The sequence below is a fragment of the Silvanigrella aquatica genome (assembly GCF_001907975.1).
Lineage (GTDB): Bacteria > Bdellovibrionota_B > Oligoflexia > Silvanigrellales > Silvanigrellaceae > Silvanigrella > Silvanigrella aquatica.
In genome coordinates, this window is record NZ_CP017834.1 from 1,002,389 (window position 1) to 1,060,059 (window position 57,671).

50 protein-coding genes (2 of these 50 running past the window's edge) are annotated in these 57,671 nt (G+C 32.3%); 28 read left to right on the plus strand and 22 right to left on the minus strand.

All coding sequences use genetic code 11. From position 1 onward, the window contains the following. The 5 genes from AXG55_RS04220 to AXG55_RS04240 all read right to left on the minus strand — a co-directional run. Nucleotides 1-763, minus strand: partial view of a methyl-accepting chemotaxis protein gene (locus AXG55_RS04220; protein WP_148696885.1) — the beginning only. The gene continues 1,400 nt to the left of window position 1, outside the view; the window shows 763 of its 2,163 coding nt (coding positions 1-763); it begins with the start codon at nt 761-763; the stop codon falls past the left edge of the window. Next, on the minus strand, nt 760-1,251 hold the full coding sequence (locus AXG55_RS04225) for a chemotaxis protein CheW (protein WP_148696886.1): 492 nt from the start codon (nt 1,249-1,251) through the stop codon (nt 760-762). Before AXG55_RS04225 ends, AXG55_RS04220 begins: the two co-directional genes overlap by 4 nt. Further along, the gene (locus AXG55_RS04230) at nt 1,248-3,008 is read right to left on the minus strand and encodes a chemotaxis protein CheA (RefSeq protein WP_148696887.1); all 1,761 of its coding nucleotides are present in this window, start codon (nt 3,006-3,008) and stop codon (nt 1,248-1,250) included. Before AXG55_RS04230 ends, AXG55_RS04225 begins: the two co-directional genes overlap by 4 nt. Nucleotides 3,009-3,224: 216 nt before the next feature. Next, nucleotides 3,225-4,175: a tRNA/rRNA methyltransferase gene (locus AXG55_RS04235; RefSeq protein WP_233231369.1), complete on the minus strand. Its 951-nt coding sequence runs from the start codon at nt 4,173-4,175 to the stop codon at nt 3,225-3,227. A 1-nt stretch (nt 4,176) separates the two neighbouring features. After that, nucleotides 4,177-5,406, minus strand: coding sequence for a DNA recombination protein RmuC (locus AXG55_RS04240; protein ID WP_148698807.1), 1,230 nt, complete (start codon nt 5,404-5,406; stop codon nt 4,177-4,179). A 268-nt stretch (nt 5,407-5,674) separates the two neighbouring features. On the opposite strand from AXG55_RS04240, the gene AXG55_RS04245 reads away from it, so the two are divergent. The 3 genes from AXG55_RS04245 (at nt 5,675) to AXG55_RS04255 (ending at nt 7,950) form a co-directional block, all read left to right on the plus strand. Further along, nucleotides 5,675-6,202 carry a DUF2058 family protein gene (locus tag AXG55_RS04245; protein WP_148696889.1) on the plus strand — a complete coding sequence of 176 codons (528 nt, stop codon included), beginning with the start codon at nt 5,675-5,677 and terminating at the stop codon, nt 6,200-6,202. A gap of 86 nt (nt 6,203-6,288) precedes the next feature. Then, nucleotides 6,289-7,413, plus strand: a complete 1,125-nt coding sequence (locus tag AXG55_RS04250) for a DsbA family protein (RefSeq protein ID WP_148696890.1) — start codon at nt 6,289-6,291, stop codon at nt 7,411-7,413. A 63-nt stretch (nt 7,414-7,476) separates the two neighbouring features. Then, on the plus strand, nt 7,477-7,950 hold the full coding sequence (locus tag AXG55_RS04255; RefSeq protein ID WP_148696891.1) for a c-type cytochrome: 474 nt from the start codon (nt 7,477-7,479) through the stop codon (nt 7,948-7,950). Between the two features lie 9 nt (nt 7,951-7,959). On the opposite strand, the gene AXG55_RS04260 is transcribed toward AXG55_RS04255, so the two are convergent. Continuing rightward, nucleotides 7,960-8,694, minus strand: coding sequence for a response regulator (locus tag AXG55_RS04260; protein ID WP_148696892.1), 735 nt, complete (start codon nt 8,692-8,694; stop codon nt 7,960-7,962). A 202-nt stretch (nt 8,695-8,896) separates the two neighbouring features. Here AXG55_RS04260 and AXG55_RS04265 point away from each other — a divergent pair, with 202 nt between their 5' ends. Further along, nucleotides 8,897-9,784: a CheR family methyltransferase gene (locus AXG55_RS04265; protein WP_148696893.1), complete on the plus strand. Its 888-nt coding sequence runs from the start codon at nt 8,897-8,899 to the stop codon at nt 9,782-9,784. A gap of 30 nt (nt 9,785-9,814) precedes the next feature. Here the strand turns inward: AXG55_RS04265 and AXG55_RS04270 are convergent, their stop codons facing one another. Beyond that, nucleotides 9,815-11,155, minus strand: a complete 1,341-nt coding sequence (locus AXG55_RS04270; protein ID WP_148696894.1) for a hypothetical protein — start codon at nt 11,153-11,155, stop codon at nt 9,815-9,817. Nucleotides 11,156-11,283: 128 nt separating this feature from the next. Next, a complete protein-coding gene (locus AXG55_RS04275; protein WP_233231370.1) occupies nt 11,284-12,171 on the minus strand; it encodes a phosphatidate cytidylyltransferase in 888 nt (295 codons plus the stop codon). Between the two features lie 141 nt (nt 12,172-12,312). On the opposite strand from AXG55_RS04275, the gene AXG55_RS04280 reads away from it, so the two are divergent. Genes AXG55_RS04280 through AXG55_RS04290 form a run of 3 tightly spaced genes read left to right on the plus strand, consistent with a single transcriptional unit; the run spans nt 12,313 to nt 16,330 of the window. Next, nucleotides 12,313-14,403: an Hsp70 family protein gene (locus AXG55_RS04280; RefSeq protein WP_148696896.1), complete on the plus strand. Its 2,091-nt coding sequence runs from the start codon at nt 12,313-12,315 to the stop codon at nt 14,401-14,403. A 4-nt stretch (nt 14,404-14,407) separates the two neighbouring features. After that, entirely contained in the window at nt 14,408-15,835 is a 1,428-nt protein-coding gene (locus tag AXG55_RS04285; protein ID WP_148696897.1) for a hypothetical protein, read from the plus strand. A gap of 6 nt (nt 15,836-15,841) precedes the next feature. After that, on the plus strand, nt 15,842-16,330 hold the full coding sequence (locus AXG55_RS04290; protein WP_148696898.1) for a hypothetical protein: 489 nt from the start codon (nt 15,842-15,844) through the stop codon (nt 16,328-16,330). A gap of 9 nt (nt 16,331-16,339) precedes the next feature. Here the strand turns inward: AXG55_RS04290 and AXG55_RS04295 are convergent, their stop codons facing one another. Beyond that, complete coding sequence (locus tag AXG55_RS04295; protein ID WP_148696899.1) at nt 16,340-17,347, minus strand: C1 family peptidase; 1,008 nt, start codon at nt 17,345-17,347, stop codon at nt 16,340-16,342. A gap of 53 nt (nt 17,348-17,400) precedes the next feature. Further along, nucleotides 17,401-18,423, minus strand: coding sequence for a C1 family peptidase (locus AXG55_RS04300; RefSeq protein WP_148696900.1), 1,023 nt, complete (start codon nt 18,421-18,423; stop codon nt 17,401-17,403). An 806-nt stretch (nt 18,424-19,229) separates the two neighbouring features. On the opposite strand from AXG55_RS04300, the gene AXG55_RS04305 reads away from it, so the two are divergent. Further along, nucleotides 19,230-20,804 (plus strand): tetratricopeptide repeat protein, encoded by a 1,575-nt coding sequence (locus AXG55_RS04305; protein WP_148696901.1) that lies wholly within the window; start codon nt 19,230-19,232, stop codon nt 20,802-20,804. A 79-nt stretch (nt 20,805-20,883) separates the two neighbouring features. Further along, nucleotides 20,884-21,318 (plus strand): hypothetical protein, encoded by a 435-nt coding sequence (locus tag AXG55_RS04310; protein ID WP_148696902.1) that lies wholly within the window; start codon nt 20,884-20,886, stop codon nt 21,316-21,318. Between the two features lie 129 nt (nt 21,319-21,447). Here AXG55_RS04310 and tsf read toward each other — a convergent pair whose 3' ends face one another. Together tsf and rpsB are read right to left on the minus strand one after the other, a co-directional pair. Then, nucleotides 21,448-22,392 (minus strand): translation elongation factor Ts, encoded by a 945-nt coding sequence (gene tsf / locus AXG55_RS04315; protein ID WP_148696903.1) that lies wholly within the window; start codon nt 22,390-22,392, stop codon nt 21,448-21,450. 70 nt (nt 22,393-22,462) lie between these two features. Beyond that, nucleotides 22,463-23,254: a 30S ribosomal protein S2 gene (gene rpsB / locus AXG55_RS04320; protein WP_148696904.1), complete on the minus strand. Its 792-nt coding sequence runs from the start codon at nt 23,252-23,254 to the stop codon at nt 22,463-22,465. A gap of 320 nt (nt 23,255-23,574) precedes the next feature. On the opposite strand from rpsB, the gene thrS reads away from it, so the two are divergent. The 3 genes from thrS (at nt 23,575) to AXG55_RS04335 (ending at nt 27,207) form a co-directional block, all read left to right on the plus strand. Next, nucleotides 23,575-25,521 carry a threonine--tRNA ligase gene (gene thrS, locus AXG55_RS04325; protein ID WP_233231371.1) on the plus strand — a complete coding sequence of 649 codons (1,947 nt, stop codon included), beginning with the start codon at nt 23,575-23,577 and terminating at the stop codon, nt 25,519-25,521. Nucleotides 25,522-25,563: 42 nt separating this feature from the next. Further along, nucleotides 25,564-26,061, plus strand: a complete 498-nt coding sequence (locus tag AXG55_RS04330; RefSeq protein WP_148696905.1) for a peptidylprolyl isomerase — start codon at nt 25,564-25,566, stop codon at nt 26,059-26,061. 150 nt (nt 26,062-26,211) lie between these two features. Continuing rightward, a complete protein-coding gene (locus tag AXG55_RS04335; protein ID WP_148696906.1) occupies nt 26,212-27,207 on the plus strand; it encodes an adenosine deaminase in 996 nt (331 codons plus the stop codon). 3 nt (nt 27,208-27,210) lie between these two features. On the opposite strand, the gene AXG55_RS04340 is transcribed toward AXG55_RS04335, so the two are convergent. The 4 genes from AXG55_RS04340 to lipA form a co-directional block, all read right to left on the minus strand. Further along, nucleotides 27,211-27,939: a substrate-binding periplasmic protein gene (locus AXG55_RS04340; RefSeq protein WP_233231372.1), complete on the minus strand. Its 729-nt coding sequence runs from the start codon at nt 27,937-27,939 to the stop codon at nt 27,211-27,213. A gap of 266 nt (nt 27,940-28,205) precedes the next feature. Continuing rightward, nucleotides 28,206-28,520 carry a hypothetical protein gene (locus AXG55_RS04345; RefSeq protein WP_148696908.1) on the minus strand — a complete coding sequence of 105 codons (315 nt, stop codon included), beginning with the start codon at nt 28,518-28,520 and terminating at the stop codon, nt 28,206-28,208. A gap of 161 nt (nt 28,521-28,681) precedes the next feature. Further along, nucleotides 28,682-30,682: an acyltransferase family protein gene (locus tag AXG55_RS04350; RefSeq protein ID WP_148696909.1), complete on the minus strand. Its 2,001-nt coding sequence runs from the start codon at nt 30,680-30,682 to the stop codon at nt 28,682-28,684. A 177-nt stretch (nt 30,683-30,859) separates the two neighbouring features. Further along, nucleotides 30,860-31,858 (minus strand): lipoyl synthase, encoded by a 999-nt coding sequence (gene lipA, locus AXG55_RS04355; RefSeq protein ID WP_148696910.1) that lies wholly within the window; start codon nt 31,856-31,858, stop codon nt 30,860-30,862. 105 nt (nt 31,859-31,963) lie between these two features. Here lipA and AXG55_RS04360 point away from each other — a divergent pair, with 105 nt between their 5' ends. The 15 genes from AXG55_RS04360 to AXG55_RS04430 all read left to right on the plus strand — a co-directional run bounded on the left by AXG55_RS04360 (nt 31,964) and on the right by AXG55_RS04430 (nt 47,185). Further along, nucleotides 31,964-33,061 (plus strand): phosphate signaling complex PhoU family protein, encoded by a 1,098-nt coding sequence (locus AXG55_RS04360; RefSeq protein ID WP_233231373.1) that lies wholly within the window; start codon nt 31,964-31,966, stop codon nt 33,059-33,061. Nucleotides 33,062-33,240: 179 nt separating this feature from the next. Continuing rightward, the gene (locus AXG55_RS04365; RefSeq protein WP_148696912.1) at nt 33,241-35,523 is read left to right on the plus strand and encodes a tetratricopeptide repeat protein; all 2,283 of its coding nucleotides are present in this window, start codon (nt 33,241-33,243) and stop codon (nt 35,521-35,523) included. 33 nt (nt 35,524-35,556) lie between these two features. Next, nucleotides 35,557-36,651 (plus strand): sigma 54-interacting transcriptional regulator, encoded by a 1,095-nt coding sequence (locus AXG55_RS04370; protein WP_148696913.1) that lies wholly within the window; start codon nt 35,557-35,559, stop codon nt 36,649-36,651. Continuing rightward, on the plus strand, nt 36,648-37,076 hold the full coding sequence (flgB, locus tag AXG55_RS04375) for a flagellar basal body rod protein FlgB (RefSeq protein ID WP_148696914.1): 429 nt from the start codon (nt 36,648-36,650) through the stop codon (nt 37,074-37,076). Before AXG55_RS04370 ends, flgB begins: the two co-directional genes overlap by 4 nt. Nucleotides 37,077-37,110: 34 nt before the next feature. Continuing rightward, nucleotides 37,111-37,548, plus strand: a complete 438-nt coding sequence (gene flgC, locus AXG55_RS04380) for a flagellar basal body rod protein FlgC (protein ID WP_148696915.1) — start codon at nt 37,111-37,113, stop codon at nt 37,546-37,548. A gap of 23 nt (nt 37,549-37,571) precedes the next feature. Continuing rightward, on the plus strand, nt 37,572-37,904 hold the full coding sequence (gene fliE / locus AXG55_RS04385) for a flagellar hook-basal body complex protein FliE (RefSeq protein ID WP_148696916.1): 333 nt from the start codon (nt 37,572-37,574) through the stop codon (nt 37,902-37,904). A 32-nt stretch (nt 37,905-37,936) separates the two neighbouring features. Further along, nucleotides 37,937-39,544 (plus strand): flagellar basal-body MS-ring/collar protein FliF, encoded by a 1,608-nt coding sequence (gene fliF / locus AXG55_RS04390; RefSeq protein ID WP_148696917.1) that lies wholly within the window; start codon nt 37,937-37,939, stop codon nt 39,542-39,544. A gap of 383 nt (nt 39,545-39,927) precedes the next feature. Continuing rightward, nucleotides 39,928-40,446, plus strand: coding sequence for a type VI secretion system contractile sheath small subunit (tssB, locus tag AXG55_RS04395; RefSeq protein ID WP_233231374.1), 519 nt, complete (start codon nt 39,928-39,930; stop codon nt 40,444-40,446). A 29-nt stretch (nt 40,447-40,475) separates the two neighbouring features. Next, nucleotides 40,476-41,963 (plus strand): type VI secretion system contractile sheath large subunit, encoded by a 1,488-nt coding sequence (tssC, locus tag AXG55_RS04400; RefSeq protein WP_233231375.1) that lies wholly within the window; start codon nt 40,476-40,478, stop codon nt 41,961-41,963. Between the two features lie 33 nt (nt 41,964-41,996). Then, nucleotides 41,997-42,563, plus strand: coding sequence for a hypothetical protein (locus AXG55_RS04405; RefSeq protein WP_148696919.1), 567 nt, complete (start codon nt 41,997-41,999; stop codon nt 42,561-42,563). A 60-nt stretch (nt 42,564-42,623) separates the two neighbouring features. Next, nucleotides 42,624-43,025 (plus strand): type VI secretion system baseplate subunit TssE, encoded by a 402-nt coding sequence (tssE, locus tag AXG55_RS04410; RefSeq protein WP_148696920.1) that lies wholly within the window; start codon nt 42,624-42,626, stop codon nt 43,023-43,025. Beyond that, nucleotides 43,018-44,784: a type VI secretion system baseplate subunit TssF gene (locus AXG55_RS04415; RefSeq protein WP_148696921.1), complete on the plus strand. Its 1,767-nt coding sequence runs from the start codon at nt 43,018-43,020 to the stop codon at nt 44,782-44,784. The genes tssE and AXG55_RS04415 overlap by 8 nt, the downstream gene beginning before the upstream one ends. Before the next feature lie 206 nt (nt 44,785-44,990). After that, complete coding sequence (locus tag AXG55_RS04420; RefSeq protein WP_148696922.1) at nt 44,991-45,566, plus strand: hypothetical protein; 576 nt, start codon at nt 44,991-44,993, stop codon at nt 45,564-45,566. Between the two features lie 14 nt (nt 45,567-45,580). Beyond that, nucleotides 45,581-46,702 carry a type VI secretion system ImpA family N-terminal domain-containing protein gene (locus AXG55_RS04425; RefSeq protein WP_148696923.1) on the plus strand — a complete coding sequence of 374 codons (1,122 nt, stop codon included), beginning with the start codon at nt 45,581-45,583 and terminating at the stop codon, nt 46,700-46,702. Nucleotides 46,703-46,741: 39 nt separating this feature from the next. Further along, a complete protein-coding gene (locus AXG55_RS04430; RefSeq protein ID WP_148696924.1) occupies nt 46,742-47,185 on the plus strand; it encodes a hypothetical protein in 444 nt (147 codons plus the stop codon). A 2-nt stretch (nt 47,186-47,187) separates the two neighbouring features. Here AXG55_RS04430 and vgrG read toward each other — a convergent pair whose 3' ends face one another. Genes vgrG through AXG55_RS04460 form a run of 6 tightly spaced genes read right to left on the minus strand, consistent with a single transcriptional unit; the run spans nt 47,188 to nt 56,488 of the window. Then, a complete protein-coding gene (gene vgrG / locus AXG55_RS04435; RefSeq protein WP_148696925.1) occupies nt 47,188-49,038 on the minus strand; it encodes a type VI secretion system tip protein VgrG in 1,851 nt (616 codons plus the stop codon). 33 nt (nt 49,039-49,071) lie between these two features. Then, nucleotides 49,072-52,989: a hypothetical protein gene (locus tag AXG55_RS04440; protein ID WP_148696926.1), complete on the minus strand. Its 3,918-nt coding sequence runs from the start codon at nt 52,987-52,989 to the stop codon at nt 49,072-49,074. 25 nt (nt 52,990-53,014) lie between these two features. Beyond that, nucleotides 53,015-53,770, minus strand: a complete 756-nt coding sequence (locus AXG55_RS04445; RefSeq protein ID WP_148696927.1) for a DotU family type IV/VI secretion system protein — start codon at nt 53,768-53,770, stop codon at nt 53,015-53,017. Beyond that, nucleotides 53,767-55,119 carry a type VI secretion system baseplate subunit TssK gene (gene tssK, locus AXG55_RS04450; protein WP_148696928.1) on the minus strand — a complete coding sequence of 451 codons (1,353 nt, stop codon included), beginning with the start codon at nt 55,117-55,119 and terminating at the stop codon, nt 53,767-53,769. The genes AXG55_RS04445 and tssK overlap by 4 nt, the downstream gene beginning before the upstream one ends. A 19-nt stretch (nt 55,120-55,138) precedes the next feature. Beyond that, nucleotides 55,139-55,726: a hypothetical protein gene (locus tag AXG55_RS04455; protein ID WP_148696929.1), complete on the minus strand. Its 588-nt coding sequence runs from the start codon at nt 55,724-55,726 to the stop codon at nt 55,139-55,141. Next, nucleotides 55,727-56,488: a hypothetical protein gene (locus tag AXG55_RS04460; RefSeq protein ID WP_148696930.1), complete on the minus strand. Its 762-nt coding sequence runs from the start codon at nt 56,486-56,488 to the stop codon at nt 55,727-55,729. Between the two features lie 508 nt (nt 56,489-56,996). Here AXG55_RS04460 and AXG55_RS04465 point away from each other — a divergent pair. Then, on the plus strand, nt 56,997-57,671 hold the 5' end (the start) of the coding sequence (locus AXG55_RS04465; protein WP_233231376.1) for a sensor histidine kinase. Its footprint extends 939 nt past the window's final position; the window shows 675 of its 1,614 coding nt (coding positions 1-675); its start codon is at nt 56,997-56,999; the stop codon falls past the right edge of the window.

Sequence of the window (57,671 nt, forward strand, 5' to 3'; positions counted from 1 at the left end):
TTTTATATTCTTGGACATTGGTAAATGAAGGATCATAATCAGCAATAACTATACCGTTTGAGTCAAGTAATGTAATTTCAGTTTTGGGAAAACCTTCTTTAACTAAACTCTTATATGATTCAATAAGTTCATTTTCTATATATGAAAAGTTAGCTCTATTAGACATAACGCCAATCATTTTTCCTGATTTATTATATACAGGGGCACTAAAAGTTGTTGTAAATGATTTTGTTCCATATACATTTGTTACAATGGGATCAATATAAGGGCCTTCAAAATAGGTTCCTTCAAATTTCTTTTCAGAATCTTCAGTAAATTTTTTTGTTACAGTATTTATAAACCATTTTTCCTTAGAAAAATTTTCTTGGGATATCTTTTGATAATTTATAGAGCTTCCAGTTGTATTTAGTGTGTTTGTAGCAATAATATTTCCATTTAAATCGGCGTAAATAATGAGATCGTAAATGCCATACAATGCGGAATACTGATTTAAATACGCTTCCATCTTTTTTTTATCATTCTCTTGAAATACAGGGTTTAAAGCAAATGCTTGCACATCGCCATATCTTTCATAAAATTGCGCTGAAATCGCATTGCCTATGCTATTTGATTTAGTTTCTAAAACTGTTTCCATGTTTTGCATAAGCTCATTACTACTACTTTGCTGTTCAATCATTGAAAAAATACATAAGAAAAAAATAATTAAAGTTATCAAGGCAATAATTTTAAAACGCATTGAAAAATAAATATTTTTGAAAATCATAAATTATCCTTTGCCAAATTAGAAATTTCTTGAATATTTGTAATTTCTTGTGCATTTAAAATAGATTTTATATCAATTATTGTTATAATATTGTTCTTAAATTCACACATTCCTTTAATATAATCATTGGGAATATTTGATTGTATATTTGGTTTTTGGCTTTTTTCCAGAAAGTTTAAATGATATACGCCTTCCAATTGATCTGTTAAGACGGCTAGTGAACCATTTGAGGTATTAAATAAAATCATAGCCGCATTTTTGGGAGAATTTTCTTTTGCGGCATATCCAAATCTCACGCGAAGATCAATAGCCCCTACAATTTCTCCACGCACATTTATAACACCAAGATAGGAGTTTATTGTATTGGGAACAGGTTTGGGAATTTGGCATTCAATAACTTCTCTTACTTGAAGAATTTCAGTGCCATATATTTCTTGATTGAGGCGAAAAACAAGGTATAAATCTTTACTTTCATCTTCTATGTTCAAGACATCATCTCCTTTGTTTCTTGCTTAATATGATTTTCCATGGGAATAATGAGCTGATTTATGAGTTCTTTCAAACTTAAAATGAATGCCGGTTCGCCACTTGGTAAAACGGTAGAGCCTGTAAAATATTTGAGATTTTGAAATTTTTCACTTTTCTTCCTAAATACGACAGACTCAATACCGATGATTTCATCAATTTCAAAAATATAAAGAGTTGAATTTAATTCAACTATCAATCCTACTTGCTTTTCAGAATTTTTATTTTCTTCAAAATTAATTTCATTTTTTAAATATTCACCCAAATTTTTAATGATAGAAGGAATATTATTAATCATTGAAACTTTTTCACTATTAGTGACTTTATTTGAAACTAATTTTGAAAGATCTAATACTTCATTTATTTCAGAAATAGGAACAACATATTTTAAATTAGAAACATTTATAGTTAAGACATCAATGATGGAAAGGTTTGAGGGAAGGTTGAATTCAAATGAAGAGCCTCTATCTATTTGACTTTTAATATTTACATATCCACCAATTTCTTCTAAAACTTGTTTGACGACGTCCAATCCAACGCCACGGCCAGAGACCTCTGTTACTGAGTCTGCTGTTGAAAATCCAGGTAAGAAAAGAAGCTGGTATATTTCTTGTTCACTTAATTTCGCATTTTCAGAAATTAAATTTTTTTGAATTGCTTTTTTTAATATTATATTGGGATTAATTCCTTTTCCATCATCGGTAATTGTAATCGTCACATGACTTGTGTTTTGTTTTGCAGAAATATGAATAAAGGATTTTATGGGTTTGTTTTTTGAGATTCTTTCTTCCGTTTTTTCAATTCCATGATCTACAGCGTTACGAATGACATGCACCAGAGGATCTACAAATTTTTCGATAATATTTTTATCAAGTTCAACATGCAAACCTTCTGTATCAATAGTTAAATCCTTATTTTGTTGAATGGCTAAAGATTTAGCGGCTCTTTCTAATCTTTGAAATAATGATGTTAAGGGGAGCATTCTTAATGAAAATACATTTGATTGTAGTTCTTTTATTATTTTTTCACAAATTTGAATTGAATTCGAGAATGATTTTGAATTATATTTACCAATTAAGTTGCAGTGAGAAATTATCGAATGATGTGTGCATAATTCACTAATATAATGCATTATAATGTCAATTTTTGAAGAAGATATTCTAATGGTATCATAAGATTTATTTTTTGAAATATTAAAATCTATATTATTTAAATTTTTATCGGAGTTTTTTTCCTTATTTGTTGAGTCTTGTTCAATTTTAAGTTCGTTGTTACTAAATATTCCAAATTCATGGCCATCAAGTATTTTAGGAATGTCACTAGAAGAATTTAATGAAGTAAATTCTTCTATGATTTTCTCAATATCTGCAATTTCATCTGGTACAAATTCAATATTTTCTTTTAGATTATCGCACCAATATTCCATAAGACTATGACATTTAAAAAACAAGGCAACGTATGCGGGTGTGTATTCACATTTTCCATCTCTCAGAAGCGTGATGACATCTTCAACTTTATGGATAAAGGATGCAAAAGCATCTAAATTAACAGATCGCGAAGAGCCTTTAAGGTTATGCGCATACCGAAACAAAGTTGTGAAGGAGTCACTCGAAGGATTTTTTTCCATTTCAAGGCATGTTTTTTCCCAGCTTTCCAAAGTCTCTTCTGCCTCTTCCATAAATGTGGCTATAAATTGTTTTAAGTCATCTTGATCGCTCATTTATGAAACACCAATTCTCATTCATTAGTAAAAATTATTATTTTGCGGACTCATATGAATCGGTGTTTGTATAGATTTATTCAATGATTTTTTTTAATAAAATTGATACTTTAACTTGTTGATTTTGGAATATATTTTTAATAAAATTATAAATTTCTCAAAAAAAATATGCGAATTCTTTTTCTGAGAAATTAATGTATAGATATTGAATTCAAGTTACTTTTTGTTTCCGCGCCAATGTTCCGCTAAAACAACGCTGGCGGCACAAGCAATATTTAGGCTTTCTACATTGCCTGTACTTGGAATTTTCACTGTTTTATCGCCAGCCTGCATAAGAGATGCTGTAATGCCATTTCCTTCAGAGCCAAAAATGACAAGCATTTTGGGAGGCAGATTTTCTTCATAAATTGATTTACCGGTGTGACTGGAAGTTGCTAATACTTTGTAATCATGGGAACGAAAAGCACGTACAGCTTTTTCAAAATTATCGGTCGTAATGATTTTAATATACTCCGCTCCGCCTTCAGCAGTACGGTACGCAGCTCCCGATACTGCGGAATCCGTATGAGAAACTAAAATAGCTTGAACACCAAAATTTGCACAAACCCGCATAATCGCACCCAGATTATGAGGGTTTTGTACATTTTCCAAAGCAACAACACAGGATACCTTGGCATTTTGCTTCTGATCTTTTAAGTAGTCTTCATAATTTTGTGTAGGGTTCTTTTTAATTAAAAAGCAAACACCTTCGTGGTGGTTTGATTCAGAAACTTTCATAATTTCTTCATTGGTGATCACGCGATAAGCAAGCTTTTTATCGACACAGTATTTTAATATTTTATTGAAATCTTTAATGTTCTCTTCGGTAATATAAACACGAATAATGTCTTGTGGCCTTTTGTCAAATACCATTTTGCAAGAATGGATTCCGCATATTTTCATTTCTACATTTTTGCGGGCTTTTGGAATTTTTCTGTATTCCCCATGTCTTTCTTTTTTTTCTGTTTCGTTTTCAATCTCCGTTTCTGTTTCTTCTTTACCTATAAAAAACTCTTTTTTTGGAGCGCTATTTTTAAAGGAATCTTTTTTATAAAATCCATCTGCTCTATGGCCTTCTTTTTTTTGAAATCCAGATTTTTTATCTTTAAATCTATCTTTTTTATCCACTTTATTCTCCATTGATATTTAAAATTCCTATTTGTCCTTCTTGAGGTATCATTTCAACTTTAGTTAACTTATTAGATATTTGTTTTGACCTGTGTGAGGCCTCTCCAATTTGTTTACTTGCGTCATCAAGTTTTTCCTGCGTTTTTTCAAGCAACTCAGCAAATTTATAAAAATCCTTTTTCACTGCGGTCAGCAATCTACGAATTTCGTCAGAACGTTTTTCTACAGCCAGAGTTCTAAATCCCATTTGTAAGCTATTGAGCAAAGCAACTAAAGTTGCGGGGCCTGTCACTATGACCTGATGCTCACGACGCAGAAACTCTTGCAATCCATTAATCCTAAGAACCTCTGAATACAATCCTTCTGTTGGCAAAAACAATATGCCAAAATCGGTTGTATATGGAGGATCGATATATTTCGCTTTAATGTCTTTTGCAAAGAGTTTTATTTTTAATTCGAGTTGTTTAAGAGAATTCTTTGTTTCTTCAATTTTTCCTTGTTCACTTAAATCTAAAACTTTTTGATAGTCTTCCATGGGAAATTTGGCATCAATAGGGAGCCAAAGTGGGGTTCTATCATGCTGTTGTCCCGGTAATTTCACTGCAAATTCGACATAGGCGGAGCTTGCTTTTTTGGTTTTGACATTGCGCTCAAATTGTTCAGGAGTAAGGAAATCGCTTAAAATTCTATCTAATTGCTCTTCTCCAAAAACCCCTCTGGTTTTAATATTACCTAGTATCTTCTGTAAACTATTTACATCAGAAGCCATTCTTTGCATTTCCCCAATTCCAGAATTGACTTGATCGAGTCTTTCGCCAACCAATTGAAAAGATGCGTTTAGCCTTTGCTCCAATGTCGTGTGTAATTTTTCATCAACTGTGACGCGCATTTGTTCTAATTTTGTCTCATTTTCTCTCCGGATATGCATCATCTGCTTTTCTACAGTCTCGCGGACGTCTTTGAGGGCTTGGTTGTTATTTTGAGTTAAATTGCCTAAAAGGAGAGCTAAATTTTCAGATAATTCTTGTCTTGTTCGTCTTAAGCTGAGGGAGCTTTCTTCTCTATTATTGCGGATTTCTTCTTTTAAGGTTTTTAAAATTTTCTCTTCAATACTCTCTATTTTTAATGAAAGTTCCTTTTTTTTTATAGAATTTTCAAGGCGATATACTATAAATAAAAGAAGCGGAATAGTGATGAAACTATTGATTGTTAAAAAGTTTAGATATTCCATGCTAAGTCCTTTGGTAAGCTTTGAAAAAAATGTAAAAAAGACAACAATATTATTTTGCCATATAAAACGGCATACCATTGAAGTTCTCATTTTGACGGCATAAGTCTTTTGTCAGAAGGCGAGTTATCCACTTTCAATGTGGATAACTTATTTTAGATTTTCATTAAAAACTTGTATTTTTCGCATTTTGATAATGAAATAGTGCGTCTCGTCCAAATTGACAATCGGGTAAAGTCAGGTGAAGGATGAAGAGAAGGAGGTACATTTTATGAGCTTGAGGGATCAGCTTTTAAAAGCGGGGCTCGTTTCAAAAAAACAGGCCCAAAAAGTCGATGCCATGACTAAAAAGCAAGATCATGATGCAAAAAAAAACAAACAACTTGCAGATGTTTTGAATGCAGAAAAACTATCTGAAATTGAGAAAATTGAACAAGAAGCTATTAAGCGTAAAGAGCTTGATAAAGATCTTAATAAGCAACGTGATCTTTTAATTAAACAAAGAGAATACTTTTATAGAGCAAGACAAATATTAAATAGCAATTGTCTAAATGATAGCAAAGCATCTGAACCTTATTATTTTGAAGAAAATAGTAAAGTTCGAAAGGTTATGGTAACAGTTTGGCAAAGAGAAATGCTTGCTCGGGGTAAATTGGGAATTGGCAGACCCCTGGATGAAGTGGATGAGTTTTATATTATTCCCTTGGTGGCTGCAAAAACAATAAAGGATATTGCACCACAAAGACTCCTGACTTTGCATTCGGAACTGGATGACACTGAGGAAATTGATTTGTTTTAAAATTGATTTTTAATTTTTGCAGGGTACTGGATTCCCATTTGATAAAATTGTATGCTCCCCTCTAACCTATTGGAGATATTGAACTTATGGAAGAAAATAAATTAACAAAAACGAGTACGGCTAAAGTCTTAGGTTTTTTTGTGGGAGGCTTGCTTCTCGGCTCTTTAGCGACAGCAGGCGTCATGATTTCTAAGAATAATAAAAAAGCGGCCGATCTTTCAGCCGTGGTGGGAAAGCCCATTTTATCTGTTGACGGAAAAACATGGGATACGACATCTCTACCTGGTGAAGCAGGAATGGACTATTTCACGCTTCAATCAAACATCTATAATGCCGAAAAGAATTTTGCTGGCCAGGTTGCGGCGCGCATTGCCTTAGCGAATGATTCCGGAAAAAAAATCAGTCCAACGGAACTGCCTAAAATTGACGAGTTATTGCCTGTAGCCCCTGTTTCGGAGCAAGATGCTAAACAATATTATGAGAAAGTTGTAGCACAAATGGGCAATGGCGTTTTTGGTGGGCAATCCTTTGATAAGGTAAAAAGTCAATTGCAAATGCAAATGACGCAGCAAACTATGAACGAAGCCATTATGAGAAAAATTCAAGAATTGGAAAGCACAGGTAGGATTAAAGTTCTTTTATCTGCTCCTTTATCACCGCCTGTTAAGTTAGACTTAGCTGGTTATCCCGTTCGTGGAAATCAAAACTCCAATACGGTTCTCGTTGAAGTATCCGATTATTTATGCGCACATTGTAGAGAAACAGAAAAAGTTATTGAAAAAATTTATGATGATTTTTCATCTAAAGTAAAATTTGTTAATGTGACTTATCCGTTAAACCCGCAAGGATTAAGTGGGGCGTTGGCTCGTGGTGCGTTTTGTGCTACAAAACAAGGTGGCAAGCAATTTAGAGATTATCATTCTCTCGCTTTTCAAATTTCCTTTTCTAAAGCAACGCCTCCTGCGGGAGTGGAACCTACAAAAGCATTTGACAATGAGAGCATAGAAATTGCTAAACAAGCAAAATTAGATGTGCCTTCTTTTTCATCATGTTTGACCTCAAATGAAGCTAATGAACATTTGATAAAAGTTCAAAATCAATTTAATTCTTCTATTGGATTTAAAGGAACGCCTACATTTTATCTCAATGGCAGGCTTATTGATGTCAATCCACAGCAATTAGAAGCGACTTTAAAGACGGCTTTGAATTAGTTTTAAATTGTTTGTTACTTTGAATTTGTTATCTTATTTTTTGTTACTTTAAGGGGGATTACCGTGCAAGCTCCTGCTCGCGTTCTTTTGGCTACGACTCTTGTTTCCATTGCTGTCGTTTTGATTGTTCTTTATCGCTATGATTTATTAAAATTTGGGAGATCGGGAGGTGAGAGTGCTTCAAATTCGGCGCCTGCCGCATCTTCTGCCCCTCCTGTTTCTGCAGGCTCATCAGCGGTGAGCCCTGAGGTTGTCGCTAATGGCAAAAAACTTTATGAAACAATGACATGTAATTTATGTCATGGAGCAGATGGAGCTGCTGATAGTCCCACTGGAAAGGCAATGAAAGCAACTAATTTAAAAACAGGACAATTTCATGCTAATAAAGAAAATCTCCCTGCTGTGAAATACATTGTTAAAGTCATTGAAGAAGGTGTTGCTGGTACAGGAATGGCGAGTTTTAAAGCCCAAATACCTAATGAAAAAGACAGGCAAGATCTTGCTGAATACGTTCATTCTTTGGTAGAAAAGAAATAATTTGAAACATTAAATATCAAGTTTTTCTTTTCTTTCTGGAACATATTCTTTTGATGTACTTTGCTCTAATATTTCAATTCCAAAATCCCTTGTTTCATCTGTAAAGTACCGAAACTCTACTCCTGCACAATACTCTCCCATATTATTTGCGCATCCGTTCCACAGAACTTCTCCAATACCAGCAAGCTCTTTTGTATTTGAAAATGTAATGTGAAAATGAACGTAGCTACCCGCTTCGTGAATTTCTTTACCTGTATGTAAAAGTGCCCCTCCTCTGCCCATTATAATTTCAGTTGAATTATTTTGATGTTGACTCAATTTAATATGCTTTGGGGCTTCAATTTTAGGTTTTAACGCATATCTTTCAATAGGAGGTGTGCTCAGCCATTCCAGCAATTCAAGTAAATTAGGTAAATCAAATGGCTTCGTAATAAGCCCCTCTGCTCCGTGAGCGTAAATTTCTTCTTTTGTGATGTCGGCAAAGGCAGTGATAAAAATAAAAACGGGTTTTTTTAGATTTAGGCTTTTTGCGCCATCGAGAAATTCAATTCCATTTCCACCAGGCATACGAATATCGCTAATAACAAGGTCAATTTTTTCATTTTTTACAATTTGTAAGGCTTCTCTTCCGTTTTTAGCTTCTAAGGTTTTTGTTTGTGCGTTTTCCAATTCGGATACAAGCATTTCTCTTAAATCGGGTTCATCATCCACCACAAGTACGAGACGACCTTTCAAATGCCCCATAATATATCCCCAAAAATTTATGAAAATAAAAAATTCTTTTACAATTTATATTATACATTAAGTATTTGTTTTTTTTGCTTGAGCAGTTACTTTCTTTTTGTGTTAGATTTTCGACATGCGCCCTCATTTTTTTATTAAAATGTCGATAATGTTAATGTTGATTTATAGAATATTAATGAATATTTATGGGGTTTGAATAAAATTGACGACTTCACCTCAAAAAAATACAATCACACATGAAGATTTGATGTCAGACATACAAGGTTTTGAATCCTTGGCAAAAATTCTTTTCCAGCGAACTGGAATATTTATGGATACAAGTGAAAAAAGCTATTCTTTAATGTCAAATAGAATGCATAAAGTATTAAGAAAATATAGCTGCAATTCCTATAATGAATTTATCAAGCTTATAGAAACAGGAAATGCTGTTATAATGAATGAATTTTTAGAAGTATTAACCACAAATACAACCCATTTTTTTAGAGAAAATGAACATTTTATTTTCCTTAAAAAAAATATGCCGTTAGTTGAAGAATATCTTGTTAAGGAAAAAAGAAATGAAATTCGAGTGTGGTGTGCTGCTGCAAGTACAGGCGAAGAACCTTATACGATTTTAATGACAATATTAGAATATTTATCAGATAAACCCAAATTTACAGTTAAAGTAACTGCAACAGATCTTAATTCTCAGGTTCTAGAGAAAGCAAAAGAAGGTATTTATAAGGCTGAAATTACAGAAAATGTACCGGCAGATCATATTCTAAAATATTTTGAGAAAAATCAAAAAATCCCTCCAGAATGTTTTCAAGTAAAAGAAAAGTTTAGGAATATGATCGAATTTAATAAATTTAATTTAATGAATGAATCCTATTATTTTCCTCATAAATTTGATATTATATTTTGCAGAAATGTTTTAATTTATTTTCCTCATAAAATAGTTGAAGATACTGTTGTTAAGCTTTCTAATTGCCTTGAAAAAAAAGGATTTTTATTTATTGGTCATTCCGAAGCTATGATTGGCGACAAGCATAAATTAAAGTCGGTCGTTCCTGCAGTATATCAACACCCATCAGAAGCACCTAAAAGTTAAGTTTTAAATTCATTTTTTAAGTAACTATTTTTAATTTTCTTCTTGAGATATTCCTAGATATTTTGCGACTCTTGAATATATTTTATTCCATATAAATTTTTCTATAACAACTTCACCGGTTAAAATTCCTTTGGCATCAAGTAATAAAGTAGATTCTTTGTCTTTTTGAGATACAAAATTTGACTTCCAATTCAGTTTTATAGGCAAGAAACCTACTTTTAAATATAAATCTTTAAGCAGAGGAGGCGCGCTTGTAAAAATATGTGTGTGCCCCGATTCAATCACAATTCTAACAATTTGTCTTATCATATTAATAAAAACATCACTTTCTCGAAATTCTTTATCCCAGGCAAATTTAGAAATTTCAACAAATTTTTTATTCCATATCCATTCTGGAATTTCATCAATAAAAGAATTTATTTCAGACTTATTTTTGTCTTTATTATTAAAAATAATTCGAATACATGCAATAGATTTTCTTCCTACTTTGCAGACAAGTTGTCTTGAATAATCGTCATACTTATCTTTAACGTTATCTATATTATGAATACCTTCATCAAATAAGCTATTTTGTCTTAATATCATTACTTTTTCAAGTTCAGGAGGGTCTTTGGCATAGAAATAAGTTAAGCTATTTTCAATAATATCAACAGGAAGATTATCATTTCTTAATTCTTTTGGAGTGACTTCAACACCACTAAAAAGAATATATTCAACCATTACTTGTAAAAATCTCGAATTAGGATTTTCAAATTTAACATCTACGGAGTACTTGTCTTTATCATTTGATTTATTGAAATTTACACTAGTTACTGTAATATTTATTAAAAATTCATCGCATGTTGGTATGCTTACTTTTAATTGTAATTGTAAATTAGGAAGTAATGTTTTATTTCTTGCAGAAGTAAAAAGAGTCATTCCTTTAGCATTAATTTTCTGAATTTTAAAAATAATTTTTTCTTGAAAGAAAAAAGGATCATCACACCAACAGTGGGGAGTAAAAATCTCGGGAATTTCATATGACTTTAAATTAGGTAATGATTCAGATTTATTATCATGGATAAACTCAACTCCATATCTTAAATAATTGACTTCATCAATAACTTCTTCAAAAATATAAATAACTCTTCCTTTTGAACAGCATTTTTTTTTATCTCTTGTAATATAATAAATTTTTATGATTTCACTTTTTTTAGGATAAGTAGAAAGCTTTTGATCTATAATATATATATTTATTCCCCATGGAGAAAGATCTGTAATTTCTCCATTTATGGAGCGCTTTTCTTCTTCGTCTTTAACGTAAACTTTTATTCCTTCTCCCAAATAGACACTGCGCCTCGTGTCTTTACGGTTTTCCGCTCCTTCACTCATATGTGGGCTCCCTATTTGCAGCCGTCCCAAATATTGAGAAATGTCCGCAGCTGATTTAGAAATCACCTATAAGATTCGGATTTTTAGGATGAATAGCGAAGTAAATTGAGTTTTGAGGTGTCAAAATTTCATTTGTACAAAGAGAAAAAGAGGAATGCTACGGGAATACCGAGTATCAGTGAGTCAATACGGTCAAGGAAGCCGCCGTGCCCTGGGAGAAGATTGCCACTGTCCTTGTAACCTCCCGCGCGTTTAAAGGCGCTTTCCATAAGATCGCCAATTTGTCCTGCGATTCCCATACAAATTCCTATTAAAATGGCATACCAAGCGGGGAAAGGGAGATTGAAAAAATAGTTGAGCAAAAGAGCTGTGATGCCACTAAAAAAGAGCCCGCCCGCCGCTCCTTCAACGCTTTTTTTAGGAGAGATTTTTGGAATTAATTTGTGCTTTCCAAAACGAGAGCCAATAAAATAGGCTCCTGTATCACCCATTAAAATAGTAGCTAAACAAAAATAAAGTTGCGCACTGCGATAGGAGCCATCGAAATGGAGCAAGCTAAGTTTTGTCAGGCAAGCCGCAGGCAACGCAAGATAAATAAAACCTGCAATAACATTTAGTAATTTATTAGATGCCGTATGCATGTCGGAAGCATTTCGATAAATCAGGGCGGCGGATAGAAAAAAACAAAAAAATGTCCAGCTAATAGGTAAAATAAGAATTTTTTGCGGATCATTTGCAAAAATAGTATTGGAAACGGAATAAGATATTATTAAAAAGGCATAAGAGAATCCAATGGCAAAATGTTTTGCTTTAAGCTTGGGGCGCGGTTGTTCTACGGCAGTGGATCCATCCATAATATTCCATCGTAAGGCTGCAAATTCCGTTCCCGAAAGAAAAATGGCTAGAGTTGTGATCGTCACAAAAAGAGGGTAAAAAAGGGGAGCTGGTGAAAAGCTCAATACATAAATTATGATTGAGGAAAAAACGGCGGCAGTTGCTAATCGAGTTTTAAGCATATATAAAAAACCAATCTTCTTAATTGAATTACATCTAATCCGGCAAAGCCGGTTTGCATTCTGTAATATGCCATAGTAATCAGAGTCTATCAAATAGACATTCTTGCGGCTCATGAAGCTGCAAATCTTGGAGTCTGCCTTATGAATGTTCTTCAGTTTAAGAAAAAGAGTAAAGAATTATCATCAAGTATGGGGTATAATTCAGGAGAAATTCAATCTCTTCCAAAAGAGGTTTCTGCAATTGGAATCGATCTTGGAACAACAAATTCCGTGGTTTCTGTATTTTCATATGGAGCGTCGCATCCTGTTACTTTAAAATATGAGGATTCTTTATTAGTTCCATCAATGGTTTTTTATGATTCGGAAAAAAATATTGATCTCATTGGCACGCAAGCTAAAAAGAAATTAGATACTATGCCCTCTGAAGTCATAAAAAGCACGAAAACAAGTATGGGCAAAAATAATACCTCTTTTTCTTCAAATAATAAAAATTACACACCTGAAGAAGTGGCTTCATTAGTTTTAAACTATCTTGTGAAACACCCGGAACTTCAAAAAGAAAAAGAAAAATTTGGAGCAATTTGGTCTGTCATTACTGTGCCTGCGCATTTTGATGATGCCGCAAGACTTGCTACGATTGCGGCCGCAGAAAAAGTAGGAATACGCGTTTTACGAATTGTGAATGAACCTACCGCGGCGGCGTTAGCCTATAGCATGATGCCTGAAGATAGAAAAATAGAAAAAGAAACTCTTGCCGTATTTGATTTTGGTGGCGGGACTTTTGATGTCAGTATTGTTGATAGAGACGGTTATATTTTTAATGTCTTAAGCAGTGATGGTGATGTTAAGTTAGGTGGTGACGACATTGATGAAGCTGTTGCTAATTTACTACTTACAAAAGTACATCCGCAACTTGTAGCGCGACGCTCATCAAAAGATTCAGAGCTATATCGCAATCTTCTTGTTCATGCGGAAGCGGCTAAAAAAACACTTCAAATTGAAGGTATTGCTCAAATTTCTAATTCTGATTTAGATGGTAAAGGCTCTAGCATTCATTTAGAATTAATTAGAGAGCAATTTGAAAGCATTGTAGCACCTATTTTGCAACGTACTTTATTTTTAACTGAAAGTGCAATGCATGCTGCTAAAAGAAGTCCTAAATATATTTCACGCATATTACTTGTGGGGGGAAGCACTCGTTTAAGTCTCGTACGTAAAATGCTTTTTGATTATTTTAACTGTTTGGTTGATGCTCGTTTGGAGCCCGATCTGGCCGTCAGTTGGGGAGCCTCTTTGCAAGCCGCTATTATTTTAGGAATTCAGCCTGATACCATTTTAGTTGATGTTTGCAGCCATACACTAGGTATTGGTGTTGTTGAAAATACGGAATCAATTAATGAAAATTTTAAAATTGTAGCAAAAAAATTTGGCGTTCCTTATCCTATTTCCGAACAAGAATTGCATCGAAAATTAGGATCGCGTATAGAAGAATTTAATAAAGAATTGCAGAAATTGTTATATGTAGCACCTATTTTACATAGAAATAGTGCTTTACCTGCAAGACGTTCTGAGTTTTTTAATACAATATATCACAATCAACACGCTGTTCATGTTGTCGTTGTTCAAGGTGACGGCGATACCGTTGGTGAAAATCGATTGATTGGTTCTTTCTTATTTGCTTTGGAACAACCCTGTCCTAAAGGAACGCGCTGTGAAATTCAATTAACTTATGATGTGAATGGTATGGTTCAAGTTTTTGCGCGACAATTAGGAACCCAGAATGAAGCAAAGGCTCAATTTGATAGTAGAACGGGCGAAGTCAAAGGTTGGACTTCTTTATCAAAAGAAGAATCTTCGCATTTTTCAAAAGAAAATACTGAAAATGCTGTTGATGATATATACGACTCTAACAAATTTGAAATTCAGAACCATAATATTTATGAAGAAGAGAAAAAAGTTTTATCGTTTCCTTTCGGAAGAAAACAGAAGTCTCTTAATAAAGAATCAAAACAAGAAACTCAGAGTAGTGAAAACAGTATCATAAATGCTATCATATTAAGAGCAAAAAGATACTTATTAACAATAGACTCAAGCTCATTAGAGTATTTAAAAATTTCACAAATATTAAATCAATATGGTGAGTTACTTTATAAAGCGCAACAGGGTATTGAAAATGATTTAGAAATAGAACAAATTGAATCCAATTTGCTTGCTTTATTAGAAGGAAAATAGAGTAATGCAAAAAACAATTATAAATAAAATTATCAATGAAATTGAAGATAGTTTCTCTATATTTGAAGAATATTTGCTTGCACCTATTCAATTTCCTGAATTTAGAAGATTTTTATCATTATACCGTGGTATGCCAGAAATTGATGAAAAGAAAATCAATACCTATGATATTGAAAATAGCGCTAAACAAACGTCAGAAAATATTGTAAATCATTTTATAAATATTTTTTCAAAAAATGGTTTGGCAGATTTTGACGAAAATGAAATTGTAATCATTTTAAATGAAATTGAAAAAATAGTTAATTTATCCTTATATTACTGGTTCGGCTTAAATGATAGAAATTTTCAATTTAGAACACTTGTTCATTTTTATGAAATAGATGGAATGGGTTCTGTTTTTTTAACTAAAAATAAACATAATTTTGCGGTTTCGTTATGCGAAGATGGAATTCGGTTTGGCTCTATTGATGCGGGAGCTCATGAACCCAAGTGCATGCCTATTTCAAAAGTTTGTGGATTATCCGAATTTGATAATCATATTGATGAAAGAAAATTATTTGCGCGAATCAGGACGGTACAGCGTGAAATATGTCTGTTACTAGACGATTGGGAGCATTTAAATTCAATTTTAGCTGTGGAATATGGTAAAGTTTATTATGAATTGCAAAGTTCTCATAATAAAAAAACTGAAGAAGCTTTTGAAAAAGTGACTCTAAAAATGAATTCTCGCAGAGACTCTCTCGCACAATGGTGCTTAGAATCATTCTGTGATTTTCAGGAATGGATTACAAAATTATTAAACAATAAAAGCTTATCTGATGATATTCTATCAGAAATTGATGCTGCTTCTGGGGTGCTGCTTTCTGGTTTACAAAAAATATTTTTACCTGCATCGGTCAGCAGGCATCGTTATTGTGATGCAGTTTTACCTTTATTAGAGCGATTCGCAAAATCGCGCATTCAACTCAATTCTGAAGATCTTTCCTCTCATTTGCTATTGCAAACTGTTCGTAGTGCTATGGGTTATGAGTTTTCTAAAGATTTATTGAGTTTTTTAAAGCAAAAATCTTTTGAATGGAAATTTACATTTGATCCTTCTGCTTCTTTAAAATCATTTTCGTGGAGTTACTCTCAAGAACATCATTTGTTACTTTCCCTGGTTTTTTCAATTTGTTTCTTTAGAAAAATTTTACCGAATAACATGGATTCACATCATCTTTCTGATATCGCAACAACATTTCAAATGCCTGAAACATTCCCACCAGATTTTGAAAATCGCGTTGTTCATCAAAATAAATGCGATGTTTCCGAGGAAGAATTTCAAAATCTTTTTGCAATTTTAATTCAATATCTAGAAAGCAACGTTAAAGTATCAAAGAAAAATGAAGAGCTGAACCAATATATCCGTAGCAGTTTGTATTTAAAAAGGTAAATGATAATGACCACACTTTACGAAGAAAAGATAGAAGAAAATGTTATTGTCCCAAGAAGACGAGCTGCTAGTGAAATAAAATTGCTTCGCTTAGAATTAATTCCAAAGGGAAAAACACCTTGTGAAGAAATTGGCAGTGAATGGTCTTCAGCACAGCCTGCAGAAAATCTTTCGCCCTCAAAAGCGGCATCCTGCTTAGGTATTGAAATTTGGTCTCCCCAATCTGTCGTAAAAAAGAGATATAAGACATTACAGTTACGTTACCCTCCCGATCAATTTGTCGAAAAACATATTGAATGGCGGCCTTCAGCGGAACTTTTAGGAAATCCGCGCTTACGTTTAAATTGGTTTTGGCAAAGCGGTTTTGTTCCTTTAGCAGAAAGTTCTTTGGATTATAAAGAAGGTTCTATTTGGGATAAAGAAAATGCGGAGCCTGGGATTTGCAGCAGGCTCGCGCTTAAAAGAATAAAAGAATATTATTTAAACCTGGAATAAAAAGAAATATTATTTGATTTCAGTTTGGTCTCCGGTCATTGCTTTATAAAAAGTATAAGTCATATAATAATCTCCGTTATCAGCGACTTGATCAGACCAAGAGTTACGGATTTTTAAAAGTTGTTGATTGTCATCATAACCAATGACAATAACTTCATGTCCTGCGTTTTGATCACCACAGAAATTAGTATCGCTTTCTGGTTGTTGACAAGCCCACAAACCTCCTGAAGTGGGGGTTCCTCCCACATTCATATCAAATCCATTGACAGAAATAGGGTCGCCATTATCTGCAAGAGCAAAGCCGATAGCAAATCTATGGCCTTTCTTTAAACCCGCCTTAAGATCATTGAGAGAAGCCGTTTTATAATAAACGTAATTGATATCCTTCGAGAAGTGTTTTTCACTCACTTTTTTATAGTCGTTTGCAGAAACTTTTTGATTAGGAGTTGGATATTGAGAACCAAAGCAATTCCCTTTTTGAACAATTCCATGTTGCTTTAAGGGAGCTAAAACTTGGGTAGCATCATAAGCACCATTCCAATAGTTGTTACCTAAAGCGTTATTAAGTGCGAGGGAGCATTGCTGATCTATGTAATCACCGATTTTAAGTCTGGCATCGAGTGCTGCCGTACTTGAAAAAGTAACACAAGTTCCATATGAACCTTGATCAAGAACGGGGACATTTGCCATGCCTAAATCAACAGCCCCTGGCGATTGAGAAAAGGGAATAATTCCATTGCTATAGTCTATTTCGCCACCGTTTATTTCACTTTCATCTAGTGCTTGTCTATTTTTTTCAATCATTTTTGCAGTAGGATGTATTTTCATAAGTTGGATTGTTTTTACACCTGTCAATGACTCAAAGCTGCTTAAAGCTCTGGCATCATTTTGGATTTTTAATGGAATTGTTACCGTGTGCGAACCATCTAAAACAAAATGTTCTGAAGTTTCTGCATAAGCATTTATTGTTAATACTGCCAATGAAGAAAGAGCAATAGTTGAAATAAAATTCCGCATAAATTCTCCTGTTTAATTTTAATTAAATAAAAAAATCAAATTTATCATTTCATTTATTTTACTGTTGTATGATCAAGAGCCATTGCATTAAAGAAGGAATATGTCATATAATAGTCGCCATTTTGGCCGGCTTTTGTGCTCCATGAATTGCGTATTTTTAAGAGTTGTTGATTGTCATCATAACCAATAACAACGACTTCGTGACCGGCATTCTGTTCTTTACAGTAATTTGTTGTACTGCTTTTTTGCTGACAGGCCCAAAGTCCTCCTCGGTATGAAGTGTCATCGCCTTGAATTATGGCATTGAAACCGTTTACTGAAATGGGGTCATTTGTAGCTGTGAGTGCCGTTCCTATGGCTACCCGGTAACCATTTTTTAGAGCACTTTTTACAGTATTTAAATTTGCTTTTTTAACAAATTCATAAGAAAACTTATCGGAATAATTTTTGATACTTTTTGATTCATAAGTTTTAGTATCTACGGTCTGATTTGGATTAGCATATTTGACACCAAAGCATTTTCCTTTTGGAATGATTCCGTGTTCTTTCAATGGCGCAAGAATTTCTGTTGCATCATATGCTCCATTCCAATAATCATTTCCTAAATACTTATTCAATGCAAGACTGCATTGTTGATCTATATAATCGCCAATTTTAAGTTTGGCATCGAGAGCCGCCGTAGCTGCAAAGGTAACACATGTACCATGGCGGCCTTGATCGAGAACGGGAACATTTTCCATTCCGAGATCAACGGAATTCTTTGAATTTTTAAAAGGTTTAATTCCTTTGCTATAATCAATTTCTCCACCTGCAGCTATCATTTGTGCGACAGCATTTGCATTTTTTTGTAAAAATTCTTGGGTGGGAGTAATTTTCATGAGAGTTATTGTTTTTACTCCCATTAAACTTTCTAAATCATATGAGCTTGTTTCTGCAAAATCTGATTTAACTGGAATAGTGACAACATGCGAGCCTTCAATTCTAAAATAACTCGATGTTGAATTTTGTGCGAATGTGGTACATGAGATAACCCCCAATGCTGACAGTGTAACTTTTGCTAGCAACAAATTACGCATAGGAACCTCCAAAAAAATTATAATTAGTTAATAATTATTAAAAATAACTTTTTAATAATTTTCGTAAAGAAATATTATTTTTGTTAATAAAATTATTAACCGAATTTAAAATAAAACAATAAATAAACTTCGTAAAGCGGTCTTTTAAACTACAAATAAAAAATCGGTAAGATTACCAAAAAATTATAAATGACATTTTTGTAAAATAGCCAATTAATAAAAATTCTTATTGCTAGGCTATTTATTAGTCTGATTTTATTTTGAAATTATTAAATTTTTATAATTTTATATAGCATTAGTTATTGTATGTTTTAGCAACATTAAAATCAGAGTTAATAACTCTGTTAGCCAGTTTTTTTTGTATTATGTATGAATTTTAAAAAAATATAAATTGTTATTTATAAAATAATATTTGAATTTTTGTTGTTTTTATGAAATTTAATTTAATAATAATTAAAATATTTAAATTAAGAATTAATTAATTCTAATTATACTTATATTAAATAAGTATAATTATTTTTAAAAATACAAATAAAAAACTTAATTATGAAGCCTGAATTAATGTCATATTTATCTCTATATTTGTCAATCCTTTGACAGATATTAGCGGAATCTAGAAAGACCAAGGTGTTTAAGATGAAATATTTAAAATTTAACTATTTATAATAGCAATAAAATTTATATAAAATTTTTATTTCATCAAATAAAAAGACGTTCCTCATTATTTTATTCACAATTCCGATCCTAGTTTTGGAAGAGATTTTTTTTTCTTTTCATTATTTCATTTGTATAGAGGAGCCTTATTGATGTCTGGGACAAAGACAAACCATCTTAGGGTTGTCGTCATAGATGATCAATTGAATATGAGAAAAGCTCTCTATCGTATTTTTGATAGAACAGGCCACTATACTGTTGAAGACTTTGGAAATGCGAAAGAAGCCATTGCTTGGCTTAAAACACATGGTGTTGATCTCGTTATTACGGATATCTATATGCCTTTGGGTGACGGATTTGAAGTGCTTGCCTATATTCGTGGCAGAGCAATGCAAAATGACACTCCCGTTTTATTTATCTCAGGTGAAGCAACAAAAGAAGATATTGTACGTAGCGTTGATCTGGGAGTGAGTGATTATATTTTAAAACCTTTTGAGCCCCATGATATCGTACAAAAAGCCGAAAGTGTTATTGCAAAATACCGTAATCCTCCTGAAAATATTAAAAAACTAAGACATGCTGAAGAGTTATTTTTTAATGAGAAATTTGATGAGGCTAAAGCAGAATTTGAAGCCATTAATACCAGTGGAAAACCAACAGCACGTTCCTTAATAGGCCTTGCGCAAACAGAAGCTAAATTAGGTAACGTGGAAGCTGCTTTGAAGCATGTGGATGAAGCCATAGAAAATAATAGTATGTATTATCCCGCTTATTCAGCAGGAGCCGATATTCTTCTTGCAAATAAAAAAAGAGTGGAAGCAATTCCTTATCTAGCTAAGGAATTAACTATTAATGGAAAGCAAATTCATCGCAGAATGGCTTTGGCTGATATTTATTTAGAGAATTCTAAAACTCCTGGGTATTACGATAAAGCTATGGAGCAAATGAAGTTTGCCCTGCACGATGATCCAACGGATGAAACTCTTTTGTTACGTTATGCTGAGATCATGTGGTCTACAGGTAACAAGGAAAAAGGTATTCACTATTGTATGAAAGCAAGGAGACAAAATCCTGATAGTACGAAATCACTTATGCAGCTTGCCAATATGTATATTCAAGATGGGCATCCTATTAAAGCGGTGAATTTATTTTCTGATATTTTAAATAAAAATGCGAATCAATATGATGTTTATTTATGCCGTGCCAAAGTTTTTGAAAAAATGAATGAGAATGAAAAGGCTATTTCTGATCTCAATAAAATTCCCAAAACAGTCGTAGTTTTAAGGCTGGAAGTAATGAAAGCAAAAGGTCGTATTTATGCCAAAATGGGTAAACTTCCTGAAGCTATTGCCTCTTGTGAAGAGGTCGCAAATATGGAGCCGACCGCCGATAACTTAGCAAGAGTGGGTCTTTTATTTATTCGGATGAAAAACTACCGTAATGCTTTAGGTTGGTATGAGCAGTCCACAATAATGGAGCCGGATCATCCCAAATACGTATATAATTTAGGTTGTTGTTACGAAGCGTTACGCGATAAAAAAAAGGCAATTGAATGTTATGAGAGGTCTTTAAATTTAGATCCTAATGGAAAAGAAACTCAAATAGCCCTCGCACGCATGAAAGGAACTCCCCTTCCTGCAGCCGCAAAATCAGCTCCCAAAGTAGCCTCTCCCAAGGTGACCGCAAGTGCTTCTCCTTCAAAAACAGCCCCTCCCAAAGCCAGTTGATATTTATTTTTTTGATTTTCTAACTCATATCTAATACATTGTCTGTGATTACGCCTATAATGTTGAGAAAGGCAAAAAAATGAATCCACAAAAGCAGTCAGAACATACTAAATCTGAAAGAGAAAAAAATAAAAACAAACAATCAAGTGAAGATGAGCAGCAGAAATGGTTTGTCCGAGATGATTTTCAAGATCTTGCTAAGTTTGGTGGCGATATTTTAAAAAAAACCATGGCAACAGGAATCGATGTGATTAAAGAGGTCAAAGATAATTTCCCTAAAGAAGCCACTCAATTTATTGCAAAAGGGAAAGAAGAGTTATTAAAGGGGCTTAGCCAAGATATGGCTAAAAATATTGTTTCCTTTGGCATTGAAAAGTTTTTTTCTGTGGCGCGTCAGCATAGATTAGAATTTTCTATTCGTGTCCGATCAAATAATGAAAATAAAACTGAAGAAGAAATAAAAATAAAACAATCCAATAGCAAAGATTTACGTAAAAGAAAAAAGACGAGGTAATAATTAAGTAATTAAAAATGAAGTATGAAATTATTTTTTGAATATTTTTATTAGCATCTTATTAAAAAAAGGGGTGAGAATCACAAAATGATCCTCACCCCTTTTTATATAACTTAACAACTAAAAAAATTAATTTTTAGCAGCCGCTGCCACAGTTGCTGCTACTTCCGCAGCAAAGTCTTCTGCTTTTTTCTCAACGCCTTGGCCAAGCTCAAGACGAATGAAAGAAGTGACTTTCAAGTCATTGATTCCAAGTTTTTTACCAACTTCGGAAACATGAGCGGCAACGGATTTGCTGTCGTCTTTAACGAAAAGTTGATCGACAAGGCAAATTTCTTTGAACCATGTCTTGATGCTGCTCGGAACGATTTTAGCAAGAGCCGCTTCTGGTTTTCCTTGTTGAAGGAATTTATTGCGGATAATATCTTCTTCTGCCTTGATTGTCTCAGCAGGAATTTCTTGTTCATTTAAATATTGTGGTTTCATTGCGGCTGCTTGTAAAGCAACGTCTTTACCAAGTTCATTTAAAGCTTGGTTAGCGTTTTGGCTTTCAATGCCTGTGCCTGAGAGCTCAACAACAACGCCAATTTTTCCACCGCCGTGAACATAGGAAGTCACAAAGTTTTTACCACTGCCTACGCGTGCAAAACGACGAACTGTGATGTTTTCGCCAATTTGTGCAACAAGAGCTGTTGCCGCGTCTTTAACACTTCCTGTAGCGTCGTATTTTGCGTTTAGAAGAGTTTCTAAATCAGCTGGTTTAGCAGCACTAATTAAAGTTTGTAGGTTGCTGACAAAAGCTTGGAAACCATCATTTTTAGTAACGAAGTCAGTTTCGCAGTTCACTTCGAATACGAAACCTAAGTTGTTGTTGTCTACAACTGTAGAAACAATACCTTCACTTGCCGCGCGTGATGCTTTTTTAGCAGCACTTGCTAAGCCTTTTTCACGAAGGATAACAACCGCTTTATCCATGTCGCCTTCCGCAGCGTCCAGTGCCTTTTTGCAATCGGACATACCAGCAAGGGTCATTTCACGTAATTCTTTAACCATTTGAGCTGTTACTGTAGCCATTTCTTGTTCCTTTTTTAAATTAATTTAACGTTAAAAAGAAAGAAAGGCGCTCCTTTCGGAACACCTAATTTTAGTTAGCTTCGTCTTCGTCGCGAGACTTAAGGCGTTTTACCTTAACTTGGGAACGTCCGCTTTCAGAAGAAAAGGAAGAATCTTCCTTGTTAAATTCTGCTTTACGGCGCTGTTTGCCGGAAATAGCAGCATCAGCGATGAGACTCGCATAGAGCTTAATTGCTTTAAGACTGTCGTCATTACCAGGAATGATATAGTCAACTCCGTTTGGATCGCTGTTTGTATCAGTAACGGCAATAACAGGAATTCCTAAGCGGTTTGCTTCCGCAATGGCAGTAAATTCTTTTTTAGCGTCGATAACGAAAATAGCAGAAGGAAGTCCTGGCATGTTTTTGATACCACCAAGAGAACGCTCAAGCTTAATACGAAGGCGCTCTTTAAGAGCTACTTCGCGTTTTGTAATGCTTTCGTAGGTTCCGTCGCTTGCCATTTTTTCAATGCGTTTGAGCTTTGTAATACTGGAGCGTACTGTCTGCCAGTTTGTCATCATCCCGCCGAGCCAACGGTGGTGGATGTGGAACATTCCTGCTCTTTCAGCTTCTTCAACAATGATTTCTTGAGCTTGCTTTTTAGTCGCAACGAAAAGAATGTGTCCGCCTTCAGTAACAGTTTGTTCTACGAAGGAAAGCGCGTTTTTAAATAATTTTTGTGTTTTTTGTAGGTCAATGATGTGGATTCCATTGCGCTCACCGTAAATGAAGGGACGCATTTTTGGATTCCAGCGACGTACTTGGTGGCCAAAGTGTACACCAGAATCGAGGAGGTCGCGCATTTGAACTTCAATAGACATATTAAAAAGCTCCTACTTGGTTATATTGGTTTAACCCCTTGTAATACCTAGGTTTTATAACCCACCAAGCTATTGGTATTACAGAGAATGCTCTAAATCAGGCTCACAACTTAAACAATTTTTTGCTAATGAAGTCAAGATTAAATCAGAAATAAAGGCAGATTGCTGTGAGCAAATCAGAAAAAAGCAAGAAGCTCAACAGGAAAAGGTAATTTTATAAAATCATGATTTACCAACAATTAAATTTTGTATAGTCTTGGCCAGTTATTTTCGCACACCCACAAGGTAAGTGGGGAGCGGTTTATTTAAGGAGTTTCTTTGTGAGTTCAATTCAAATATTTCTTCCTGATGGATCTTCTCGTTCTTTGCCATCTCCTGCAACGGTATTAGATGTTGCAAAAAGTATCAGCTCAGGCCTTGCAAAAAGTGCTCTTGCTGGAAAAATAAATGGACAATTGGTTGATCTCGACTTTCCTTTAAAAGACGGTGTAAAAGTCGAAATATTAACCGATCGCACGCCAGAAGGTCTTGAAATTATAAGACACTCTACGGTTCACGTCATGGCCATGGCGATTCAGGAGCTTTTTCCTGGCACACAAATTACCATTGGCCCTGTGGTAGAAAATCAGTTTTATTATGATATTTATCCTAAAGAAGGAATAAAAATTGGCACAAATGATTTCCCCTTAATTGAGAAAAAAATGCAGGAAATTGTTGCGCAAAATATTCCTTTCGTAAAAAGAATTGTTTCAAGGGAAGAAGCTGTTGCCCATTTCAATAAAATTGGTGAAAAATTTAAAGTTGAAATAGTCAAAGATTTACCTGCAGACAGTGAAATTAAAATATATGCTATTGGACACTGGGATGATTTGTGTCGCGGTCCCCATGTTTCCTCTACAGGAAAACTCGGTATTTTTAAATTAATGAGCGTTGCTGGTGCTTATTGGCGTGCCAATAAAGATAATGAACAATTGGTTCGTATCTATGGGACTGCTTGGGCTAATAAAAAAGATCTTGATGGCTATTTAAATATGCTTGAAGAAGCCAAAAAACGCGATCATGTTTTATTAGGGCGGCAACTAAATTTATTTACATTAATGAGTGATATTGCTCCGGGTGCAGCATTCTTTTTTCCAAATGGATCAAAATTATTTACACTATTACAAAATTACATCCGTGTAAAATGGGCAAAATTTGGTTTTCAAGAAATTCAAAGTCCACAGGTTATGAATGTGAACTTATGGAAAGTAAGTGGTCACTACGAAAAATATCGTGATGATATGTATATTTTTAAAGATGATCATGACGATGAATTTGGAATTAAACCTATGAGTTGTCCCGGACATGTGCGCATGTTTATGGTAGGACAAAAATCATATCGTGATTTGCCGTTACGTTATGGCGAGTTTGGCGTTGTTCACCGCAATGAATTGAGCGGTACTTTACATGGTTTAACGCGTGTGCGTCGTATTACTCAAGACGATGGTCATATTTTTTGTATGTTGAATCAGGTGCAATCTGAAATTATTTCTGCACTGCAATTTGTAAAAGAAGCTTATGCCGATCTTGGTTTCAATGAAGTGGTATATATGCTTTCAACCCGCCCTGAAAACAGAATGGGCGCTGAAGAAGTTTGGGATATTGCGGAAAAAGCATTGGAAGACTCTTTAAAAGCTTCGGGCGTGAATTTTCAAATTAACCCTGGTGATGGTGCTTTTTATGGTCCCAAAATTGACTTTAAAGTGAAAGATGCCATTGGGCGTATGCACCAGTGTGCTACTATTCAGCTCGATTTCCAAATGCCAGCACGTTTTGGAATTGCCTACCAGGCGGCTAATAATACACAGGAAACCCCTGTAATGATCCACCGTGCCGTTTTAGGTTCTGTGGAGCGTTTTTTAGGAATTTTTATTGAACATTGTGCAGGGCATTTTCCTATTGGCTTAGCTCCCGTGCAATGTCGTGTTGTTACGGTAACAGAAGCACAAGAAGATTATGCTCGTAAAGTAACAAATTTCTTAAAAATGAACGGTGTCCGTGTAGAAGTTGACTTTAGCAACGATAAATTAGGTGCAAAAATTCGTGATGCTCAGTTGCTAAAAATACCTTATATGCTTGTCATTGGCGATAAAGAAGTACAAACCAATACGCTTACGGCGCGTTATCGCGATGGGAAAAATTTAGCACCTATGTCACCAGAAGATTTTCTCAATTTCGTTAAAGCGGAAAGTGGCGTTTTCTGGGGACTTGATACAAACCAAAAATAAATTTTATTGAAGTGCATTTTTTAAATAGGAAAGGATATTATTATGATTAATTTATTAATGAAAACAAGCCATGGAGATATTTCCATTGAATTAAATGATGAAAAATCACCAATGACTGTAGCAAATTTTGTAAATTATGTTACGTCACAACATTTTGATGGTTCTATTTTCCACCGCGTTATTCCTGGTTTTATGATCCAAGGTGGTGGATACGATTTGAGCATGAAAGAAAAAGCAACAAATAATCCTATTGAAAATGAAGCTAAAAATGGATTAAGCAATGATCGTGGTACTTTAGCTATGGCTCGTACTAACGATCCCCATTCTGCTACGGCGCAATTTTTTATTAACTTAACTAATAACGATTTTTTAAACAATCGTGGTGAGCAATGGGGCTATGCTGTTTTTGGTAAAGTGACAGCAGGTATGGAAGTTGTTGACGCTATTGCTAAAGTAAAAACAGGTAACAGCGGTTTTCACAGGGACGTTCCTGTGACTCCTGTTGTTATTGAATCTGTTAAAGTTGTAGAATTAAATTAATATTTATTCATACTTTATTTAATTATGTTTGAGAGCTTATCATAATAAGCTCTCTTTTTTTTTATTAGAATAGCTTTCCATAAAATTTTAAAAATGGTAAGTACTAAAAGATAAGCTAGTAAAAATTATCAAAGTCTGGAAGGCTTACAAATGGAAGAACTAATTAAAAAAATACCTAAGGCCGAGTTGCATTTGCACATCGAAGGTACTTTAGAGCCCGAACTTATGTTAAAAATTGCAAAAAGGAATAATATACAATTGCCGTTTTATAATATTAGTGAAGTTAAAAAATTATACGACTTTAATAATTTGCAATCATTTTTAGATATATATTATAAATCCACAAATGTATTGCAAAATAAACAAGACTTTTATGATTTAACTTATTCTTATTTACAGCGCGTTCAACTTGATGGTGTTAGACATGTTGAAATTTTTTTTGATCCCCAATCACACACAAGTAGAGGTATCGCATTTTCAGAGGTAATTGAAGGGATTTACGAAGCATTAGTGCAAGGTAAAAAAGATTTCAATATCAGCTTTTTTTTAATTATGTCTTTTTTAAGGCATTTATCTGAAGAAGATGCTTTGCATACTTTAGAGCAATCCTTACCGTATAAAAATTATATAAAAGCAGTCGGTTTAGATTCTTCTGAGCAAGGGAATCCTCCTTCTAAATTTAAAAATCTTTTTCAAAAATGCCAAGAACTTGGGTTTTTAAGTGTGGCGCACGCTGGTGAGGAGGGGCCTGCCGAATATATTTGGGAAGCCTTAAATTTATTGGGAGTAAAACGCATTGATCACGGTGTGCGCTGTGTGGAAGATAAAAATTTAATTTCTAAACTCATTGAAAGTAAAATTCCTTTAACTGTCTGCCCTTTATCAAATGTAAAATTAAAAGTTTATGAGAATATGAAATCTCATCATATAAAAGAACTTTTCGATATGGGAGTGCGAGTTACTATAAACTCAGATGATCCCGCTTATTTTGGGGGGTATATTTTAGAAAATTACAATCAATGTATGCATCATTTAGGGTTCACACTAGATGAAATGCGACAAATTGCAAAGTATTCTATTGAAGGGTCGTTTTTAAGTGACATTGAAAAATTGAATTTGATTTATGAAATTGATGCTTGTTTTTAATTTTTATTTTATATACTTATTTATAATATTATTATATTCTTTTTTATTAATAATTTGATTTAATGTTGTCTGGAAATTTTTAGATAATTGAACGTTTTTCTTTGAAAAAGCGACATATCTAGGCTCAAGACTGAGCGGTTTTTTTAAAAATATGATTTTATTTAAATTATTTGTTTTCTTTAAAATATAAAGTATAGAATTTTTATCACCAACCGAGATGTCTACTCTTTTTCCTATAGTTTTTAATGATAAATTTTGATTATCGTTAGAAATTTCTCTTTTAAAATTTTTATTGTTATCAAATTCAGTGGAGTATTTGTAACCTCTAACGGTTCCAATTACTAAGTTATTAAATTCGGATAAATTTTTCCAAGATTTAATTTTAGAGTCAGCTGATACAAAAAAAACAGTTTCACCTATCCTTATGGGTCCAGCTAAATTAAATTCTTTTTTTCTTTCAGGAGTTTCTACAAATTGCCAGGCGAAATCTAGTTTTTCATTTTGAAGTAAAAAAAGAACTCTTTGCCATGGGTAGGTTTCAATAGCAAAATTTACTCCCATTTTTTTAAATACCAAATTAATTATTTCTGAGTCAATTCCTATGAGATTATCATTATCATAAAAGTTATAAGGTGGATAATTTGATTCACATCCCCCTTTTATAGTTTCCGTTGGATAAATATTTAAAGTTAAATAAAAATGAAATAAAATCGCTATTAAAAATTTTTTCATTGACATCTTTTCCTTTTTTAAGGTTAAGATATTCTAATATTTAAATTCATTGAATGAAAATAAATAATATAAATATATTTCTATGTCAAATAACTAACTTCTGAAAAAAATATTTTTCTTAAATTAATGAAATAATTACAAGAAGATTACAAGAAGATTACAAAAATATATGATGATAGTAATTCTTTTTTTAAAGAAAAATAGTGACACTTATAAATTAAATAAAGTATGTCTTGAGTTTAAAAATGACATTGTCTCCTATTTTATTAACCCCCATTTCCCCCATGGCCGCCGTTGCCTCCTTTTTCATGCCAACTGCCGCCTCCATTTCCACCGTCCCCCCCGTCTCCCCCATTTTCTCCATTGCCTCCATTTCCCCCATTCTGGCCAGGAGATCCTTTTTTACCCTTTTTTCCATTCTTCAATTCAGGATTTTTAGAATTTGAAGATTCTGATTTTGTTGAAGCCGTAATTTTAGGTTCTGAATTCGTTATTATGTTTTTTTTATCTGAACTTTGAGTAGTTAAAGGAAAAAAAATCATATTCAATATTCCAATGGATTTAATAATTTTAAAATTCATAATTATACCTTTATGGCAGAATGCTACATATGAAATAAGATTTCATAAAAATACTATTAATGCCTATTTAATAAATAAAATTAATCTTGTAAAGAAGGGCATGGGAACCATAACTTTTTTCTGATAATACAGGCATATTTTTACGCTTCAGTGTTTTCATTCTATGAGGGAGGTGTCGTCATTAAAAATTTATTCAAATCAGCACCAATTAATCCTGCGGCATAATCTGAAATATGATCTCCATAACTATACATAAGACGTCCATTTTTATGTGAAGAACATATTCCATTTTTAAAATCACACATATATTTTAGGGTATCAAATATTTTGATTTTATCAGGATTCTTAAGATTAATATTATGTATTAAACTTAAGTATTTTTGGGATAAAGAAAGATGATTTTTAATGGATATTTCACAGTCTGGATTCGATTTATTTGTAATATAATTATTCATAATATGAAATTTTGTAATTCTTTTAATACAGTTTTTAGGATCTGCTAAAGTTGGGTTGTCTATTAATATAACAATATTTTTTCCAGAATGTAGCAAAATATCAATTGCTTTATTTAAGCCATCGTATGCTGTATCATAATTATTATTTGGAGAATTATCTACTGAATAAGCATCTAATTGAAATATAGCTCTTACTGCAATAACCAAAACTACATCTTTAATATTTTTATTTTCAGAAATTGCTCTTAATGCAATTTGTGAAGGAATTTGATACTTTTTATAAATTTCATTGTCGGTTAAAATAGGCACGGGCGCAGTAATTGATTTAGCGCTTCCTCCAATAAATAACCATCTTCCCTTCTCTAAAGAAGTTCGCACCAATCCACCATAAAGTGCAGCAGCTTTGCTATCGCCTAACAAAGCATATTTAGGAGTTTCTCTGGAGTCAGATAAACAATGAGCAAATACTTTTTTTTCTGTTTCATTTGATATGCCACATTGATTTATTGATTTTTTCTCATCATTACCTTCTTCTCCAGAGTCTTGTGAATATTTTACAATAGATCTAGATTGCAGGCCGTCTCTTATAAAAGTATTGAGTCCAATAATACCTATAAGAAGCATTAATGTTGATAATATAATAGGTTTTAAACGCTCTTTATTCCCAAATCGTATAGGAATTTCAATATATTTATAAGTAAGCCAAGACAGAAATATCGACATGAATACGGCGATGATTCGTAAAATTGGAGAGGGAGCACCGCTTTGCGCAATATAAAGAAACGACAATAAAGGCCAATGCCATAAATATAAAGGGTAACTGATAGTTCCAAACCACCTTAATATTTCATTAGAGAGCGCATATCGATTTATCCAAGCTTTATCTCCTGCAGAAATAAGAAATGCAGTTCCTATTGTTGGCAACAGTGCCCACCATCCGGGGAAATTTTTTTCATTAATGACAATGAAACCAATTATTATAAATGCAAATCCAATGAAGGATTGGATATTTTGAGTTTTATTTTTTAATTTTGCCCATGCAAGTAAAGCTCCTATTAAGAGCTCCCAAATACGTGTCAAGGGAGAATAAAACGTACCAACAGGGTCATTATTAATTTCAAAAATATTATATGAAAAAGAAAGTATAAAAATAATAATTATGATTAATAAAAAATGAATTTTTAATTTATGGGCAAGCCAAAGTAATAGTGGCCAAATTAAATAAAATTGTTCTTCAATTGCAAGTGACCATAAATGTAAAAGAGGTTTTGTATCAGAGCTATTATCAAAATAACCGCTCTCATTCCAAAGCAAAAAGTTTGAACTAAAACTTGTTCCACCTAAAATATGTTTGCCAAGTTGCTTATATTCATCACTGAATAATACTTGCCAACCAAAGACATAACAAAAGAATAAAACAATTAATAATGCGGGAAAAATCCTTTTTATTCGTCGCGAGTAGAAATCTAAAAAACTGAATTTATTTTTTTCTAATCCTTCAAAAAGAATAGTAGAAATTAAAAATCCTGAAATGACAAAAAAAATGTCAACACCGATGAAACCTCCCCTGATTAAACTGGGAAAGGCGTGAAATCCGACAACAGAAAGAACAGCAATTCCGCGTAAGCCTTCAATATCGAGTCGATATTTTGAATTGTTTTCTTGATGAAAGTTATTATTTAAATTAATTTTGAAATTCTCACTTATACTTTTTGCATCGTCAAGAGAAAGGCCCCACTTTTAATTATCTGCATTGATTTTTATTTAATGTCAAATAGAGTTATCTGCATTTTAGGTCTAATAAAATTAAAAAAGTTGACACTTAAATCTATTGAAAACGCGTGTTAATTCAGTCAAGTAATTTTCAAGTGGCGTGTGTTCGTTTTACTTCACCTCAGGAAATAATTCCGAAGCTTTATAAGAACTTCTCACTAAAGGACCCGATGCAACGGCTTTAAAGCCCATTTTTTTTGCCACATCTTTCCAAAACTCAAATTCATCGGGATGTACAAAGCGTTTTACGGTTAAATGTTTTGGAGTGGGTTGGAGATATTGCCCTATTGTTACGATATCAACGCCCGCGCTTCTTAAATCGTGGAGTGATTCTTCAACTTCGCTAAACTCCTCACCAAGTCCTAGCATAATAGCGCTTTTCGTAAGCATACTCTTGGGACCAAGTTGTAAAGCTTTTTTGAGAACAGTTAAACTTTGATCATATTTTGCACGTGCGTCACGCACGCGGGGGCTTAAGCGTCGCACGGTTTCTATATTGTGAGCAAAGACATCGAGGCCGCGCCCGGCATGAATGATTTTGTGAATGCTTTCTTCTTGTCCGCGAAAATCGCCAGCTAAAATTTCTACCCTAGTTTTTGGATTTTGTTTGTTAATTTCAATAATTGTTCTAGCAATATGGGCAGCGCCGCCATCGGGAAGATCATCGCGATCGACCATTGTGATGACGGCATAGCTCAAGTTCATAGTCTGAATGCTTTCCGCTACTTTAGAGGGCTCTTCGTGATCGAGTAGCCCTTCCGGATTTCCTGTTTTAATATGGCAAAAGCGGCAGCCTCTGGTACAGGTATCACCCATGATCATAAAGGTAGCCGTGCCTGTGTTCCAGCATCCTGAAATATTAGGGCATTTTGCTTCTTCACAAACGGTAAATAATTTTTTTTCTCTTAAATCTTTTTTAATGCTGTAAAGGACATCTCCACCTGTTAATCCTACTTTTAGCCACTGTGGTTTAAGGGGGCGACCTGTTTTGGGATGATACACAGGTTCAACGGCAAGAGAAGCAAGTCGTGCAAAAGACGCGTCACGATCTTCAATTACGGATTGAAATTTTTGCTTGATGATTTGATTCGCTGTATTCTCCACCTGCATATTTGCACTCCCTAATAGACTGAGGACTCATTCGGTCTTAGCACTGACAAAGTATCCCTAGCAGTGTGTGATAAATTATGCAAATTGCGTGAGGTAATGTGTACCATGTCCCGAATTTCTAGCTTAGAAGTGCAGTTAAGCAATGTAAAATCTTTATTAAGGACAATGTGTGATGCGGTCAACACGGGGTTGTTAACTCTCATTCAACATTTTGAACATCCCAATCAAGATCGTTTGATAAAAATCGTAGTACTTGATTCTGAAATTGATAATTTAGAAAGAGCAATTGACACCTTAATACTACAAATTTTAGCGACTCAGCAACCATTGGGGTATGAATTGCGACTTGCTTATGCTTGCGCAAAAATTGCCCATCATATTGAGCGCATTGGAGACGCTGTAGAAAGTTTAGCAAGGCAACTTGTGAATGGTGATATTCCAGAACAAAAAGAAATATTCCTTGAAATGCTAAATTATTCAAAAGATTTATTTGAACGTTCGTATGGAGCCATGTTTGAAGGTGATTTAACTTTAATTCAAGAGATTCATATATTAGATGACAAAGTCGATTTTAAACAAAGAGAGCTCAATCACATTGCAAAAAATATTTTAAAAAAAGGAACAAAAAGTAACATAGATAATGCTTTGCGCATTATTAGTATGAGTTCTAAATTGGAAAAAATTGCAGATTTATGTTGCAACTGGGCCGAACAAATTGATATTGCTGAAAATGGAATGGCGCGGAGAAAAATTCAAAAGCGAAAATATAGACTTGTTTTTTTAGATGATGTGGGAGGAATGCTTGCCAGTCTTGCCGCTTCTATTCTTTATCAAAATGTGAAAGATATTGTCGATCTTTCAGTTGTTGCAACTCAGCCAATTAAATCAAATAACATATTAAATTTTACGAACTTCCTATCTGAGTATGAAATTACCCCGCAAATTTTTCCTATTGCACGAATCACGTCCATGAATTGGAATAAAGCGCTTATGTTAATTATACTAGGAAATTTTGAGCTACCAAAAGAAGAACTTGAAGTTGTGCCTTATAAAACAGTGCAAATCAGATGGCCAGAAATTAATTTTGATCCCGATGAAATTGAAAATAATCCTACAAAATTTAAGGAGTTTGTTAACGTTCTTACTGTCAGGACAAATCATCTTGCGCAAATAATTGCACGAACTCAAGAACAAAGTGAATAACTAAAATTCTGACATGCGGAATTTTTTTCAAAAAAAAATCTCTAATAATTACACTACAAAACAATTTGACACGTCAAAATTTCACTTTCTGACAAATTTCAGACTGCTATAAGTAAACAACCTTCCTGTAAGCTACAAGAAATGGCATTAATTTCCTCCAAATACTTTGGGAGAAAAAATTGTTGAAGAAAAATTTCTTCACATATTCATTCCTGTTATTCATATGCGTAGTCAATGGATTGGTTGACTCTGAATCTTCTTATGCACAAGTAACTAAAATAAATAAAGAAAAAAAATCTTCTTCATTTGTTGCGGGAGAGGATAGTTATCGTATGGTATTTGAATTAAACGAACCAAGAAGGTATGCAACACGTTTTAACAAAGTAACACGCACATTACAAATTAGGGTTATACCGGCAAGAGCTAAAGAATTTAATGCATCTTCATATTATGATACACGTTTTGTAAAAAGAGTTATACTTCATGAAGACAAATCAGAAGTTATTTTAGATATTCAGCTTAAAAATTTTCCAATCGGTTGGGTTGTTGCAACTCAAAATAAACCTTGGAGAATAATAGTTGATTTTTGGAAAACAGAACCCGAAGAAAAAAATTTAGAAGCAGATTGGAATTGGCAACCTGATTATATTGAAGGAATGAGTAAAGAATATCAAGATGATCCTTTATCAACAGCAAATATGGCAGATTCGCTTACGAAAACAAATTCTATATCTAATAATGTAAAAGAATCAAATGTAATTACTCAAGTAATATCAGGAAAAAATGATAAGGAATTAAATAAAAAAGAATCTTTTCCTAAAGAAACAGTTTTAAATGAAAAGTCCCAAAAAAATCGAAATAGTGAAAATCCTACTGAAAATTTAAATCAAAAGGAATCTAGTTCTAAAAAATATGGAATACCTGAAATATATGGCCGACTGGAAAAAGCGATTCCCATGCCTGAAGGGCGGGCAGATCAATTAAAAATACAAATGGGCAATGCTTTTGGTGGAAAAGATGAAGTTCAAATTGGCGAAAAACTTGCGGAAGAGTTTTATAAAAGTGGTCACGAAGATCAAGCTCTAACCATTTTTAGAAGACTTATAGCTCTTTCAGAAAGGGCATTTAAATCGAATCCAAAGTACATATGGTATGCAGGAGAATCAGCATATTTAACTAAAAATTTTAGCTTGGCAAATGATTATTTTAGGTCATTACTTTTAAATTATCCTGGAAGCAGTTACTCCGAATTAGCAAAAATTCGTTTGGTTGATATGGATGAACTGGGCAACTCAAAAACCAAGGGGTTTGGTAAAACAGGATTTCAGAATGCACAAATTTATTCTGAAATGGCTTTATCTGAAAAAGCGCAATCTATTGTTAAAATTGCTGCAACACTTCGTGTGTTGAATGGCGTCATAGATGAAAATCCTGATGCGGCAAAAACATACCAGCAAAATCTCGACATATGTGTCGCAGATAGCAGTGTTCCATTTGATTTGATGAAAAATTGTGCATATGATCGGATCAGAGCCTTCATTGAAAAAGAAAATATAAATGTTGCTGATGCCGCGGTTCAGCAATTTAAGAAATTAGCTCCAAATGACAATCGTGGTGCTGCATTAGAGCAAATTATTTTTCAAAGAGCTAAAGATCTTTTGAAAAAAACAGCACAAACGAAACAATGGGAAGATTGGATTGCCTTCGAAAAAAAGGCAAGACCTTCTTTAATACAATTCACCTTTGCTGATGGAAATGCTCTATTTACAAGAGCGGAAGCATTTGAAGCAGTCGGTGAAAACCTAAAAGCAGCTCAACTCTATAGCGCTTTTTGGCAAGCATCACAGGATCAAAAAAAGAAAAATGAAGCAGCAGCTCTTGCAGCTCGATTACTTTATCAAAGCAATAAACCATCTGAAGCCGAAAGTTTATTGCGCAGGATAGAGTTAGATAGCAAGAGAAAAACAGAGGGACTTACAGATAGATCTATCAGTTCTTTGAGAGAGCTCTCTGTTGCCCCTTACCGTAACAAAATAGCGTTACGTTTACTTTTAGATGAAATGAAACTTGGACGTTATGTCGAACGCGATTTGCCAACTCTGGCTGAATGGTCTCAACGATTGCGCGGTTCCCCTGAGGCAGAACCCCTGTATGGGAAAATCCTCTCCTATCCTGCGAAATCACTTGATGAAACTCAGACAGTTGAAACGTCAATCATGCAGTATGCAGAAGATTTACGAGATTCGGGCAGATTTGCAAATTCAGGAGATATGTTCCTTGCAGTGGCAAACTTAGCACAAGGGACACATCGCGCTGAAGCCGCATATAAAGCAGGAGTTGTATATGCGCGAGCCGGACTTTTTGACAAAGCAAAAACTGCTTGGTTATTAGCCGCAAATGACACAAACGACAAGCGTTTTTCATCCTTGGCAAGTGAAAGACTTGACAGGCTTAGTAAGTAAACAGGCTTTTGTTTCGTTAGGGGAGGTAATTTTATGAGTGATGTGCGTCCTATGGGATTGTTCGACATAGATTCTGCAAACTATGGCACACAGCAAGGTAACAATGCTTTAGAAGGGCGTAGCGTTCATGCAAATACCGTTCCTTCTGAATCAGACAATCGAATTTCTGAAGAAGAAATGCTGCGCCATTATCCAACTAGAGATGAAAAAGTTTATAAACTACTTGAAGTAGCAAGAACTATTGCGCCCACTAAAGTACCCATTTTAATTACAGGTGAAAGTGGAACTGGTAAGGAAACATTTGCTAAAGCAATTCACATAGCTGGTGGTCGTGAACGGGGGCGTTTTGTCGTCGCAAATAGCTCAAATATTCCTGCAAATTTTTTTGAAATGGAATTATTTACGGCTTCAAGAAATTCTCATGAGTATAATCAATCACCGGGAAATCGTCCCATTGAAACCTGTTCACTTATGCTTGACGAAGTAACAGAACTAGATGCAGCAATGCAATTAAAATTATTAAGAATATTAAAGGAACAAGATATCAATAAAGGGGCTATTCGCAGAGGCACTGCAGCCGATGCTCGCATCATAGCTTGTAGTCATAAAAATATTCAAGATGAAGTGAATGCACAACGTTTTCGGAATGATCTTTTCTTTAAATTGCATGTAATACATTTAGAAATTCCATCATTACGTCAGCGTTTAGTTGATATTGATTTTTATTCTGAAATATTTCTACGTGAATTTAATATTCAATTCTCAAAAAATGTACAGCTTTCACCAACGGCAAAACAAGCATTGAGAACTTATACTTGGCCAGGTAACACACGCGAATTAAGAAATGTCATTCAACGATCTGTGCTCTTATCAACGCGCGATTACATTGGTGTAGAAGAGCTTCATTTAATGCGTGCTAATAGCAGAACAGAAGTTGCTATGGGCGATCCTTTGCCACAAGTTACTTTAATGGAATTAGAGCAAAGACTTATTTTGCAAACTCTTAGAAGAATGAATGGGAACAGAACACATACAGCAAAAGCATTGGGAATTTCATTACGTGCCTTACGTTATAAATTAAATGAACTTGTTGAATGTGGGTATGAGGTTGAAGGAAAAAACATATGAGTACAGTAATTGGGAACCAAATATTTGGTAAACCCGATGCGGTTCTTGAAGAAAGCTTGAACCAGCGTTTAAAAAGACAAACAGTCAATGTGGCAAATATCACAAACTCATTGACTCCGGGTTACCGTGCTTTAGGTTTTGATTTTGAAAAGCAACTTCAAGCTGCTATTGGCTCAGATAAAGATCTTATTATGAAAGTCAGTGACTCTAAGCATATAAAAGCACCTGGTATGGGCGCTGATGGGGTCTTAAAACCCGATTTATATGTCAAACCAACTGAGAGTATTGGTAATGATGGGAATACAGTTGATATTGATCAAGAAATGACTGAAGTTGCAGGAAATCAAGTGATATATAAAGCAACTATTGAAACATTAAATCGTAAATTAGGAATGTTACGTTATGCGATCAATGGGGGCAGATAATTCATTTTAATTTCTTCACAAGAAAGGAATGAGTATGAGCTTTTTAGAAGGATTAAGAATAAGTGCTTCGGGTTTGTCAGCGGAACGAATTCGTATGAACGTTATTTCTTCAAATTTAGCAAATGCAAATACCTCTCGTACCGAAGAAGGTGGTCCTTATAAAAGAAAAGACGTTCTTTTTACGGCAAGAAATTCGGGTTTAAGTTTTGATAACTTAATGCGATTGGCTTTTGATCCTAATTTGAAAGAAGTGAAAGTAGATGGCATCACTGAAGATAGAAGAGCGCCTCGATTGGTTTATAATCCCAATCACCCCGATGCTAACGAAAAGGGTTATGTTGCCATGCCTAATATTTCTGTCATGGAAGAAATGGTTAATATGATTACAAGTAATCGTTCTTTTGAAAGTAATACTCAGGCAATAAATGCAACAAAATCTATGGCAATTACCGCAATTGGAATTGGCAAGTAATTTAGACAATTTAAGGTAACAGTATGGCAAAAATAATTTCTGCAACTGATCTCCAATATTTAAAAATGCAAAGAGATTTAACAAATTCTGTACCCACGATGAGTGGGGGAGGAACTCCTCCCAATGCAAATGCAAAAACGGAATTTCAAGATCTCATGGAAAAAGGTATTAAAGAAGTAAATATTGGCGCAAGAGAAGCAGAAAAAGCTAGTATGGATTTGGCATCAGGAAGACAAAGTAACATTCATGAAACCATGCTTGCAGTAACAAAAGCGGAATTAGGTTTCGATATGATGGTGCAAATGAGAAATAAGATTATTGAAGCGTATCAAGAAGTCATGAGAATGCAGCTATAAGCTTAAATTTAAGATAACAAAGGCTATTTTTAATGTTGGAAAGAATAAAACAATTTTCATCGCAATTATACTTACAAAGTAAAGCTTTTTATGCGGGGCTTACCAAGGGACGTAAAATTGCAATCGGAATTGGATTATTTACTATATTTTTTGTTTTAGGTATGTTTATTTTTTGGAAACCAGCTCTTAGATATGAAGCAGCTTATACAAATCTTTCTGCAGAAGATAAATCTGCAATGTTAGCTCATTTAAAAAAATCAGGATTTAAAGATTATAAAATGGAAGGTGATACCATTTCATTTCCAGAAGAAAAAATAATGGAAATAAAAATGTCTTTGGCAGAAGAAGGTTTGCCAAATACAGGAATCGGGGTAGGCTGGGAAAAATTTGATGACAGATCATTTGGAATGTCGGATTTTGAGCAGAGGGTAAATAAATTACGAGCTTTGCAAGGTGAGATATCGCGAACGATTGGAAAATTAGAGCCTATTGCAAATAGTCGTGTCCATATTGTTATTCCAGATAACGCAATTTTTGCAGAAGATAAAAAGTCACCTACAGCAAGTATTTATTTAAAATTAAAATCAGGAAAAACATTAAGTCAAAGACAAATTCAAGGCATTATTCATTTAACAGCACGTGCTGTGGAAGGGCTTGATGCTAAGTCTGTTACGATCATTGATCAAGATGGAAATATGTTAACGCAACCTGACGAACAGGATGGTGGTATTGATAAAGTAACATCTGCGCAAAGAGAATTTCAAAGAAAAGTAGAACGAGAGCTTGAACAAAAAATTCGTGATATTTTAGCACGCGCTGTAGGGCATGATAAAGTCGTTTCAAAAGTCGACGCTATTATTGATTTTAAAAAAGTTGAAACAACCATTTCCGATGTTGACCCCGAACGCACCGCCGTTATCGCGTCACAACGTAACGAGCAATCTTCACAAGGTAACGGATTAAATCCCACAGGTGTTCCGGGTGCGAAAAGCAATCTTCCTGGTGAAAGAGAAGATATTGGTATTGCTGGTGGTTTAACAAATAGTACAAAATCAAGCACCGAAAATTTAAACTTTGAAGTGAAAAAGACTTTAAGTAAAATTGTTGAACCCATTGGAACGATTACAAAATTAAGCGCATCCATTTTAGTAGATGGAAAAATGAATGATGGCAAATACGTACCGAGAACTCCTGAAGAAATGGCTATGGTCACAAAATTAGTGAAAAATGCCATAGGATATCAGGAAGGCCGCGATGCCATAACGGTTGAGTCGACGCAATTTGAGCTTGATGAGTTTGCTTTAGCTGAAAAAGCGTCGCTTTCTGCACGTCAAACTACGCTTATTCAGACAGCTATTCTTGGCGTTGTTGCCATAGCTGCCATGATATTTATTTATTATGCTTTGGTGCGTCCTTATTTCAGATGGCTTACCTATGATCCTGAAAAAAGGTCAAAAGAACAATTGGCTTTGGTGGATTATGAGCTTGAGCGTTCTGGTGCGGGTGCACGCCGTGTACAGCTGAAAGAGGATGTGCCCTTCGACAAACTCTCACCAAAAGAGCAAATACTTTATCTGGCCAAGCATGATCCGCAAAAAACCACTGAGGCTATTCGTCAGTTGCTAAACCCGAACCATTAAGGCAGGAAAAAAAAAATTGCAATTTTAAACCATTCTTTTTTTTAAATAAAATTTCACCTTTAAAAAGATGAAATAAATTGGTTAGGAATTAAGCTTCTGATTAGCAATCTGCTAATAGCTCGAAATGATTTAAAATTAAATATTATTTAGTTTAATATTATATTAAGTTAAATGCTCTAAATTTGAAATAAAAATTCATTAAATAAAATATATAATTAAATTCAAAGTTATTAGAACTTTAATAAAATTATTTTTTATTAAAAGTGAATATAGATGTGATGGTGATATTTGGCCTAGAAATTGCTTACTGCTATTCATCAGGTTGGGTTAGCCTTTGCTTTTCAATAAGGCCTAACTTTAGTTCACAAGAAAGGAATTTTATTATGTCAAAAGGGACTCAACAAAAGCTCTCCATATACAAACCACCGCGAGTACAAATTACTTATGATTTGGAAGCAAATGGAGGAGTAAAAGAACAAGAATTGCCATTTGTTATTGGTGTTATGGCGAATTTTTCAGGACATTTGCATCAGAAAACCAAAAAAATTAAGAATGAAAAATTTCTTGAAATAAACAAAGAAAACTTTAACTCTGTTGTTCAATCTGTGGCACCTAAATTAAAAATAAAAGTGCCAAACAAAATTAAAAATGATGGCTCTTTTTCTCAAATTGAGTTGAATTTTCAATCTTTTGATGAATTTAATCCAGGTAAAATAGCAAATAAAGTCGATTCCTTAAGGCAACTTATAGAAACCAGAAAAAAACTTATTGAGCTACAAACCAGTGTAGAGTGTAATGAAAAACTAGAGGAAACATTAATTCAATTTCTCAAAACTCCTGAGGCTTTAAAGCAAATTGCAACAGCAAATCAAAATGAAGAAAAAGCTCCAGAAGCAGAATAACAAAATAACTTTTGGGAAGGATGAATAAAATGAGCAACAAAACAGAATTTATGACTCAAACAGAAACCTATTTTAATTTAGAAGATCTCACAAAACCCGTTCTTGAGCAGGCCTTAGCAAAGTCGGAATTAAATAAAAATGAAGAACAAAAGAACAATGCTAAAGATATGCTTACCGTTTTTGCTGATGAAGTGCTTTCGGAAAAAATGGCATATAAAAAGACCATTTCACATATGATTAGTGAACGTGTCGCTGACATCGATGCTATTTTAACTGAGCAAATAAATGAAATTATTCACAATGCGGAATTTCAAAAATTGGAGGCTTCATGGCGTGGTTTGAATAATTTAGTGAAATTTTCTGAACCCGATGATCAATTAAAAATCCGCATTCTCGATGTCACTAAGGAAGATATTTTAAGTGATTCAGACTCAGCACCTGAGTTTGATGAAACCGGCTTATTTAAGCTTGTATACGAGCAAGAATATGGCACCTTCGGTGGCGCTCCCTATGGTCTTCTCGTGGGTGACTATTCTTTCGGCAAAAGTATCGAAGATGTAGAATGTATGAAGGCCATTTCGCACGTAGCGGCAGCAGCTCATGCTCCCTTTATTGCCGCAGCAAGTCATGAAATATTCAATATAAATTCCTTTGAAGATTTAGATAAACCAAAGCATTTAGGTCGCTTATTTAATACAGCAGAATATGGTTCTTGGGCTAATTTTAGGTCCCAAGAGGATTCTAAATACGTCACCCTGACTCTTCCCCGCGTTATTATGCGTGAACCCTATGGTGGAAAAAATGGAATTCCCGTAAAAGAATTTCATTTTGAAGAAGATTTAACCGGAACAGAGCATGAAAAATATTTATGGGGCAATCCCGCGTTTTCTCTAGCGGAACGTATGGTGGATTCCTACCGAGAATTTGGTTGGTTTTCTTGTATACGTGGTTCAGAAAATGGAGGCACAGTTCAGACATTGCCAATTCATACTTTTATCGATAACGAAGGTAACAATACGTTTAAAATGCCAGTCGAAACTATGATAACTGATAGGCGTGAAAAAGAATTAGATGACCTTGGTTTTTTATCTCTTGTTTATAAAAAAGGTACAGATACAGCAACGTTTTTTGGTTCAAAAACAGTTCATAAATTAACAGAATATGATAATGACTTGGCTAATGCCAATGCGCAATTATCAATTCAGTTACCTTATGTTATGGCAGTCTCGCGATTTGCTCATTATTTAAAAGTAATTATGCGAGATAAAATCGGTTCTTTTGCAACGCAGGGAGATATTAATGAATATTTAAATAGATGGATTTCCCGTTACGTTATTTTGGATGATACGGCAAGCACTTATTCTAAAAGTTGTTATCCATTAAGGGAAGCACGTGTTGATGTAACTTCCATTCCTGGAAAGGTGGGAGCTTATAGAGCGGTAATGTATTTACGTCCCCATTTTTATTTAAATGAACTCACAGTTTCTTTAAGGCTAGTTACGGAACTGCCTCAGTAATTAAATGAGTTTTTCATATATTAGGAGTTTAAAATGTCAAATTCAAATTATTCTATAGTTCATATTGCAGATACAAAAGGTGGTTTTGCAGATGAGTTTTCTCAAGACGGTTTTCGTATTGAGGGTGAAATTTTTCCCACCGCAGAAGAAAGTTCATATAGAGCAGGCGCTTATGAATTAGAAGCAGAAAGTATAAATTTTACAGTAGTTGATAGCACCTTAAATGCTGAGGTATATGAGGCGCTTAAAAAATTAGATGGAAAAACAAAATTGGTTCCTACTGTTAAATTAATGTCTCTTAATTATAACTATGACAATAAAGACAAAGTATCTATCGTTAAAAATAGGGAGCTTGTTTTATATTTTGTAAAAATGTCTGTAAAATTTAATTCTGGAGTTTTTCATCTTTCATTTCGTACACCAACGATGCTTGAAGTATCAGCTAAACAAACTCCTGGTTTTACTCAAACTATGTTTGTCTCTAAAGAAAATTCAAGTTCAGTAGCACAAGAGCCTATTCATGTTTGCTTACTCACTAAATTGAAATTAAAAGCTCCATTGACAACATGGAATAATAAAGCTGTTGCAGGTGTAAAATAAATTGAATAAAAGAAGCCTTTTTATTAAAAATTAGGTTTCTTTTATTATAGTCTGGATATTATGGAAAATTTAAATAAAATATTCTATCTTCCTTCAAATCAAGAAAAACTTATTTTTTTTTCAATTACACGAAATGTTTTAAATATTTTAAATACACGTAGCTCTCTTTCATTAACAAGTTTTTTAAATCAACAAAAATTATCAACTTTACATTTTGGTTTGCCAAGTTTCACGCATCTTTCTATGGCTTCAGAGGAAGATAGAAAAATATTGTGTCAAACAGTTGAGAAATCAATTGAAATATTTGAGCATAGACTTTCACATATTGAGGTTGAATTTTCACAATATGATCATTTAAAAAAAGAGGCCAAACTTGCTCTCAAAGCTGTTTATTGTAGTAATGATGTTGTTGTAAATCTAGTTCTTAAAATTGCTTTCTGGGAGTTTATTGTATATGACTAGCAATTATAGTAATCAAAATTTTTTAAAATTATACTTAAATTCGTTAGATAATTTAAGAACTAATGGAAGAATATTTTCACAGCAAAACCCAGATTTGGCTCCTTACTTAGACTTATCTTATCGTAAAAGCAACGATCCAGAAACAGAACGACTTATTGAATCTTTTGCTTATATGTTTGCACAAGTAGAGCATAAATCTATTTTAGCACAAAACGATTATGCTCTTAATTTTATCGATCATTTGTTTCCAGAGCTTGTTTCACCACTCCCCGCTTTAACTGTTCTAAAAGTTACTCCAGAAAAAAGTTATTTTACAAAAGATAAATTAAAATTTATTGTTCCTAAATCTACTTTATTTTCTGCAAAAAATCAGAATGGTGTCAGGTGTCAGTTTACTTCTTGTCAAGAAAGTCAAATTTCTCCTATTCATATTACACAATCTCAATTTATTGATTCTTCTTTAAATAAAGAAAATATAGGAAAAAATAAAAAAGCTTTGGCTATTTCTTTTGAAACAAGTATTCATTATAATGTGAGCAATCAAAACCCATTAAACCTTTCTCTATATATTGACTCTGATTTTTATTCTGTAATTTCTATATATGATGCGTTATTTTCTAGTCATAAACCCATGTTGTTGCAAATTGATAGCGATTCTGAATTATGGCACATTCCTAAAGAAAATTTAAAGCCCCTTTATTATTTAGAAGCTCAAGATCATAATAAAAATACATTATATCCTTTATTTGACTATTTAAATTATTATCAAAAATATTTTTTTCTGGAATTGAAAGTAACTAATAACATCTCCTTTAAAAACAAATTTAAAATAATTATTCCTTTGAGCGAAAATATAGAATTTATTTCAAATTTAGGAAGTTCTTTCCTTCAGACAAATTGTGTTCCTGCAGTTAATTTATTTGAGCATAAAATGCAATCTGTAAAGTATTTGCCAGAAAAACAGGAATATTTATTAAGAACTGAAGGGAATACTAATGAAGAATTGCAAGTTATAAAACTAAATTCTGTTATGACTTATGATGCTCAAACAGGGGAACATATTTCCCTAAACCCTTTTTATCAAAACAGTCGCATTTCTCAATATAGCAAACAGAACTTATTTAACAATATTGTTTGGGCATCTAAAAGAAGTTTTAATAATTCCACTCTTGAAAGCGGTTCTTATCACTTAAGGCTTCTCAGTAAATTTAAAGCCACAGAAGAAAAAGCACATTGGCCAGAGTATCTTTATCCTTCAGGATTATGCACAAATACCAGAGCCGCTGAAAATATCAAACCTTATAGTGAGTTTCAATGTCATTCTTACTCATTGCCTATTGCTCAATCCTGTTCTTTATTTTGGCCAAAATATTATCCTTGTTCTTTAAATCATACAAATAATATTGAGGTTTTAAAGCTATTATTTAAAATAAATCAAGAAATTTTATCTGCGCAAATTATCAATACTGTATATTTTATAAAAACATTAGATATTTTAGCTCCAGGAATAAGTTCTGTAAAAAATTTATTTATACAAATTTTGGAGCAATCCATTGGGTTTATTGCGGAAGAGACTATAAGGCAGCAGATGAGAAATAAGCAAACCTTTCATATTCCTAGTATTGTTTATAAAATACAATTTTTACAAAAGGATGGATTCCCACGTGGAATTCATTTCTATTTAAATTTTTTAAATGAATATTTTAACTATATTAGAGATTTTAATTTTTTAATTTCCTTTGAAGCGGTTTTGGTATGAAAAGTATTGAAATGATTTTATCAAAAATTCCATATACGGAAAAAGATATAATATTGAAATGCGTTAGAGAATATTTTTCATTTAGTAATATATATTTTGATGAAAAAATATTATTTTCGTCAACCTCTTGTTATTTCCTTAAAAATAATCAAAATGTTGTTTTAAAGGAATCTTTTCCGCTTAAAATTTTTATTCCGGATTTTATTATGGAAAATTTTTCACTGCATACAACGGAGCAAAAAAAAGTTATATTGAGTTTTTTAAAAGTTTTTATTACGGAATTAATTTATTTAAACTCAACTATACAATTAAATAAAAATATATACAGTTACACCGATTTTTTAAATTGCGAGTCTACAAAAGAAATTTCATTGAAATGTAAAAGAGATGTTGTCTTGTTATTCGGAAAATTTTTTAAAGAAAAAATACAAATTACAGAAAATATCCCTAAAAAAATAAAAAACTATAATTCATTTTCTTTAGGAAAAAACTATATTTATTCATCCTATACTGATAAAAAAAGTTTTTTAATTGGCAGTATGTTTTATTCTTTTTTGAATAGGGTTTCTGTTAAAATTGAAATTCATGATTATGAAATAGAACGTTTAAAATTTTTTTTAAACGTCATTTTTTATAAAAATAGGACTTTGTTATTTTCTTCTCAAAACAAAGTTAAAAATATATCATACATTTTTAACTTTATTATTGAAAAAAATAAATTAATATCAGTCACTTCAATCCCAAATTTGAAAAATTATAGAAATTATTTTGCAATTTCTTAAGTCAGGAAGAATTTATGGCCAATGAAAACCAAAATATTAGTTTTAGTTTAACCAATTTAGAAAATTTAATGTCACCTATTTCAGAGGAGAATCCTTATGGAGAAAATTTAAAACGTCATGACATTATGCTAAAATTAAAAGACATGCGTACGCAAATTTTTGCTTCTCAAGAAGAAGAGGGCATTTGGAGTAAAAAAAATAAAGAATTGCCCAGCTGGCAAAATATTGCTGATTTATGTGAAGATATTTTAATTAATTATTCAAAAGATTTTCAGGTATGCGCATATTATACTGAAACTCAATTGCAACTAGAAGGATTGCCAGGTCTTGCAAAAGCCCTTTCCTTTCTAATAGATTTTTGTAAAGAATATTGGGATGCGGCATTTCCCGTTTTTAATATTGAGAACACCGATCTTCGCGCAGTCCCTTTTCGTTGGCTACAAACTCATTTGCCTATATTAATAAATCAAACCCAACTTATTTCATCCTATTCTTCAGAAAAGCTTTCCTGGTTTTGGTATGAAAGCAAATTGAAAGTCGGTATGAGTGAAGGAGCTGATGCAAAAAAAATTTTTTATACTGCAATTGAAAATAGTGAAAATATTTGTTCTTTATATTTATCATTAGAATTTATAAAAGCTTCATTAAGTCGTCTTGAAGAGGAGTATTTGTATCAATTAGCAGGAGATGAAGAGGATAATCTATCTTTTTCCGATGCGATTGAGGTTTGTGAAAATATTCTTGCATTTTTAAAACCTATTTATGACAAAGAGGAAAAAAATAGTTTTGTTATGCAACAAACTGAAATATCATCTGAAGCAGAAGATTTTCAGCAAATTTATAATCAGAGTTTTGAAAATAGGAGTGATGCGTCTTCAATCTTAAGAAATAGCAATTATTCTTCAGGAGAATTTTCATCTTGTGAAGAGGCGTACAAACTTATTGCGGCGGCCAATCAGTATCTTTTAAAGCATGACCCTCATTCCCCCTCTCCTTTTTTAATTAGAAGAGGTTTAGAGTGGCGTAAAAAATCTCTTTATGGAGTGCTCATGGAACTATTTACAACAACATCAAAACCGCAAGAAATATTTACATTACTTGGGCTTTCCTATGATGATAACAAGGAACAATATTGATCTTTTTTTTAAAGATATTATTTAATTTAGGAAAAATTTATGTTCGATAATTTTGAAGTGCTAGAAAAATACTCTAAATTTTCTTTGACAAATGGAATGATATTAAGAGAATTAATCCAGCAAAAAAATATGAATTTTCAAGACTTATTTTCTATACTAGGACCAAAAAGTTTAGTAGATGAAGTTTTGTATGATAAAAGAAGTCTAAAGAATTCTCAAATTAAACAGCTTGCTGAGTTATTTGGAGTCAATCCTGAAATTTTTTCCTTCGACAACACAGCTCAAGAAGAAATTCCATTGAGAAACCAAGAGGAACAAATTTTGGGAGAAAATACGGCAGAAGTAATTAATGCATATAGTTTAAATGATAATTCTCATGATAATATGGAATCAGAAAATGAAAATAAATTATATGAAGAAGATAATAATTCAGATTATAATTCCTTTTCCAATAATTCTCTTGATGACTATTGGAAAGATTAAAATTAGGTAATTTTAATTTTATTAATGTTTGCTGTCGTTGTCTTCATATTTATCTCTTTATCGGCCTCTACTGCAATAGTTTTAGTTGCTTTTATGTTTGAGGTTTCAGAAACGATATCAAACTTTTCAGTTGCTTCAGTTTTATTTAAATTTGAGTGTAAAAAATAAATATTTTTATCATTATCACGATATAATGACATTTTCATATCTGTTATATTTGTTTCAAAAGATTCGTGTTTAAATATAATATTCGAAGGTTGTTCTTGAAGCTTAGTCCCAATTTTCAGACATTCTTCTAAATCTTCGTTAATAATAATACCGCATGTTTTTTCATCTAATTTCTCGGGGACTTTACTAACGAAGTTATAAAGTGAATTTAGAATAATGGGAGAATCTGGATCATTATCTAAAAAACCAACTATGACTTCATCTCCTGGGTGTGGAATAAATAATGCACCACTTAAATTACTTGCCCAAAATTGTGATAAACGAGCCCAAATAAAATCACTATTTTTGAATTCAGATGTTTTATTCATCCAAAAAAAACGAATGCCAATAGAAACACCTGAAGCATCTTTTTTAATTTTTAATTTATTATCCTTATTTTCTTCGTCTGTATATATCAAAGCATTTGTGATGTTCGGAAGTTTTGGGTGATTTATTTCAAAATTTTCTAAGTAAAATTCATCTGTAGGGTAAGTCGTAATTTTGGCAGAATAATTTGTCTTATTTTCAAAAATATTTTGCTCTATTTTATTAAAGAACTTATTTTTATCGAAGTTTAATCTTGAATAAAAATGAGTGACATTTGCAATATAATGCCCAGGTAGTTTTTCAATATTGTCATTTTCCGAATTTTTAAATTTTACAGTTTCACCAACGCGGACAAATTGAGAAATTTCCGTATATTGAATTGAATTTTCTAAAGTATTTTTTCTATACTGAATGTGATCTGTCACCCAGTCAGAAATGGGATCGATGGGTTCTAAATATTTTTGCAAAAGAGGATGCTCTTCCCATTGGAAAGGCGATGGAGTCTTTTTAGGTACAGGATTTTTTGGAGAAATATTTGGAGCTCTCGGATCAAAAAAAGATGCTGTAATTTTGCAAGAATTTACTTGGGCAACTTTAGTATGATCTAGAGAACAAAGTATATGATGAGTTGGCGATTCAAATTTTATTAAAGGGTTTTTGTATGTTGATTTGAAGTGGTCTTCTATTTTATCTTTAATAATTAATTTTTGTCCCTTTTCATTGTGTTCAATGATATAATTAAGGCCTTCTTCACTCATCAATCTACAAAGAAAATCAAAATCGGATTCTCCATATTGAATTGTATTTGTTCTTTCTCCTAGCTTTCTGCTGCATAGCATTTCAAATTGTTCATACTTTTCATTTTTAAAATGAATTTTTAAAATGTCTTCTATAATTTTTTTGGCATTGGTTGCCAGCCAGGTTCTGTAACCATTTGATTGAGTGAGTTTCCAGAGGCAAGGTTGAAGGGTTAATGCAAACTCTGGTAGAGCTTTGTAGTACGTCATTTTAATAGCAGAAATAATACCGGAGAAATATTTTTCAGTTATTTCGTTTGTTGCATAATTAATAATTTTAAAATGTAAAAATTCACCTAGGAAATTGGACATATTATCTTTGTTTAATATTTTATTATCAAGTCTAATAATAAGTTTAGTTTCGTAGAGTTTAGAAATGCTATCGTTATTAATTTCAAATGCTTGAATAATCCGGTAATCATTCTCTTTTTCATATTTACTTAACTCGCTTTTTGAAGTAACGTCAGTAATTATGGCATCAATAACAGATTTATCTGGCAAACTATTAACCACTTCACTCATAAAACAAAAAACTCCTATTCAACCAAACAAAAACTACTCATAATTGTCGGTTGTGATTTGTTTGATATTCTTTTTTTCAATATAAGGTGCTGATGTTGGAAAACTTGGAACATTGACACGGATTCCCTTTGAATTTTTTAAATATAATGAAACATAAAAAGTAATACTTTTTTCATTATTAATTGGCAATTCAAATTTTAAGTTATTGCGTAAACAAAATTTACTGTTGCCGCAATCAGCATAGTCATCGATAAACTTCAGCAATGACCAGCGATTCTTAATACCAAAATATACCGTATTATTTGAAATAAAGATATTTTTATCATCAGAAATTTTTTCTAAAGTATATTTAGAACCTTGCGCTAATGAAACAGAAAATTGTATAGGATCAGAATAACTCCAAATAAATTTCCCTTTTAAATTATTTCCTTGTACAGATCCGATGACTTCCGAACCTGTTTGCAATGACCAATTGATGAGCTGATTACCTAAGATTTCCTTGTCTGTATTGGTTCTGAAATAAAACTCAACATTCCATTTTGTAGGTATAGGGTTCCCCTCTTTATCATTTTGAGGGTTAAAAAAATTTTGAAGTTTTGTCATATTATCTACAAAATTTTGCACATCACTTCGGCCTCGGTATAGTGCGCTGAATTTTTTGAGAATGGCAATATCTTGTTTTTGCAACTGAGAAAATTGATTAAAAATTTCATTCATATCATCGAGGGAAGCGCTTCCTGTGGCATAATCTTTTGATTGAAAAGGATATTTACCTGCTAAAGAGGAATTAAATTGAAAAGCAAATTTATCATAATTTGCAAATGCCTGCTTGATTAAAAGGCTTTGACAGCGATTTTCTAGGGGAGAATAAATAGAGTTTAATTTTATGGCAAAAAAATCGTTGTGACTTAATGCAGGGGGTTGTGAAATAAATTTTTGACAAGATTCGCTTCGTAAAGGGAACATACTCATTGTGATAAAGTTTGATAATAAAGCAAAAGAATTTGTTTTTGGGGTTGCAGATAAAGCATCATTTACAACTAATAAATTTGATAATGCTCTGTCAGAACTATAATTTGTTGGATTTTTAAAATATAAATTTCTTGCTTGTAGTAAGGGCTGGATATTTTTATTAAAAAATTGTTCTAATGCTATTTTTTGGTTGTTAATGTACAATTTCAAGTTTTCTTCAGAATTCACTCCAAAAGCATGAAATGCTGGCGAAACTTCACCATTCCACCATAAAAAATCGGAATCTATTGCGGTGAAAAATAAACTTGAATTGAGTGAGTCGGAATATTTTTTAATTTGTCGATCAATTTGCTGATTGACAATTGATGATAAACTTGAGTTTATTTCATTTTGTTTAAACTGTAATAGTTGATCAGAAATTGATTTTAATATAGGGGTAGACATTTGTATATTCTGAATAGAAGGGTCTATTTGTAAGTTTGCTAGTTCTAAACTTTGGTTATTAATGTTAAATATTTTTAGTGAATTCGGTAAGTTTTTTTTCCAAAAAATGGAACTTAATGAATTTGCAAGTCTATTAAAATATATTGATAAAATTTCAGGAATTTGTAATTGATTAACAGAATTAACGGCACCTGTAAAAGAAATACTACTTTGCAAATTACTTTGGAGTGAGTCAATATCCCATAAAGCATTTTCTGGAAGATTTTCATCAATGGAATGTAAATCAGATGAAAATGGTTTGTTATTTGTAAGATGAGGTAAATTAACAGCATTGTCTTCAAAGACAGATGACATTTTTGTCAGCGCTAAAGCTATTTGCTGTAAGGCAGGATTTAGATTAAAAGTACCTGCATTATTTATCAATAAAGGAAATGTTGTACCAAAAGAGGAAGTGGTACTTAGTTGCAATTTGAACTGTTCAAATTGCTCATTGGCCATTGTTGAAATAGAATTTGATGTGTCTATACCAAATGAGGCATTTTTTTCAATTTCAGTCAGCAGCTTCTTAAATTCTGTTCCATAAAATTGGTGCATATTTTTTAAATTATCTTGACTTTTTAATAAACTATCCTGAAGAGAATTGATATCCATAAGGATTTTTTTTGATAAAGCGATATCCTGATTTTGTAAGTCTGAGTTATCTAATTTTGTTATAGAATTCAAATTAGAAACTAAGTTGTTTATAGCAATAAGAATTTCATTATTTTTTGTGTTACTTTGAATATAAATTTGGATTATTTGTTTTAACACTTCATTTGATTTTGTTTTAAAATCTGCGAAACTAAAATTAAATTGTCCTCGTATATTTTTCATATTTAAAGTTGAAAAAATATTTTTTTGAACTAATGATTTTCCACAATCAACTCCATAAAGCAAATGAGTCATGAGCGGAAAAGCTTCTGTATTTTTTACAGGATTCGGATCATTTATTAAACCATAAATTTGATTTATGCTATTATTTTCATCTACAAATTTATTTATTTTTTTTATAAGATCTGGCGATTCCAATGCGTCATTTCCTGCCAAATATTGCAGGTCAAGATTTTTTGAAATTTTTTCATTCAAATGTTGAATGAGTATAGTCGATGTAAAATTTGCTAGGCTTGAATTATATTTATCAGTCAATTCTAAATCAAGATGTGTGTACCATGTAGGAAAAAGTAATGTTGAATAAAAAGATGTTGATTGAAGAGTATTTGAATTATTTATAAGACTACAAATTTTGCTTTGAAGAATGCTCGAATGAGTTAAGTTATTTGTAACTTGTTTATAATTGCTTATATATAAATTGAGTTCCGAAAAGCTTTTAAGAAATATGTCTCTTTTTTGTCTAAGAATTTTTTGTGAACTAAAAATAGCATATGTAACAAATATCAAATTTAAGATTGTAAAAATACTTAATATCAATCTTTTGCGATTTTTATTTCGAATAAATTCATTTGAAATTTCAGATCCATTTATAAGTACTGTCGATATGTGGTTAAATGTATTTAATAAATATGAATTTTTATCAGATTGATTCAGGTTTTCGTGAAATGAAGATATATTCAAAATATAATGTAGATTTGTTAAGTTTTTATCTTTAAATTGAAAGCTTTTATAAAAGTAATCAATATAGTTTTTTGAAAATAAAACTAATCCTGATTTTAAATTATAAAAGAAACGTAATACTTGAACTTGAATTTGGGCTTTATCATTGAATTGCTGGAGGTAATACTGGCATTGTTGTTCAAAAGAATAAATACAATCATCGATTGCATTTTTAATTTCTTTGTTCAGATCATCGGTGTTTTTTAAGGTATGATGTGAAAATCCAAAAAAAGGTACTTCATTATCAGAATCAATACTAGAAACAGACTGAAATGGAGGAATTTCGTTGTATTGAGAATTTTCAATAAAGAATAAAGGGATTTTAGATTTTAATTTTAGACATATTTGTTTAAAAACTTTTGAGTATATTTTAGCTTCTTCAGAAAGATCTTTAAGGTTTGAAATATTTTTTTCAAAAGCAATTTGATTTGGAAAAATGATTATTCCGTCGAGATGATGATGTCTTCTCATTTTTAAAATAGAATTTATATTTCTCAATATGCGATTTAAGTTGATTCTTCCTGTTGATTCATTGAGTTCAAATAAATTATGATTTATGAATAAAAAGTATGTAGACTTTAAATGTGTTATTTCAAAAGGTTTTTTTGCATCCTCGAAATAAATAAGTGATTCATTTTCAGGATTATGAATATTATTAAGTTCGTTAAAATAAGAATTTGAATTTGCACCCATAACTATGAATAGATTTTTTTTTCTTAATAGAGATTTATTTTTCAATAACCAATGCATATCAAATGTAAATATTTTTAACATTTCATTTTTGAAAAATTTAGATATATCTGGATTTATTGATTTAAATAATAAAAATGTAACTGTTATAAATATCAATGCTGAAACAAGAATATAAGAAAAGATGAGAAGCATAATTAATCCTACCTAGATTTACCATTTACATGAGATTTTTTGATAATATATTTGAATTTATAATCCACATAATAATTGAAGTCATTAAAAAGAAGGCAAATAGGAAGAAATTAGAAAAGAGAAGGGAGTATATCACTTTTTTATGATACATTTCGTATTCATTATGATTTGAAATTATTAAATTATTAGGAATTAAACCTGAAATTTCAGGTGTGGATTCAAAATTTGTTTCATAGTAAAATTGATACAGTTCTGATTTAATTTGCTGAATTTTATCGACATCATGATAAGAATGATATTTTCCTCTAAATCCGGAGCAAAGACAGAAATAATAGCTTAGGGAGAGATCTCTGTATTTATAATCACGCTCAAGTAAAATTTGACTGCAATTTTCAAAAAAGAGATCGCCCGAGGATCGTGATCCAAATATGCGATTTTCAAGAGTATCAGAAGTCCAATGCATGCGACCTTGCCATTGAGTCGTTATGAGCATTTCGTCTATTAAGGAAACAAGGGCATAATGAAGAAGTCTGATGATTTCTGTACCATAATACTTTTTATACTTTTTTAAGATATCCATTTTTCGTGAAATAAGTTCTTCAATATCTTTTGAGAGATTTTTTACATCATCAATTTGATAAATAAGCTCATTCTCAGAGCTATTTTCAATGTTTTTTAAAATTAATTTATTACGTATATCAAAAAAATAGTTAATTATTTCCTCGGTAATAAATATTATATTTTCATGATGCGAACCATCATTATGCTTATTTGAAGTCATGCTGATTTCCTAGAATATAAAATAATTTCTTCAGGTAAAAAATGACTATTTGTATCAATGCTTGCTGAAACAACTAATTTAATATTTTCTCTTCGGTTATTATCTAATTTCGCATAAACTAAAAAAATATTTCGTTGGGGAATGAGCGTATCATATTTTTCTACTATAGAGCGTGATAATCCTAACGAGCGTCTTTCAAGATTTATAGAGTGATTTTCTTCATCACAGATAATTGCCGATTTAATCCAATTGATAAAGTTTTCATTTGTAACAGAATAGCTCTTTTTAAAACCGAGTAAAACAAATGAGTTGTTTTCAAAAGTAGCAATATTAGTATTAAATGATATCTGAAATTTTTTATCAATTTTTGTTAATTTTGTAATATTATAATTTGTTGGAATTTCTCTTTCTAAAAATTCAACTAAATTTTCGTGAATTTTTTCAAAGCAAGCAAGAGGGTTAAAATGATTATATTCAATAAGAGTAGGTGGCATTTCTTCAATATCGTTTGAAATAATTTGAGAATATAAATTATAAAATTCCAAATAAAGATGGAAAGGATGAAGTTGTTCTGAGTAAAGGCATGCTTCAAATCGAGGAAGACTAGACTTCATGCTCTTTAAAGCAAGGAGTCTATTATTATAAATAGCGCGATGTGTATCATGATTAAATTTGTTTAAATCTTCAAGAATATCCTGTATTTTATATCGTGTAATCATACATACTGAGTTACAAATATTCCAAATGTGAGATTTTTTTAAAACTTTTTTAGAGGGAGGTTGAAATGTTTTTAATTTAAAAAAATTATTTTCATAATGAATTTTAGCTAAAGGAAGTGCAATATAATTTGATGTCACTTCATGCTCAAATAAAAATGTAACATTTGCTTTAATCCGAGGAATAAATATTTCATCCTCACCCGTATTTTCATCGAAGGAATAAATGTTGTTATTTAAAGATTTATATCTTGAAAAATTAGAATTTAAAATACTATTTTTATTTAAGTTTTTAGGAACACAAAGTGTTAAGGTCAAAGAATCTTTACTTAAGGTTTCTTTGTAACTGCTTAAATCTATTTGGAGAGGTGTGCTATCTGATTGATAATTATAGTAATATTCCAAGCCATCTTGAAAAGTGCATTCCAGTTCTTCAATTTTTAAAATACCGCTGAGGAAAGAAGTTTCTTCAAATTTAAAATTTTTGATTCCAAATGGATAAACTGTATTTTCAAAATTTTGATAACTCACAATATTTTCACAACGTCGAAATGCTTGTTGAAAATGCTGAGGTGATAAAAGCATGCCGTCATGCCACATGATTTGATCAGGGATATTTTTTAAACTTTGCATATATTATGTCCTTATAATATCAATTAAAATGAAATGAAATTGATGCTAAAGCTTCAAATCCTGATGTACTTGTTGCAAGATTTTTAGAGTTATCGGAAAAAACAAATTGGTAGCCTCCCCCTAATGAAAATTTGAATTTTTCAGAAACATTTGTTTCTAGAAACAATACGGGTTTTAAAGTCCAAAAATATAACACGACGTTTGATTTTGTTTCAGAATTATCTAATATTTGTGTTCCATAAGCTTGTCCTGCTCCACCATAAATTTTAATTTTAGGATGAAAAATGGACGCCGCATAAGGAATGACTGTAAAGGCATTGCCGCAATACCAGAAATTATTTATTAATGTAGATTTCTCACTATCAATATAAAAATTCTGAAAAGAAGAACTACAAAATAATGAAGATTGAAAATAGTGATTTAGATCGAGACCAATTTCGGTTGTAATGGGCAATATGTTTTTATTTAGAATTTTTTTAAAACCAAAACTTTGTTCTACTAGAACATTAAAATTGTCATTTTCTTTTTTTGGAGAAATAGCCGTAACAAGGTTTTGTTGAACATATATGTCGTTATTTTGGGGAATTTGATAAGGATTAAATTCCATTTATTTCTCCATTTCTTGAAAGTAATCAAATCCTAGAGAGAAAAAGTTGAGTTTCAAATTTTTATAGGGATTTAATTGGATAGGGTAAGCATTAGCATTATTTGAGAGTCTGTTAAATAAAAAGGCTCCAGAGGCATTTGAATTGATATCGATGAGATATTTTGAATAATTTGAGTCGGGTGTGAGTTCAAAGCGATAAATTTGAACATCTTTCGAAGTGCGTAATGTTTTTATGGCATCTGCATTAAATGTAAACCAATCTTTAATAGGAATTAAAGAAATTTGTGAATAGAGTTCAGGTTTATAGATGATGACAAGTTCTGAGAGTATGGCAGAGTTGCTATTTGCATTTTTTTCAATATTAATTTGAACCGAGCAAATTTTTCCAAAAAATCTTTCTAAGAAACTTCCTGGTTTTTGTGCAACTAAATTTTTAGGAGGGACAGCGGGTGGTTGTTTACCTCCGGAATCGTCGTCAAAGCTTTTTGCTTTGGCTGAGAATTCCGAAATATTTTTTGATGTTTCCTTTGCTGTACTTGCAGCAGAATTGGCAGAATCAAGTGAAGATTTAGCTGAGTCGAGGCTAGACGCGGCAACGCTTCCCTCTGCGTGCGTTGGGAGAATAGGAATATTGAAAAAAAATGCAATAATAAAATAAAAGGGTGAAAAAATTTTCAATTTTTTTTTATGATTTTGTAATTCAATGAGAACTCCGCATAAGTATAAAAAAAAGCTGCTATATTTCTTCCTTTGATATAGCAATGAAAAACGCCTCATATTGGGCATTAAATTTTATACTATATTCAATTTTTTTTATTTTCAAGTAATAAAGTAGATTTATCTTTTAAAATCATAAAGTATATTGAAATTAAAGTTCAGAAAAATCAACATCTTAAATGTATTGAAATAAAAATATAATATTTCTTGATACATTCATTTTCTCCATATACTTTTATGCCACATAGAATTGTGATTGGTAAGTTATAGAGCACTTTTCTAACGAGTAAATGTAATAATTTTTAAGTATATACATATTTTTAGAGGGTTATAGTATTATTTAATGTTTATTAAATTTCGAATAAAATTAAAAATGTTGATAAATCGCCTTAAAATATATGGATTTATATTTAATATTAAATTTTATTTGCGCTCTCTCTTGTTTTGGATTTTAGTATTGCATATTTTGATAGGCGTGTTTGCTTTTGCTCTGAAAAGCTATAATCGAGATTTGTTTTTAAATTATTGCCAAAATTTTTTATTGAAAGTATCATTGCAGCAGCAGATAAAAATAGTTCCTTTATTCTTTAAAAAAGCTGATATCAATTCGGAAGCAGATTTAAAAGAAATAGCAAACGGCTTCAGTCAAATAAAAGATAATTATGTTTTTTTTGTATATAGCATAAAAAACAAAAATTTAATTTATAACTTTGATGGTATTGATAAATACTCGTATATTTATGACTTTGCTTCTCGAGAATCTCTTTTCAAAAAAGCGGAACGAGATATCTTTAGCTCCAATGAGCTTGGGTTACAGTTTTTATATCCAAACTTCTTTTTTGCCATTAAAAATATAAAAATTAATCATGAAGACTTTTATATTTTTTTAGGATCCAATAACCATGCTGTTAAATGTTTTAGTGATTCTTTAATTAAAAATACTTTTTATATAGACACATTAATCATATTTATGCTTTTTTTTCTTTATATATTGGTAACAATTTTTGCTGTAGCTCCTATTTTTTTATTTATTCGGAAATTTAATAGGAGTCATTTGAGCTCTAATATTTTTAAAGTAAAAGAAGTTTTTGAGTTTAATCATATTAAAAGACTTAGAGTAACTCTATTACATTCATTAAGAAAAATTGAAAAATTTGAAGTCGAAAGACTTCATATGATAGATAATCTTATTAAACATCAAAATGATGTTGAAAATGGTAAAATAGTG

What these genes read in the sequence shown, in the direction of transcription:
- AXG55_RS04230 (WP_148696887.1), bottom strand. Translation starts at nt 3,008, where the DNA reads ATGAGCGATCAAGATGACTTAAAACAATTTATAGCCACATTTATGGAA.
- AXG55_RS04240 (WP_148698807.1), bottom strand. Translation starts at nt 5,406, where the DNA reads ATGGAATATCTAAACTTTTTAACAATCAATAGTTTCATCACTATTCCG.
- AXG55_RS04245 (WP_148696889.1), top strand. Translation starts at nt 5,675, where the DNA reads ATGAGCTTGAGGGATCAGCTTTTAAAAGCGGGGCTCGTTTCAAAAAAA.
- AXG55_RS04250 (WP_148696890.1), top strand. Translation starts at nt 6,289, where the DNA reads ATGGAAGAAAATAAATTAACAAAAACGAGTACGGCTAAAGTCTTAGGT.
- AXG55_RS04260 (WP_148696892.1), bottom strand. Translation starts at nt 8,694, where the DNA reads ATGGGGCATTTGAAAGGTCGTCTCGTACTTGTGGTGGATGATGAACCC.
- AXG55_RS04270 (WP_148696894.1), bottom strand. Translation starts at nt 11,155, where the DNA reads ATGAGTGAAGGAGCGGAAAACCGTAAAGACACGAGGCGCAGTGTCTAT.
- AXG55_RS04275 (WP_233231370.1), bottom strand. Translation starts at nt 12,171, where the DNA reads ATGCTTAAAACTCGATTAGCAACTGCCGCCGTTTTTTCCTCAATCATA.
- AXG55_RS04280 (WP_148696896.1), top strand. Translation starts at nt 12,313, where the DNA reads ATGAATGTTCTTCAGTTTAAGAAAAAGAGTAAAGAATTATCATCAAGT.
- AXG55_RS04285 (WP_148696897.1), top strand. Translation starts at nt 14,408, where the DNA reads ATGCAAAAAACAATTATAAATAAAATTATCAATGAAATTGAAGATAGT.
- AXG55_RS04290 (WP_148696898.1), top strand. Translation starts at nt 15,842, where the DNA reads ATGACCACACTTTACGAAGAAAAGATAGAAGAAAATGTTATTGTCCCA.
- AXG55_RS04295 (WP_148696899.1), bottom strand. Translation starts at nt 17,347, where the DNA reads ATGCGGAATTTTATTTCAACTATTGCTCTTTCTTCATTGGCAGTATTA.
- AXG55_RS04300 (WP_148696900.1), bottom strand. Translation starts at nt 18,423, where the DNA reads ATGCGTAATTTGTTGCTAGCAAAAGTTACACTGTCAGCATTGGGGGTT.
- AXG55_RS04305 (WP_148696901.1), top strand. Translation starts at nt 19,230, where the DNA reads ATGTCTGGGACAAAGACAAACCATCTTAGGGTTGTCGTCATAGATGAT.
- AXG55_RS04310 (WP_148696902.1), top strand. Translation starts at nt 20,884, where the DNA reads ATGAATCCACAAAAGCAGTCAGAACATACTAAATCTGAAAGAGAAAAA.
- tsf (WP_148696903.1), bottom strand. Translation starts at nt 22,392, where the DNA reads ATGGCTACAGTAACAGCTCAAATGGTTAAAGAATTACGTGAAATGACC.
- rpsB (WP_148696904.1), bottom strand. Translation starts at nt 23,254, where the DNA reads ATGTCTATTGAAGTTCAAATGCGCGACCTCCTCGATTCTGGTGTACAC.
- AXG55_RS04330 (WP_148696905.1), top strand. Translation starts at nt 25,564, where the DNA reads ATGATTAATTTATTAATGAAAACAAGCCATGGAGATATTTCCATTGAA.
- AXG55_RS04335 (WP_148696906.1), top strand. Translation starts at nt 26,212, where the DNA reads ATGGAAGAACTAATTAAAAAAATACCTAAGGCCGAGTTGCATTTGCAC.
- AXG55_RS04340 (WP_233231372.1), bottom strand. Translation starts at nt 27,939, where the DNA reads ATGAAAAAATTTTTAATAGCGATTTTATTTCATTTTTATTTAACTTTA.
- AXG55_RS04345 (WP_148696908.1), bottom strand. Translation starts at nt 28,520, where the DNA reads ATGAATTTTAAAATTATTAAATCCATTGGAATATTGAATATGATTTTT.
- lipA (WP_148696910.1), bottom strand. Translation starts at nt 31,858, where the DNA reads ATGCAGGTGGAGAATACAGCGAATCAAATCATCAAGCAAAAATTTCAA.
- AXG55_RS04360 (WP_233231373.1), top strand. Translation starts at nt 31,964, where the DNA reads ATGTCCCGAATTTCTAGCTTAGAAGTGCAGTTAAGCAATGTAAAATCT.
- AXG55_RS04370 (WP_148696913.1), top strand. Translation starts at nt 35,557, where the DNA reads ATGAGTGATGTGCGTCCTATGGGATTGTTCGACATAGATTCTGCAAAC.
- flgB (WP_148696914.1), top strand. Translation starts at nt 36,648, where the DNA reads ATGAGTACAGTAATTGGGAACCAAATATTTGGTAAACCCGATGCGGTT.
- flgC (WP_148696915.1), top strand. Translation starts at nt 37,111, where the DNA reads ATGAGCTTTTTAGAAGGATTAAGAATAAGTGCTTCGGGTTTGTCAGCG.
- fliE (WP_148696916.1), top strand. Translation starts at nt 37,572, where the DNA reads ATGGCAAAAATAATTTCTGCAACTGATCTCCAATATTTAAAAATGCAA.
- fliF (WP_148696917.1), top strand. Translation starts at nt 37,937, where the DNA reads ATGTTGGAAAGAATAAAACAATTTTCATCGCAATTATACTTACAAAGT.
- tssB (WP_233231374.1), top strand. Translation starts at nt 39,928, where the DNA reads ATGTCAAAAGGGACTCAACAAAAGCTCTCCATATACAAACCACCGCGA.
- tssC (WP_233231375.1), top strand. Translation starts at nt 40,476, where the DNA reads ATGAGCAACAAAACAGAATTTATGACTCAAACAGAAACCTATTTTAAT.
- AXG55_RS04405 (WP_148696919.1), top strand. Translation starts at nt 41,997, where the DNA reads ATGTCAAATTCAAATTATTCTATAGTTCATATTGCAGATACAAAAGGT.
- tssE (WP_148696920.1), top strand. Translation starts at nt 42,624, where the DNA reads ATGGAAAATTTAAATAAAATATTCTATCTTCCTTCAAATCAAGAAAAA.
- AXG55_RS04415 (WP_148696921.1), top strand. Translation starts at nt 43,018, where the DNA reads ATGACTAGCAATTATAGTAATCAAAATTTTTTAAAATTATACTTAAAT.
- AXG55_RS04420 (WP_148696922.1), top strand. Translation starts at nt 44,991, where the DNA reads ATGGAAAATTTTTCACTGCATACAACGGAGCAAAAAAAAGTTATATTG.
- AXG55_RS04425 (WP_148696923.1), top strand. Translation starts at nt 45,581, where the DNA reads ATGGCCAATGAAAACCAAAATATTAGTTTTAGTTTAACCAATTTAGAA.
- AXG55_RS04430 (WP_148696924.1), top strand. Translation starts at nt 46,742, where the DNA reads ATGTTCGATAATTTTGAAGTGCTAGAAAAATACTCTAAATTTTCTTTG.
- vgrG (WP_148696925.1), bottom strand. Translation starts at nt 49,038, where the DNA reads ATGAGTGAAGTGGTTAATAGTTTGCCAGATAAATCTGTTATTGATGCC.
- AXG55_RS04440 (WP_148696926.1), bottom strand. Translation starts at nt 52,989, where the DNA reads ATGCTTCTCATCTTTTCTTATATTCTTGTTTCAGCATTGATATTTATA.
- AXG55_RS04445 (WP_148696927.1), bottom strand. Translation starts at nt 53,770, where the DNA reads ATGACTTCAAATAAGCATAATGATGGTTCGCATCATGAAAATATAATA.
- tssK (WP_148696928.1), bottom strand. Translation starts at nt 55,119, where the DNA reads ATGCAAAGTTTAAAAAATATCCCTGATCAAATCATGTGGCATGACGGC.
- AXG55_RS04455 (WP_148696929.1), bottom strand. Translation starts at nt 55,726, where the DNA reads ATGGAATTTAATCCTTATCAAATTCCCCAAAATAACGACATATATGTT.